Origin of the sequence: Kallipyga gabonensis, from assembly GCF_001286805.1 — a bacterium.
Taxonomy (GTDB): Bacteria; Bacillota; Clostridia; order Tissierellales; family Peptoniphilaceae; genus Kallipyga; species Kallipyga gabonensis.
The window spans coordinates 517,280-574,950 of sequence record NZ_CXYV01000002.1 but is presented as its reverse complement, the minus strand read 5'-3'; the positions used below and the strand labels follow the sequence as shown (position 1 = coordinate 574,950).

Here is a 57,671-nt window from a genome sequence, read left to right as displayed (position 1 = left end):
CGGCTAAGGAATCTCGCCAACGGATCATGGATTGTGTAGTTGATAATGTGAAGGCATTCCTTGCGGGCAACCCTGTGAATGTGGTAAATAAGTAATGAGAGTTCGTCTTAATTATGAGCATGAAAGGACTAGTTTAATTAAAGAAATGGCGGACCTCCCCGCCATTTCTTTAATTAATAAAAATCATTTTAAGATTCCTCAAGTAAAATATAGTAGATTACTATCTATTTATCTAGCATAATATGCAATATCTCTAAATCTGTAGAATGCATTCCTTCTTTCCCCATACGACCAACACTTTTTATTGTCTCTTCTACATCATTTTTGACAAGTCCTTCACCAGGCTGAAAAGTCCTGTCTAATTTAGCCATATCCCAGCTTAAGAATGCACACTCTAAAGCAGTGGCAATTTTACTTGCACAAGATGATTTTGCTCCATCACAAACCATCCCACCAACTGTTGAGATCATATTAGTAATTAATTTAGAAATGACTTCATAATTATCGCCAAGCATATATGCAATACCTGAAACAGCTCCGCATGCAGCACTTGTTGCTCCGCAATAAGCAGAGAGACTACCAATATATCTTTTCTGATGAATTGAAATTAAGTTAGATACAGCTAAAGCTCGGTATAATTTTTCTTCACTAATATTAAAAGCTCTGGCATACTCTATTACAGGCACGGAAACCGTGATACCTTGATTCCCACTTCCAGAATTTATAACCACAGGTAATGAACATCCTCCCATTCTTGCATCACTACCTGCGGCAGCTAAAGCTATTGCTCGATTGCGTATGCTATGTTCATCTTTTTTAATGATAGTGCTACCTACAGACGCTCCAAAGTCATGATTTAAGCCTTCTTCAGCAATACTAGAATTGTACTTAATTTGCTGAGAAAAACACGGTTCTATTTGAGAGAGTGCGACCTTATCTGCAAATTCTAAAATTGACTTTACAGAAAGAAGAGATCGATCGGCCTTATTAATATTATTCTCTCCTGCTCCTTTATTTGAAATTAAGACTTCGCTATCTTTTTGTAGCAAGGTTATATTAGTATGTTTATCTTTAACCTGTGCAGTAGCATAATGCCCTTCATTATCGGAGACTCTTACTTCAATAAAGAGGTTTTCCACCCCTTCAACAATTTCACACTCACAAAATCTACTGCTTAGTAATTGATTCATTGTTTGAATGTCTTCAGGCTTTACGCCCTCTATCACTTGTAACCCTTTATCAGAGTCACCGGCGATAATCCCTAAAGTTGCTGCTACTTCAATTCCACGTCTTCCTCCTGAATTAGGAACAACTACCCCCATTGCATTCTTAATTATATTACCACTACATAACACTTTACATTTTGAGGGCATTACGCCTAATGTTTTTCGAGCTAGTGCGGCAACATAGGCAATGGCAATAGGTTCCGTACAACCCATTGCCGGAACTAATTCTTCATTTAATATAGATAAATATGTTTCAATGGTTTTTTTGTCCATGGTGACATCCCTCATAAAATTATAGTTGCAACCAAAAGCTGAAAGGTTTATTTTCAATTTTTGGTTGCAACAAACATTAAAAGCTAGACTTTCTAGTTGGTGGTCTTTCTATTCCTTTCCTACAGATAAGGCAAGTTCACAAAGAATTGTGGCGCCATTAATAAGTGCTTCCTCATCAATATCAAATCTATTACTATGATGAGGCCAGCACTTTCCTGTGTTCTCATTCCTAGCTCCAACCCTTACATAACTACCGGGGATTTTTTGTAAAAACCAGGCAAAATCTTCACCTCCCATTGTTTTTTCAAGACTATATATTGAATCATTCCCGAACACCTTTGTTATTGCATTCTTAAGCATAGCAGTTTCAAAAGGCTGATTGATTACAGCTGGAGTGCATCGAATATATTGAACTTCACATTTAGCCCCATAAGCAGATGCTACCTTATTTGAAATTTCTCTTATTTTTTCCTCTATCTGATTCTGGACATCCAAGTTAAAGCATCTCACAGTTCCTGTCATTTCAACCTCATCTGCAATGATGTTGGAAGAACTACCACCATTCATTGTACCGATTGTAACCACTCCTGAATCTAGAGGTGAAATAGATCTGCTTACTATTGATTGTATGGCCTGAATCACACCACCAGCAACAACAATTGCATCTATTGCATCTTGTGGCTGAGCTCCATGAGCACTTTGACCCTTTATTTTAATAGTGAAATTATCTGCACTGGCGAATCGAGGGCCTTCTTGAATAGAAAACTTTCCTACAGGTACTTCAATCCATGCATGTGCCCCAAAAATATGATCAACATCGTCTAATTGTGATAGTTTGGACATTTCACGCGCACCTTCAATAATCTCTTCCGCAGGCTGAAATATAAATTTTACTGTACACCGTAGTTCAGCACTATGTTTTTTGAGAATTCGGGCTACCGTTAATAGCCAGGCAACATGGCAATCATGTCCACAAGCATGCATACAATGTGGGGTTTCTGATGCATACTTTACATCATTCTTTTCTTCTATTGGTAATGCATCCATATCCGCTCTTAATGCAATTACTGGGTGATCATATTCTGTTTTTATTACAGCAATAACTCCTGTTTTGCATACTTTTTCATACGGAATTTGTAATGATTCCAATTCCTTGCAAATAATCTCTTGTGTTCTAAACTCTTTCCATCCTAATTCCGGATGAGCATGAAGATCTCTTCGTATCTGGACTAATCTATCTTTCTCCTGCCTAATTTCCTCATAAATACTCATATTATGCCTCAAATTTAACAAGTGATAAATTGACCACCACCACAGACCGCAAGCATATCGCCAGTAATAAAGGAAGCTTTATCTGACGCTAAGAAAACTGCTCCATTTGCTACGTCTTGAGGTGTGCACATGCGTTTCAGAACATATCTGTCACGGGTTTTTTGTCTTTCTTTCTCTGGGTCATCGGCCTGCAGATACCGCATTTGAGTCATTGGAGTTTCAGTCAAACCAGGTAAAATTCCATTTACCCGAATTGAAGGACCACAATCTACTGCCAAACATTTGGTCAGCATGGCAACAGCTGCTTTAGATGGACAGTACGCCACCCTATTCGGTATGCATTTAACACCCAACTCAGAAACTATATTGACTATAGTTGCATTTTTTGACTCTCTTAATAAAGGCAGACTAGCTTGTGTTAATGTATAAAGCCCAAAGACATTAATTTCAAATTGGCGACGGAATTCACTAACTGAAGTATCATCTATAGTTCCTATACCTGTAACTCCAGCACAATTAACTAGAATGTCCATGCCTCCAAAAACATCAGAGCATTTGCTTACTAATTCTTTACAGTTCATTTCATCGCAAATATTTGCTTTTTTATAGTGAAAGTTTTTATGATCAATATTCGCATGCTCTTCAAGGCCACACCCAAAAACGAATGCACCTTCATCCAGAAAATTTTTGGCAATTACCTCTCCGATACCCGAACTTGCTCCTGTAATTAAGGCTACTCGGTTTAACAACTCCATAGTTAATCCTTTCTAAATTGATATCAATCATTATTTAAAGAATTTCGATAAAAATGCCCATGCTGAATATAAGTTAAATCCAACGATAATTAACCCCATTACTGTTGTATACCATTTGTTTAAATATTCTCCAGCAAAGCTTTTTTTACTTGTGTTGAAAACAAGGATGCTTATAATGACTAGGCCGCCTATGTTAAGTGCTCCCATAAAATTAACCAGCAGAGCTAAAGCGCTGCCTCCTTGAAGCCCACCTAACAAGCTGATTAAAATGCTAATTAAGATGAAGATACGTAACTTTTTGCTCGTTCTGTCTTCACTAATATGGAACATTGAATTGACTGCATAAGACGATAAGGTACTCATACCGCCGATAGTGGTAAAAACGGCCCCCCAGAATCCTGCAATAAAAATATATGTAGCAAAGCTTCCAGCAAGTGGCTCAAGCGAGCTTGCTGCGTTTAAAGCAGAGGTAACTTGAACTCCAGAAGGATTTAAAACAGCTGCTCCGGAAAGAAAAATACCTAAAGAAAATATAGTAAACATTCCAGCGAAAATTAGCTGGTCGTATTTAATAAAGTTCAAGGCTTTTGGCTTATCCCAACCTTGATTTTGTATCGAGTATGCATACCAAAGAGCAGAAGTTCCTGGAGCGGATCCGCCAATAATTCCCGCTAATACTGTAGCTGAACCCTCTGGAATGGTTGGAATTAAGCCTTTTGCAAGTTGTGCTGGATCTGGTCGTACAACGAACATGTTGATGAAAAAGATCGCAGCCATAAAGGTACACATTGCTGATGCAATTTTAATTACAGTTCCATTTGAAGAAACAACATATAAGTAGGCAATAATTGCAATTGTAATAATAAAAGCAATTGGACCAAATTGTTCACCAAAAATAATTTTACTTAAGTGCATCATAGTTGAACCTTGACTATAAATCACCATATTCCAAGTCAAAAGAACAACCATAAATAAAATGAGTGTTAAAACCCTACCAATTTTTTTCTCAATAAATTGATAAATATCAAGACCTGAAATCGCGGTAGTCTTTGCTCCAATATAAGCTACGAAGCCACACATCGCTCCGCTTAGTAGGATTGCCCAGAGCAGACTATAACCAAAATGAGCTCCAGCTTGGATGGCCGAAGTTGCAGTTCCTGGCCCCATCGCTGTTGAGGTTAACATAGATGCAGGCCCTACAAAGGCTAGCACATAGGCAAGTTTTTTTAAGATACCACCTTTTGGCATATCAAATATATCATCCGTTTTGTTTTTAAGTTGTTCCATTCTTTCCTCCTCAAAAATAAATTTATTTTGTTACAAGATCCCGTACCAATCTACGGGTAGGAACCGGAGACAAATGAATTTCTTTCAAACCACTAACTGGCGTTAAGCAGGCGAGGGAAGTTTTTCCATTCAGTGAAATAAGACATCTACCACAAATGCCATGATCACACACACTATGACTGTAATAAGCAATTGAGGAATCGAAATTTAAAGATATGTAATTAAGCAATGACATAACTGTTTTTCCCTCGAGAACAGATTCATCAATGTCAAAATTTTCCGTCCACTTTCTTTGAGTTTCAGGATCATATCGATCAATGTATATTTTCATATATCCTTCCCTCCTCATCGATGATAGTTTAAATCCGGATCCTGGAAATATTTGATGACCGAATCCTTTTTGCCTTTAGGAAGCTCCATTCCAGCAACCTTTGGAATACGAGTATATGTCTCAATACCTTGTTCCTTCTTCTTGTGGATGAATTTAATTAAATAATTATCATGGTCAACTTTGGGATAATCCCGTCTAATATGACATCCTCTGCTTTCTTTTCGTAAAAGGGCTGCTCTAATTCCAGCTTCACAGCATGTTAATAGGTTTTCCAATTGCATCGCCTGGATCCACTCAAAGTTGTAAGAGCGACTCTTACTTTTAACTGTGACATTTTTCCATTCCTCTTTTAATGATTTGATTTCTTCTAATGCTTTACCTAATTTATCTTCATCTCTAATCAAACCAAACCCTTTATCACATGCATCCTGGATTTTCTGATGTAACTCTGTTGACCCTAGTTCTCCATCATGTTCAAAGATTCCCAGGATCTTTTCTAGAACGGCATCTAAATAATTATTATCAATTTCAACCACGTTTGTTGTAGATGAGTATTTGGCAGCACTAATACCTGCTCTCATTCCTTGACACATCATTTCAACAAGACCGTCACCTACTCTGCAAGCGCCAAATACTCCACTACCTGCCTCTCCAGCTACATATAACCCTTCAACTTCTGTCTCCATGTTTTCATTGATTTCAACCCCACCCATGCAGTATTCGGCACCAATACCAACTTCAAGAGGTATATCATTAAATATCATTTTCTCAACTTCAGCTAAGCTCTCTCCTTTATAGTATCCATGCTTGTGCCAATTATCGAAACGACTATAAAAGATATCAAAGCCTTTTTGTTTCTCCTTTAAACTGTTCTCCGAATAATCGTAATAGAATCCTCCATTTGGACCTGCTAAACCTTCTGAAGCAGCGTAACCAAAGTAATATGAAGCAACTAATTTACTTAGCTTTCCTCCTCTAGAAAGCTTAATAACATCCTCCGGAATTGGTAATGGATTCCCATTTTTATCTTTAATTGTATATTTTAGATTCCGCATATTATATTCAAAAACATAAGGATAAATTGAGCCCTTCATGGTTTTTGGTACTACTGCGGTGGGGAATGACAATATAAATTCCATATCTGTTAGGTTGGCTCCAGCCCGAAAAGCCATCCCTATACCATCGCCTGTCATATCAGTAACTGTATTATTCATGGAAAAAGGCATAAATCCACCTGTGCCCAAAATAATTGATTTTGCCTTGAATAAAATTATTTCTCCAGAATAAATGTCTATACCTATAGCTCCACTAACTTTCCCATCAGTTGTAAGAACTTCAACAATTGTTACATCTTCATAAATACTTATGTTTTCCGCTTCCTTTAATCCTTGCACCAAAGCACGAGTAAAACTTAAGCCTGAAGCTATCCAGTTAGCAGGTGGACATTCAAAGAACTTTTGATTAGCACGTTTAGCCCAACCTAAATATTCTTTTACAACAATAGGGCCCTCTTCTACATACTGTTTAACCATGTTCTGATCTGCTAGATAGAAAGATTCTTTCACTATGCAATCAAACATCTTCTTCTTAGTGAAGCTAGGATCGGCAAATTCTAGGCCCAATAGTTCCTTACCACTCTCACCATCGATACCGAAGCCACCGCCTGCCATAATGGCATTTCCACTTCTTCCAATTTTCCCTTTACTTACAAGAGCCACATTTTTTCCATTACGAGATGCATAAATTGCCGCTGTGATACCAGCACCTGATCCACCAACCGAAAGAATATCGGTCTCTACAATTCTATCTATATTGTCTTGCATCTTAACCCTCGATTCCTTCATAATCCGGAAGAACATTGTAGTCTAAATCTGCATATTCAAGAACAAGATCATATGCTGCCTTGCCATATTCTTTTTTATATTCATCTAATGCTTCTTCAAGAGCTTTCTGGCCCTCACTGCCAAAGGCCTCAAGAATTACTTCCCGCATTGCTGAATAAAGATGACCAACGTGATAGGGCCAAGGCATTTTTGCCTTGTTTCCGATCTTTTTCTGGTTTTTATAAAACTCCTCCATCTTCTCTTCTGGTATCCCATTATCTTTAAATACAAAATCACAGCATTCATCGCCAAGGGAACGATTTCCTTTTAGCTGCAAATCCATCCCATTAAAACCTCTGGCCAGAGCTGCATCAACATCCTTGCAATAAAGATATCCGTATTCTAGAAGTCCCCTTTGGCTCCACTCAGTATGCCAAGGGCAACGGTAATTCTGCATACGTACTTCCGGGCTATAAGAAGGGAACCTTAAATCCATTTGTCCAGGAAAAGCTTCCCACTCTCCGTATAATAAATAATTCTCGACATTAAGCTCTTTTCCATCTGCTAAAGCTCGTAATGCCATTCTCCTCCCTCTTTGCCATCCATATAAATTAACTCCTTTTGAGATGACCTCTCTTCCCTTTTCTCCGTATTTGTCAATTACAGCCTTCGCTATATAAGCAAATAGCATGGCATGATGTGAAGCAGACGAAATAACGATATCCATTCTTTTCTCCTTTCGAAATGAAGCCAACTTAGTTCTCCCCTGAAAGTTTGTGCATTCCTTCCAAATAAAATTTCAAAAAACTAAGGATTGCCAATCCTTCTTCTTTTGAAATGTTAGCGCAATAATCATCTATATAATTTGATAGTAAAGCATGGTAATTATTATGTCCGCTATATGCCTCGGCACCTAATTCGGTCAGATGGAGATAAACTTCTTTTCGATTACTAACATACTTATACCGTCTAACCAATCCTTGTTTTTCTAGTTTTACAACAATCTTAGTTACAGCCCCTTTTGTTACGCCAAGTTGTTTAGATAATTCAGTCATGTTGATTGTGCTACTTTCAGCAATGCAAACGATTGCGTGAATTTCAGACGGATACAGACTCACTTCTTTCGTATAATTATGCTTCTTCCGTTGCATTTCTTCATAGCAGTTTAAAATCTGAACTATATAGCTCTCTGCCTCTTTATATAATTTATTAATGGTATTCCTCCTAATATTGTTTCCTGGTAAATCAAATGTACCATTTGTTCTATTCCCTGTCAATATAAATAAAGAAAATCTATCATTTCTCCTAATATTTCTGTTTTTATTGCATCTATGGCACTCATATAATATTGTTTCTTAGGAAATATTATAATTTATTTCTTTGCTATTATCAATCTTTTAAAATTATCTTCCACCAAAATTGGTTAATCTATCTTGATATAGATTGTATTGTTACTTACCTCAATAGTAAAAAAAATGATTTAATATTTTTGAATTAAGTTTTAAACAGTAATAGAAATCAAAAAAATATAAATTTTTATAGAACATGAGTGAATTCGTTTTCTACTAATGATAATATTATATGTTTATTCTAAATGTTGAGTCATAGGAAAATTATTTTCTTTATCATGATGAAAAATCTAGAAAAATACAATGGTTTAAGAGCCTATAAATTTAGATATGGACAAAACAATTGATGTTTTTCGCTCATCTAATTACTCACAGTATAATTAGTAACATATGAAACCTAAAAACTAATATAGTATATGCCCCAACAATCTAGATTAGTAATCTTTATTGTTGGGACATTACTGCTAATATCACATAACTGAGATTTCCCATGTCAATTAGGTAACCTTTAGACAATTAGATGCATTTACAAAGAGTCTCCTTAACCCCCCCCTACTCCCACAAAGCCCACTCCACCTTTTCGCTGATGGCCGCCTTACCTCCGATCATGAGGAAGTTGGTGATTTGTGTGGTTTGGATGTACTTGGAGATGGCGGCAGGTAAGCTATCCTTGGTCGTCAGGAGGATGGGGACACCCTTGGCGGCGGCGACGGGGCCGATGACCATGGCGTCGGCAAAGTTTTCGCCGGAGGCGACGAAGGCCATGTCGCCGGCACCGATGGTTTTGGCGACCAGGGCGGCGGTCTCATACCGGGTGGACCCGCCCATCCGGGACAGGGTCTTGGGGAGGCGGGATTCGACGGCTGTGGATACGGCCGCATCGCCACCGATGATGTGGACTCCGGTAATGCCCAGGCTCTTGATGGCCGAGGCGGTGGAAGCCGGGAGCTCCCTGGGGGCCGTCAGGAGGATGGGAGCACCCTTGGCTCCCGCAAAGGGGGCGACGGAGAGGGCGTCGGCGAAGGTCAGGCCGGTTGCGACCACGGCTTCCTTGGCTCCGGAGCGGGCAACCACCCGCCGGGCCATGAGGGCCGAGGTCTCATAGCGGTTGGACCCGCCGATCCGCTCGACCTTGCCGTCCTTATCCAGGGCAGCGGCTTCTTTGGCCACCTGGTCGGATAGGGCGGAGTCCCCTCCGGCCAGGATGATGTCCCTGGCGCCGATTTTTTTGATAGTGGACTTGACCATGGGATCCAGGTGATCCCGGTTGACCAGAAGGATGGCGGCCCCTTCCTGGTGGGCCAGGGGGCCGGCCGAGAGGGCGTCGGCGAAGAGGTCGGCTCGGGCCAGGATGACCTTGTCGGCCTTCTTGATGGAAAGGGTGGCTACCTTGCAGGCCGTCTCAATCCGGTTTTCCCCGGTGATCCGACCCACATGGATATCATTGAAGAAGTTCTTTTCCGGTGGGGCGAAGTCCTTGAGGAGGACGCCCAGCCCGTTGGCGACTGCCCGCTGACTGCCATCGGAGGGGTGGTTGATGACCCGGGTCTTGGCGGCACCGGGTTCCCGGACCACCATGGTGGTCGACCCGCCCCCGTCGAAGTTAACGGCATCGCTGGAGCCGATGTCCCGCATGAGCCGGGCCAGCTGGACCATGGTCATACCGACGGATTGACGACTTCTTCCGTCCACCACGACCATGAAGAGCTTGTTGCCTGCGGCATTGGTGCCGACAGCCGTCCGGGGGTGGACCTGGCGGTCCTGGATGGTGATCTTCCCACCGGTCAGGAGCCGGTGGCCATTGGCCATGACCAGCTGAGGATCCGAGGTCTGTCCGCTGGCCAGGCGATAGGAAATGTCCACCCGGTCGCCGACCTGGAGGGTCTTGAGGGCCTCCAGGGAATCCCCGCCCGGGGAGGCGATCACCAGATGACCTTGAGGAATGGCCTCCCGGGAAACTTCCTGTACCTTGATGACCCGGAAGTTTTCATCCAGGAAGGCTTCCATCCCTTCTTCATTCCGGGACAGGCGGCGGTAGTTCCCCCACTTATCCGTGTAAACGGCAAAAGTTCCTTTGGAGGCCGCATTCATGTTGACGGAATTGATCATATAGGCGGTATCGGCGATGGTGACGACCCCTTCCAGAGCGGTTTCCCCCATGTGAACCCCACCTTGACCATCGATGACCAGGGAATCCCGGGTCCGGTGGGACCAGGCATTGAGGATCTCCCGGGTTTCATCCTGGCTGTTCCCTGTGGGATTTCCCGTCGTTCGAATCTCAAAGAAGTCCCCATTGATGGCCCCGGCCAGGTTGGGCTTCCCATCAGCCATCCGGGTCAGGGACCGCCGGTTGTTGACCTTGCCGTTATAGAGGTAGTCCAGGCTCACATTCTTGTTGGTCATGTCGGCTTCCAGGATGGCCCCCATGGTCTGACGACCCCGCTTGTCGACACGGGTGAACCGGGTCAGGATGAGACCGGGCCCCAGCTCCTTTTCAAAGATCCGGGTCAGTCGGGCATCTCCCCCGTCTGTCAGGTCATAGCGGGGACTCTTCCCCAGCGTGTGGTCCAAACGGTAGGCATGGACCTCTTGCCCCAAGGGCATGAAAAAAAGAAAGGCGGCCAGAACCAGAGCCAAGACCTTCCTACCCCTGTTGTTGAATACCTGGTGATTCATTATTTCCTCCCCTGCATGATAGCTCCTGCCTCCACTTACCATAAAAAAGGCAGAATCTCTATTTTTTGCTCCATTTGTGTTCAATATATCATAAAAAGGGGTTCAAAAAATTCAAATATAGGGTACAATTTTATTTAATAGCGGGTGGTAATAAACATTTGGGGTATGTAAATAAAGATGTTGGATTTTTTTAACCATTAGATTCGAGGTCAATATGAAGAAAAACACGAGTGAAAAAATTTTGGATGAAGCTCTCAACCTTTTTTCCAAGTACGGCTATGCCGGTACCTCGGTCCAGGACCTTGGTGCAGCCGTTGGAGTAAAGGCCCCCTCTCTCTACAAACACTTTGAATCCAAGAAGGCCATCTACGATGAAGTGGTCCGGCGAGCAAAGTTGGTCTATAAGGAGACCTTGGAAGAGATCCTGAAAGATGGCCCTGACCAGATCAAGGCGGAAAAAGAAGCGACCGGTGAGATCATGGATTACCTGGTTATTATGGAAAAACACCGCTTCCACCTCTTCATAGCAAACACGGCCTTTGCCAAGGTTCGCCGCTTCCACCGCCTGGAGATCTACCAGTCCCGGAAGAATGCGAAGAGTTTCACGGATAACTACTACTTCTCCGCTATCGACTTTTACATTGACCTCTTCAAGGTCGCTTTCGACTTGGAGGGTCAAGATGAAAAGGCAAAATGGTTAGCCCAGCAGTATTGCGGCATGGTCTCCTCAGGACTGGCCCTATGTGACGCCCTCCCCGGACAAGAAAATTATGTCAAGGAATTGCTGGAAAAACTCCTCCGCTCCTTTGGAGAGGATCTGGGCATCAAGTAAGGCTACTTTCTCCCCCTAATCGTTTTTCCCATGCTCGGTCCCTGCGGATTCTCCGGTAACCTTGGCTATAGATGAGGCCCAAGCCCAGGCCAACCAAGGCTCCCAATTTGAGCGAGGTAAAAAGCTCACCCAGGGGCATGGCAATGGCCATACATAAAATGACCGAAAAGAGGGTATGGAGGGATAAAGGCCGGATGAGCCCTTCCCCGTTTTCCGGGTCTTTCCGGAAGCCTTCCATCTCCAAAAGACTCAACAGCAGGGGATTGCCTTTAGGGTTCACCGACACAAAATACAAAGAAAGATGTCGTCCGGCCCCTTTCAGGGCCATGGGGACCAAATCCGACATTTCCTTAAAGCCAAGACCGGCCATTCCTTCAAAAAGGATTCGGCCGGTTTTGCTTGTATCTCCGGGACGAAGGCGGACGATGCCGACAAGGGCCCCCAAACCTTCCTCGACCTTAACCGAAGGTGGACGGATCTCCACTGTCCAGACCGCCAGGTCTTCCGGTCCGATATTTTTTTGTGGAAATAAGGTCAATTGAGGAGAATACAGAGGGGGATGGGTCAACCGAAAAACCCTCTCCCTGAAATTGCCAGGTACTTTCTTCATAAATGCCCCTTTCTTTTCTTCCTGTTAGTCTACCATAGCGGCACCCCATCTCCTCAGTGTTTTTTGGGTATAAATAATAAAAATTGTAATGACGAATGTGATAAACAAGAGGAGGTTCTTGATGAAAATTCTTGCCTTTGTTGCTGATAATTTTGAAGACTGCGAACTCATCTATCCCTATTATCGGGTTCAAGAAGATGGCCATGAAGTCATCCTGGTGGGTCAGGAGAAGACCACCTATCACGGGAAAAAGGGCGACTCCATGACAGCGGAGATGACCTATGACGAGGTCGACATGAAGGACTATGACGGCCTGATCATTGCCGGGGGCTTCATGCCTGACCGGATTCGGTCCCATGGAGGGGCTGTCCGGATCACCCGGGAGGCGGTGGAACAGAACAAACCTGTCGCCGCCATCTGCCATGGCCCCTCCATGCTGGTGGAGGCGGATGTCCTCAAGGGTCGGAAGGTGACCTCGGTGGCCAACATTAAAACAGACCTCATCAATGCCGGTGCGGACTATTCGGAGGACAAGGTGGTCGTCGACGGGAACCTGGTTACTGCCCAGAAGCCGCCCCAACTTCCCCTCTGGATGAAGGAATTCACCGCCCTCCTCAAGTAGACCTGCGGCCTGCCGCCAAAAACCTATCGCAAGCCAGCCCGACCCTTTGGTCGGGCTTTTTATTTTCCCTGCTCTCTCCCACAAAGCCTCCATTATTTGCTTCCTGATCCTACATATAATATAGGAAAGAAAAGGATTCCCTAAAACAGTTTTTTCTTACGAAAGGAGTCGACCATGAAGAAGCAAAAGTTCCGGAACCATGGCTCCCGCTCTCTCCATCCCCTGAAGAAGCCCGTGGCCATGGGCCTGGCCCTCCTCCTGGGCCTGACAGCCTGCGGATCGACAAAGTATCCCACCCAAGCCCCCACAAAGCTGACGGGCAAGGAGGTCTTAGCCTTGGCCGCCCCCCTGGAGGTTCACCAACATCCGGAAGCCTCAGGGGAATATGATGAAAAGCTTGCCGAGGCTTACCGGGAGTTTTGGGATCGTCTGGACAAGGAGGTCCAAAACTCCCGGTTTAAGGACCCCCTCTACCGCTACACGGAAAAGATGAACCGGATTCTCCTTGATGAGGGAAAAGACAATGTGGTCTACTCCCCCCTCAATACCTACATGTGCCTGTCGGTTCTGGCAGAAACCGCCGGTGGCAAAACCCGGGAGGAAATACTCAAGGCCTTGGCCCTGGATTCTCCGGAAGCCAACCGGAAAAATGGCCGGGCCATGACGGAGATCTTCAACTATGATGACGGCCTTCTCCACATCCAGTCGGCGAATGCGGTCTGGATGAATGAGGCGGTCAAGACCCGCCAAGAAGGTCTCGAAGCGGTCAACAAGGACTTCCGGGCCTCCCTTTTCCAGGGGAAAATGGGGTCAAGCGAGATGGACAGGCTCCTCCAAACCTGGCTCAAGGAAAATACCGGCGGCCTCCTGGATGACCAGGCTAATGAGGAAAGTCTGGATCCTTCTACTGTCTTTGCCCTGACCTCTGCCCTCTATTTTAAGGGGGCCTGGAATGAGGTCTTTGAGAAGGCCATGACTAAAGATGAGACCTTCCACGGCGTTGATGGAGACCAAAGGGTTCCCTTCATGCACGCTGAACGTGGTGATACCATCTACCGGGGCAAGGACTTCGATGCCCTTTCCCTCTCTTTCGGAGGACCGGCCCGCCTCTGGATCATCCGGCCGGAGGACGGGGATTTCGATGGCCTCATCCGGTCTGCCGACCTGACCCGGCTCCTCTCCAACCCGGCCGATTACCCCGACCAGGTCAGCGGCAAGGTCCACATGGCCCTGCCTAAACTGGACCTGACCAACAAAATCTCCCTGGTGGAGACCATGAGGAAATTGGGGATTCAGGAAGCCTTTGATTCCCAAAAGGCCGACTTCACCGGCCTCCTTACCCCGGAAACGCCGGCCTTCCTGGCCGAGGCCTCCCATGCCACCCGTTTTAAGATGGATGAAGAAGGTGCCGAGGCCGCCGCCTACACCATCATGAAGATGGAAATGGCCATGCAGATTCCCGATGAAATCTACGACTTCACGGTCGACCGTCCCTTCCTCTTCGTTCTGACCGCCTTCAACGAAAGCCCCCTTGTGGTGGGCCGGGTCAATAACCTACAATAGGTGTGAGAAAGGGGCGGCGAGGGAAATACCCCCCTTCCCTCTGTTTTTACTATTTGGGGCGGTATCGCCATACCGCCCCTTTCTGCCGTTTTCGTCACTTGGAGGGGTATCGCCATACCGGCCCTTCCCGGCGTTTTCGTTAATTGGAGGGGTATCGCCATACCGGCCCTTTCCGCCGTTTTCGCTACTTGGAGGGGTATCGCCATACCGGCCCTTTCCGCCGTTTTCGCTACTTGGAGGGGTTTAGGGACACGCCAGGCCGGCCCCCGAGCCACTAGCCACTAAGCCCCCCAGCTTCCCAAGTACCCCCGAAGGCATCCAGCCCAATCCTATCCCCCTCCCAAAAAAGAGGCTGTGTTCCAAACGCCATCGTTCGGACACAGCCTCTTTTTCTCTTGCTTATTTTTTCTTCTTTTTCAGCTTCTGGCTCAGGTTCTGTCGGTAGTCTTTCCCGTCATAGATCCGGATGTCGGGCTGATACTCTTGAGCTATGCTCAAGATTCTCTTCCGGTCGGCCGAGGGGAAGGTCACTCGTTTGGTGACATCGCCCCGGGTAAAATAAAAGATGTTGCTTTCGGCTTGACCGGGGATTTTCTCATAGGTGATGGCATCCAAGTCCGACCAGGGGATCAGGCGGTGGTTGGTCCGAAAAATCATATCGGCAAAGAACTCCAAGCCCCTGGGGGTTACCGCAGCGTAACGCTTGGTGACCAGGGCAAGAAGGAGGAGAAGACCCAGAATAAGAGTGATCTTATATTGGGTCAGGAAGGCCATGCCGATAAGAAAGAAGGCCATGATCACCCCGTATTTCGCCACCATGGGCTTCTGACCTGAATACTGGCGGCTGACAACCTGGGGTGTCTGATCTTTCCAGGGAAAGTCGTGGTGAAAGAAACCGGACATGAAGCTTAAGCCTGAACCTTAGGAATGGACCCGTCTTCGCGACCCTTACGGAGGGCTTCCATGGCCACTTTGTGAGCCTCTTCAGGCGCACCGGCAACCTTACCCTGTCTGGTCTTTCCGAGGAGGTTGGTGTAAGAACCGTCAGCCCAGAAGATATTCCGGCCCATGAAGGCAGTGAGGGCGGCGTAGATGGGGTTCAGGAGGTTGACGAAAGCGAAGGGGAAGAACTTGATAGAATTCACGCCCAGAGTTTTGGACTGGTAAGCACCGCATGCGGTCCAGGGGAACATAACGGCCCAGAGGGTACCGGCATCTTCCAGGGTCCGGGACAGCATGTTCCGGCTCAAGCCCATTTCGTCGTACTTATCTTCATACAGAGGAGCAGGAACGCCAATGCCGAGGAACTGGTCGCACATAGCGGCGTCGCAGAAGATGGAGGTGAGCATAGTGGCGAGGACCAGGGAGCCCACAGAATGGATCCGTTCCTTGAGGTGACCGAAGAGCTTCTCCACGATGCCACAGCGTTCGAGGGCACCACCGAAGGAGACGGCCAGGATGATCAGGTTGATGGTCCACATCTGGTTGTCCATACCACCTTTGGCTAAGGCTTCATCAAGGAACTCGTTGCCCGTTTCGATGGAGGGGCCATAGTGGAGGATGGTGAAGGTTTCACCCACACTGCCGCCCCCTTGGAAAATATAGGCGAAGAGGACACCGGTGGCCACGGAAATGAGGACGCCAGGCAGTCCGGGAACCCGGAGGAGGCAGACCGCGATGACCACCAGGATAGGCAGGAGAACCAAAGGGTTAGTGTTGAAGTGATCAGCAATAGCTTGTTGGATTCCACCGGCAATGGTGGGATCGTAGCCGGCTTCGGAAACGTTGAAGCCGATGATGGTATAAATAATTAATGAAATCAGGAAGACCGGGCCGGTGGAGGAGATCATGGCGGCGACGTGGTCGAAAAGACCGGTTCCGGAAACGCCGGCGGCCAGGTTAGTGGTGTCGGAGAGGGGGGAGAACTTATCGCCGACATAGGCGCCGGAGATAACCATACCGGCGGTGATAGCAGGGTTCATGCCCAGACCTTCACCGATGGTCATGAAGGCGATACCGATGGTAGCGGTGGCGGTCCATGAGGATCCGCAGGCCAGGCCGACAATGGCGACCAGGATGCAGCCGACCGGAAGGAAGAGCTTGGGCGAGAGAAGGTCCAGACCGTAGTAGATGACGGCCGGGATGGTACCGGACATCATAAAAGAGGATACCAGGAGACCGACGGTGAAGAGGATGAGAATGGCCCCCATCGTTGCAGAGATACGCTCCATAATTCCGTCCATCATGTCATCAAATGAATGACCGCAAATAACTCCGATAATACAAGTCACGATCGTCGCGACAATGAGGGGCATATGAGCTGCATCATATTCTTCGTTACTGAAGCCGAAGACGTAAACCATGAGGCAGACCATTACCAGGATAGGGATGATGGCTTCCAAGAAGCTCGGCAAGCGGACTTGCTTGGTGTCTTTGTTTGACATCGTTTTGTCCTTTCTAGGTTCATTAGGGATACGGTTGACAGTGAAGAGGCCTTTCTTCCTATTGCTCCTCCATTGGAAAAGGATTTCACCTTTACTATGATAACCATAAAACGTCTACTTAGCGTTTACTGATGAAATTTTTTCCCGGACTTCAATTTTATTCAAACTTTGGTATAATTAGTATATTCATTTTACCTGGCTCCGTCTACCCTAACGGTAAACTCGAGCCTTCGCACTTATTCATAAGGAGTTCGCCGTGAAAAAACTAACTCGGAAACAATCCCTGACTGTGGGCAGCCTTCTCTTCGGCATGCTCTTCGGGTCCGGGAACGTCATCTTTCCTCCCATGCTCGGACAAAACGCCGGGGGGTCCTACCTCCCCGCCGCCATCGGCTTCCTTATTGCCGCTGTCGGCCTCCCCATCCTGGCCATCATTTCTTTTTCCCTCTCCCGCAAGGAAACATTGAAAGATTATTCCGGTCAGGCCGGTCGAGGGTTCGGCCTCTTCTACACCCTCCTCCTCCTCCTGACCATCGGTCCCCTCTTCGCCATGCCCAGAAACGCCACGGTGGCCTTCGAAGTGGGGATCAAGCCCCTCCTTTCCGGAGAAACCACCCTCCCCCTCCTCATCTACTCCCTGGTCTTCTTCAGCCTGGCCCTCTACTTCTCCCTCCGGCCGGCCAGGATCCTTGACGTGATCGGGCGGTTCATGGCCCCCCTCTTCATCTTCCTCATGGGTATCCTCCTGGTCATGAGTTTCACTAATCCCATGGGCAACCCCGCCTCATTTGAAGCCCAGGGCGCCTATGCCCAAGCCTCCTTCCCCCAGGGCCTGATCGACGGCTACCAGACCATGGACGTCCTGGCCTGCGTCGCCTTCGGGATCACCATCATCACCACCATCCGCCAGCTGGGCATCGAAGATGAGACCGACATTGCCCGGGAAACCGGCCGGTCCTCCCTCTTCACCCTGGTCATCATGTCCATCCTCTACCTGGGCCTGACCTACATCGGGGCCTCCTCCATGGGGATCATGCCGGGACAGGAAAATGGCGGCCAGGTCCTCGTCCTCACCGCCAAACACTACCTGGGCAACCTCGGCCTCTTCCTCCTCGGCCTCACCATCACCGTCGCCTGCCTCAAAACCGTCATCGGCCTGGCTGTCTCCATCTCCCAGACCTTCGTCCGCCTCTTCCCCCATGGCCCCTCCGACAAGGCCTGGACCCTGGTCTTCATCGGCGTCGCCTTCCTCCTGGCCAACTTCGGCCTCAACGCCATCATCAAGCTCTCCATCCCCGCCCTCATGTTCCTCTACCCCCTCACCATCACCCTCATCCTCCTCTGGCTCCTCAACGCCATAGCCCCCCTCAAGAAGGCCGCCTTCACCCTGACCATCATCCTGGCCGCCATCCCCGCCTTCTTCGACTGCCTGGCCGCCACCCCCGAAGCCATCGCCAAATCCGCCCCCATCACCGCCCTCCTCTCCTTCCCCAAAAATTTCCTTCCCTTATATAAGCTGGGCATGGGCTGGCTGGCCCCCGTAGCCATCGCCCTCGTCCTCTCCCTCCTCTTCTTCCGGAAGAAAGAGGGCACAACGGCAGCCTAAGGGCTCCGGGGCAGAGCCGGACCATGTGGCGTCGGAGCGAAGCTCAAAAGGTTGGCCCATACCCCTCCAAATGGTGAAAACGGCGGAAAGGAGAGGTATCCCCATGCCCCTCCAAATGCTGAAAACGGCGGAAAGGAGGGGTATCCCCATGCCCCTCCAAATGACGAAAACGGCGGAAAGGAGGGGTGACCCCATGCCCCTCCAAATGCTGAAAACGGCGGAAAGGAGGGGTATCCCCATGCCCCTCCAAATGCTGAAAACGGCGGAAAGGAGGGGTGACCCCTAGAGTAATCCCAATAAAGAGGAACACGGTCTCTTCACACTGCCCCAGCCCACATGCCCCCACCACAAAGCAACCCCCAGACCCGACCTGAGCGCATTGCAAATCCGAAAGGATTTGCCTAAGCGAAGGCGGATCTGGGGGTTGCTTTGGTCAGACCTGGGGTTATTGTGGCGGCTTTATGAGCCCCTCTCTTACAGGGCTTTCAAAATTTCCTTCACATAAGCGAAGGTGCGTTCGGCGGATTCCATGTCCAGCCGTTCGTTGACGGAGTGGACATCATACATGTTGGGGCCGATGGAGACGAATTCCAACTCGGGCCGCTGGTTATAGATGCAGCCGCATTCCAGGCCGGCGTGGATGACCAAAACTTCCATGTCCTTACCGGTGACTTCCTTATAGGTACGGCAGCAAATGTCCCGAAGGGGGGATTCTTCCATAAAGCTCCAGGCCGGATAGACGGCGAAGGTCCGGGAGGACAGCCGGGCCTGGTCAGCGGCTTCATCCACCTTTGCCCGGAGTTTGCCCAGGTCCTCCTCTTCCGAGGACCGGAAGGAGATGACCACCTCCACGTCGCCCTCCTTCTGGTCGATGATGGCGATGTTGGATGAGGTCTGAACCAGGTCGCTGTTTTTCAGGCGAGCAAAGACGCCATTGGGGATGGTTACCAGGAAGTGGAGGAGATCTTCCGAAAGGCCGGAGGCCCAGACTTCCTCGGGCATGGCGGCCTCTTCCAAATGGAAGGCCGGATTCCCCTCAAGGTCGCCATGATCCGCCAGAACCCCGTCCAGGATGGCCCGGATGTCGGCTTCGGATTTATCGATGACGAAGACCGCCTCGCTCCGGGAAGGAATGACATTATCCAGACGGCCCGAAGTCAGGGAGGCCAGCTGGATCAGGTCCTGGCCATAGACCGCTTGGAGGGCCCGGGCCATGAGGATGATGGCATTGCCCCGGGGCTTGTCGATGTCGGAGCCGGAGTGGCCACCGACCAGGCCATCCAGAACCAGGCGGTAGGCGGACCCGGTTGTGGGTGAGGTGGTTTCCATAGACCGGGTCAGGGAGTAAGTGAAGCCCCCGGCGGATCCGGCAATCAGAACCCCTTCTTCCTCGGAGTCCAGGTTGATGAAGCGGCTTCCCCGGAGCTTATTGGCATCGAAAGCCAACATGCCGGACATGCCGGTCTCTTCATCCGTGGTCACCAGGACTTCCAGCGGCGGGTGGGCCAGGCTCTTGTCCTCCAGGATGGCCAGGGCCATGGCGACGGCGATCCCGTTATCCGCACCCAGGGTGGTGTCCTTGGCCGTGAGGAAGCCCCCCTCCTCCACCAGCTCGATGGGGTCCTTGTCGAAGTCGTGGTCCGACTCCGGCGTCTTCTCGCAGACCATGTCCATATGGCCCTGGAGGATGACCCCCTCGTGGTCCTCATAACCCGGGGACGCGGGCTTGCGGATGAGGATGTTCTTCTCCCCATCCTGGTCGACCTCCAGGCCCATGCCCTCAGCCACTTCCTTCAGCCAATTCGAAACCCTCTCCTCCTGCTTGCTGGGGCGGGGGATTGTCGACAGCTCTCTAAAATAATGCCAAACTCTGTCCATGCTCTGCTCCTTCCACGGGGTTCAAGGCCCCTCCAATCATTGATTCAGTCATTCTATTATATAGTTTTTCGGAAAAAAGACCAGCCGGATGGGCCGGACTTGAAGCCGGGTTATTGATCCTCGCCCTTGGCCCCAAGAACTTCCTTGTCCGGATCCCGGTAGAAGGACCGGACGAGGGCATCCCCGTGCTGCTCCTGGGCCAGGTCTTCCTCGGCCAGGCCCAGCTCCCGGGCCAGGATCCCCGGCACCTTCTTTCCGCACCGTCTCCCCTGGCAGGGGCCCATGCCGGCCCGGCACCGCCGCTTGACCCCATCCACCGTCTTGGCTCCGGCCGGCCGATGGATAGCCTCCAAAATCTCACCCAAAGAGACCTGCTCGCAGAGGCAGATGATCTCCCCGTAGTTGGGATCTTCCTGGATTTTCTTAGCCCTTTCCTCTTCCGGCAGGTGAGCTACCCGGTCGATCCCCTTCCGCTGGCCGACATAGTCCGCCTTCTCTGGGCCATCGAAACCCGCCTCATGGAGGAGGCCGTCCACATACTCGGCGATGGCCGGGGAGGAGGTCAGACCGGGGGATTCGATTCCACCCACCTGGATGACCCCCTCCATCTTCTTGGAGGGATAAATCATAAACTCATGGGTATCCGGCTTGGCCCGGACCCCGGTAAAGACCCGGATGGAGGTCGACAGGTCCAGGTCGGGCACCGACTTCTTGGACAGGCGGTCGACCAGGTCCAGGGAATCCTCCAGGGTGTCCGTCTCCAGCTCCGACGTGATGGCCGAGGCCGTGGGCCCGACCATGGTATTCCCCTCATAGGTCGCCGTCACCAGGATCCCCTTGCCCTTGGCCGTCGGGGTCTGGAAGACCACGGTGGAAATCTCCCGGTCCGCCTGCTTGCGGAGGATCCGGTAGACCCCCATGGTCGGAATAATGGAAAAGTCCTCATCCCCCGCCATCCGGGCCACCTCATCCGAGTGGAGGCCGGCACAGTTGACCACAAAGCGGGCCATGAGGTCTCCCTGGTTGGTCTTAACCCGGACCCCCTCATCCGTCTTTTCCAAGCCGACGACTTCCCGCTCGGTGAAAAGCTCCACCCCGTTTTCCAGGGCGTTTTCGATGAAGGCATAGCACATGCCGAAGGGAGAAACCACCCCCGAACCCGGGCACCAAAGGGCTGCCACCACCTCCTTGGAGAGCCGGGGCTCAATCTCCCTGGCCCTCTCCCCGTCGATGATCTCCAGATTCTCCACCCCGTTTTCCGCCCCTCTTTCCATGAGCATATCCAGAGCTTCCCGGTCCTCTTCATCAAAGGCCACCACCAGGGACCCGATCTCCCGGTAGACAAAATCCAATTCCTTGGCCAGGGCCGGGATCATCCGGTTCCCCCGGACATTGAAGCGGGCCTTGAGGGTCCCCGGCTTGGCATCGAAGCCCCCATGGACGATGGCCGAATTGGCCTTGGTGGTCTCCGTGCAGACCTCGACGTTCTTTTCGAGAACCGCCACCTTCCCTTCATAGCGGGACAGGCGCTGGGCCAGGGCACAGCCGACCACCCCACCACCAATAATGATCACGTCGTACATTCTTTCCCCCTTTCTCTTTTCCAAATAACTTCTCCTATTTCCGTCTCTCCAACCACTCTGACCGAAGGATGGCATAGCAGACCAAGTCTCCGATTCCCTGATTGGACTTTCCCGCTTGACGAAGGACCCCCTCCCGAACCATGCCCGCCTTCTCCATGACCCGGCCGGATGCGGGGTTATTGGAGTCATGCCGGGCGGCAATCCGGTTGTAGTCCATCTCCCGGAAAAGGAAGTCAATGGCCCCCTTGACCGCCTGGCTCATATATCCCCGTCCCCAAAACTTCCGGGCCAGGCAATAGCCCAACTCGCAGGCCATGATGTCCTCATCCCGGCTCACCACGTTGACCGACCCGATGGCTTCCTGGGGCTTGGTTTTCTCGGCGATGGCCCAGTTGGCCCCGAAGCCCTGGTTGTCGAAGGCAAACTCCGTGCAGATCTCCAGGGTCTCCGCGATGGAGGCATGAGGGGACCAGGTCAGAAACTTGGTCACCTCCGGGTCCTGGGCCCAATTCTGGAACATGGCCGGCGCATCCGAAATCTGGAAGGGGCGGAGGATGAGGTCCTCCGTTGTCACCACTTGTACTTTTTTCCGCATAGTCTACTCCTTTTCTTTCTTGCTTCTATTATAAGGGATTGGGCGGGAGGCCTGGCAAAAACCTCATGAAAATACCCCCGGCACAGACGCTTGTCCGAACCGGGGGTAAAAGGAGGGACGATTTTTAGGGAAAAATTACAACGTGGTCTCCATCCGACGACTCCACCTCGACCAGGGGAAGTCCGGGGAAATCTTTCCGCATTTGTAGGAGGTCTCGACCGGCCAGGGGCAGCATCTCATAGGGGATGGCCGGAACCTTCTCCCCTTCCTCCAGCTTTGCGGCCTGGAGACTTTTTCGAATGATGTGCCCGGAAAGGCCGGAAAAAACGAAGCGAGTGGGCAGGGGGATAACCATGCGGGGGCCATCCGCCGGATCAATGATGATCTTCATGGCTATTCCACATAGATTTCGACAAAATCCCCATCCGCCGACTCCACCTCAACCAACTTCCCCATGACTCCATTGTCGATCATGGCAAAGAGGCTGTCCCAGTCGATGTTCCGGAGGCTGGACAGGTCGGTATCCCCCAACTGCATGGAGGCCCCCGTGTTCATCATCATCTTGAGAAGAGGCAGGGGGAGGTTGACTCGAACCTTATCCCCGTCCGACGACAGGACCTTGATCCGGAAGAGCATCTTGGAGGGATCCTTCCTCTGGTGGTCTTCGACCAAATAAGTCTCCGGCTCTTCCTCTTCCTCCCGAAAAAGGGCATTGATGTCCACCCCCAGGACCTCCGCAATCTCCGGCAGGTAGGCAATATCCGGACAGGACACCCCATTCTCCCACTTGGACACCGCCTGGGGAGAGACCCCAATCCGCTCCGCCAGGTCATCCTGGGTCATCTTCTTTTCTTTCCGATACTTGGCAATATTCTTGCAAATCGCTTGGTGGTTCATGGCAACCTTCTTTCTATATAGGGAACTAGTTTGGTCTTGGGCAGCAACCAGGCGCCTGCCCCTTGATCTGCCTTTATTCTAGGACCATGAGGATCGCAAAACCATATCCTAGCGGTTGGAAAAGCCCCAAATTTCTCAACCGCTCGTTGTATCGTTGTATATTGCTGGTTGATTTTACCATAAATGAGGTGGGGTGCCATGGAAGGCTGCCGAAGATGAATCCCCGCCGGGCTGGTGGCGGTAGGAGGACACCCCTCATTCCCGGCATTTTCGCCACTTGGAGGGGTATCGAGCCAACCTTTTGGGCTCCCCCCGGCGTATGTCCATTGACAAAGCTCCCGCTCCTTTGGTCTGAAATCCTGCATTTGCTGAGAATCCAAAGCTGGCGGTTCTACCAATTTGCCGAATCTCAAAAAATAGGATCCAAAACCCTGATAAATTCCTTAATTCCAAAATTGTCAGGGTTGAGTGCCCTGACAATTTGCTAAATCGTAAAAAAATCAGGGCCGAAAATGGCCCTGTCAAATGGAATAATCATGAGAATGTCAGGGGGAGGAGCCCTGTCAATTGGAAAAATTTGAAGAATGTCAGGGCAAAAAAAGGCCCGGATGATTTGGCGGATTGAAAAAATATCAGGGTATGAAACCCTAATAAATTCCTTAATTCCAAGATTGTCAGGGTCGAAGAGTCCCTTGGATCCAAGCATCTCATGAGTTCAGAGCTGGAGGCGGAGGAGCCACCGCCGTGGGTGTCTTCCCTGGCTACCTGCAAAGTTTCCCCCCGAGCCAGGGCAGGGCGGCTCATTCGTGGTATAATCCAGTCAAACGCTCCACGACCTCACGCCCCACGACACCACGACCCCAGAGGCTCGCCTCCCCCATCATCCAAACCACACAAAGGATCATTTTATGGAAGTTTTTACGCAATCCCTATTGGACCAAGCCCTTGCCCTGGGCAAACTCTTCACCAAGGACGGAAAGGTAGCTGACTATATCCCCGAGCTGTCCATGCAGAACCCCCACCTCCTGGGTTTGGCCTCCTACCAGGATGGCCGGCTCCTGACGGCGGGCCATGCGGACATCCCCTTTACCATCCAGTCCATCATCAAGGTGGCCCTCTATTCGATCGTCCTGGAGCACTATTCCATGGATGAGCTCCGCCACTATGTGGGGGTCCAGCCCTCGGCCAAGCCCTTCAACTCCGTCATCGAGCTGGAGCTGTCCAACAAGAATGTCCCCGTCAACCCCTTCATCAATGCGGGGGCCATCGTGACCGTTGCCCTCATCCACCGGGTCTATGGCGACCGGTCCCGCGAGGTCATCGCCGACCGCCTGGCCGACCTCATCGGCCGAGAGGCGGACTACAGCGAGAAGGTCAAAGCCTCCGAATCCGCCACCGCCTACGGAAACCGGACCCTCATCTACCTCATGCTCTCCTGCAAGATCCTCCCCGCTGACCTTCCGGTGGAGGAGATCCTGGACATCTATTTCACCTCATGCTCCTTCTTGGTTACCTGCCGGGACCTGGCCCACTTCTCCTTCGTCCTCTCCAATGAGGGTAAAGACCAGGACGGCCGCCCCATCCTTTCCCGGGTCAATGCCCAGATCCTCCGCTCCCTCATGGCCTCATGCGGGACCTACGACTACAGCGGCGAGTTCGCCCTCCGAGTCGGCCTCCCCGCCAAGTCCGGCGTGGGCGGCGGCATCCTCACCGCCTCCCCCGACCCCTTCGGCCTGGCCGTCTTCGGCCCGGCCCTGGACAAACACGGCAACTCCTACGCCGGCGTCCGGATGCTGGAGTTTTTGTCCCAGGCATTGAATTTGAGCATTTATTAAGACAAAAAAAGGCCTTGCGTAGTGTTGCAAGGCCCTTTTCATTCACACTCCTATCACTGTCTAATCGGTTACTTGCCTATTAAATTTTCAAATTCTTATTGTTTAACATTCCACCAAACATTGTATGATACATATCCTTAGATGATTCTTCTATCTTGGTAATACTTGATATTTTATTTCCTGCATCCTTTGATGATGCTCCACAAAGATAAAAAGCTTCATTTTCTGTTCCATAGTCTATTGCAATATACCTATCATGGTATTTTTTATCGGCTATTTTCAGAATCAGGTCTATACCAGGATAATCTTTTCTAAAATCATCGAAGATATTTTTTGTAAGCATATCTTTATTTCTTACATTATCGCTAAAGACGATAATTTGTGTGTTATCTCTTGCCGCCCTTAAGAGTTCCAATGTTTTAAGCCCTATATAGTTATCGATAACATAAATACTTTTCTTTGCTGACTTATATATTTTCGTATAGGCAACATCGGCTTCGATCTTATCTCCGTTCATCAAAAGGAAATGTTTATATGTTTCTGGGTCTATAAAATTGTCCATTACCTTTTTCAAATCTTCTTTAGTAGCTAATGTGTTAATCTTGCTATCTATCCTTGCAATATCATTCGTGTTTTGATTTGTTTGAATTACTATTTGAACTAATTCCTTTGAGCTGATAAAATCTTGATTTTCAATGATGAAGTCTTTCATCTGCTTAAACATTCGTATTAAAGCCTTGCTCTGTTTAACAGCAAGTTCTCCCCTTAATACAGTCATAAGCATATAAATACCCTGCTCTGTAAAAGCATATGGTAGTTTTCTACGACCACCCCAACTTGATGTCGATTTTTTCGATATCAAGTTTTCAAATTCTGATTTCGTCAACTGAAACATAAAATCATCATCAAATTTCTCCGAATTATTTTTTACTTGTTCATTAAATCTTGTCGTTGTATATCCATAAATTTCAGCAAGTTCAAAATCAAGCATAACCTTTTGATTTCTTATATAGTAAATCTTACTTTTAATTGTCGTTTCATCTATTACCACAATCTCTTTCTTTTCTTCTGTCATAAAAGCCACCTCCTAGAATAGAGAGCTTATTTTCGGATTCGCTCCAAATCGGCCATTGAGATAGAGTTTTCGGATGTCAGTATCATACCGAACCTGGTCAAAATCGCTGATCGAATAAAGCTCAGATTCATTATATCGGTTTCTTTCAACCAGCCACATCTCATCCCGTCTCAATCATTCTTGGTTGAGGCGATGTGAAATTCCCTCTGAAATAAAAAATCCCCCGCAAACGAACCTTCATCCGTTTTCGGGGGATTTCCATTCTCATCAGTTGTCCAGCACTACTTCTTCTTGTTCTTCCGTCGCACCACAATGAGGGCAATCAGGGCAATCACAACCATGCCGATCCAGAGGCCCATGTGGATCATGCCGCCGGTGGGAGGACGGGCTTGAGCGGCGGTCATTCACACTCCTATCACTGTCTAATCGGTAATTTGCCTATTAAATTTTCAAATTCTTATTGTTTAACATTCCACCAAACATTGTATGATACATATCCTTTGATGATTCTTCTATCTTGGTAATACTTGATATTTTATTTCCTGCGTCCTTTGATGATGCTCCACAAAGATAAAAAGCTTCATTTTCTCTTCCATAGTCTATTGCAATATATCTATCGTGGTATTTTTTACCGGCTATCTTCAGCTTCAGGTCTATATCAGGATAATCTTTTCTAAAATCATCTAAGATATTTATTGTAAGCATGTCTTTATTTCTTACATTATCGCTAAAAACTATGATTTGTATGTTATCTCTTGCCGACCTTAAGAGTTCCAATGTTTTAAGCCCTATATAGTTATCGATAACATAAATGCTTTTCTTTGCTGACTTATATATTTTCGTATAGGCAACATCGGCTTCTATCTTTTCTCCGTTCATCAAAAGGAAATGTTTATATGTTTCTGGGTCAATAAAATTATCCATCACTTTTTTCAACTCTTCTTTTGTGGCTAAGGTGCTAATTTTATCATTTAGATTTGCTATATCATTTGTATTCCGATTGGTTTGTATGGCTATTTGTACGAATTCTTTTGAACCGATAAAATCTTGATTTTCAACAATGAAGTCTTTCATCTGCTTAAATGTTCTAATTAAGGCTCTGCTTTGCCTAATCGCAAGTTCTCCCCTTAATACAGTCATAAGCATGTAAATACCTTGTTCCGTAAAGGCATTTGGTAGGTACCTTGAGCCACCCCAACTTGAGGTGAAATTTTTGCACCTCAAGTTTTCAAACTCATTCTCGGTCAATTGAAACATAAAATCTTCGCCTTCAAACTTTTCAATATTATTTTTTACCTGTCTATTAAAGTTTTTAGTTTCATAACCATATATTTCAGCTAAATCTGCATCAAGCATTACTTTTTGTCCACGGATGAAATATATTCTTTCTTGTATAGTTTTATCATCTACAATAACAATCTCTTTATTATCTTCAATCATAAAATGCACCTCCAAAACCATCTACATATCTTTTCCAATCCTCCGCTCCCTCATGGCCTCATAAAATCACTGATCGAGAAAAGCTCAGATTCATTATATCGGTTTCTTTCAACTAGCCACATCTCATCCCGTCTCAATAATTCTTGGTTGAGGAGCATTATCAATCACCAGGACGCCATTCTTTTTCTTCATGAGTTCATAGAGTTGGAGCAATGTGAGATTCTCTCTGGAAAGATAAAAAATCCCCCGTAAACGAACCTTCATCCGTTTGCGGGGGATTCCTATTCTCATCAGTTGTTCAGCCCTACTTCTTCTTGTTCTTCCGCCGCACCACAATGAGAGCGATCAGGGCAATCACAACCATGCCAATCCAAAGACCCATGTGGATCATATCGCCTGTGTAAGGAGGCTTGGGCGTCGGTTTTTTGGGGGTGGTCGGTTTGGACGGCTTGGGCGTTGGTGTCTCCGGTGTGGGTGGCTCCGGGGGGTTGGTCGGTGTTGATGGTTTGTCGGGAGAATACTTGGGATTTGCGACAACATCGTAAATCCAGGTTCCCTTGCCGTCGGCGTTCAGATACTCCGGCATAAAGCAGAGGACAGGAGAAAGGGGGGCATAGTCTTTGGCTGTTCCGGTTCTCCCCTCTTGGGTGATGAGGTAAATGCCGTGGATTAGGCGATCAAAGAAAACTTTGCCTTGGGCATCCGAGGTAGCGGTGCGAACGGCTTTGGGCGTTGTTTCATCCGGTGCCGGTGAGACTTTGGGGTTCGTTTCCTTTTCCAGGGCGGTCAGGACATCGGGGTTGGCCTTCAAATAGTCGGCGATTTTTGTCGCCGCCTGGCGAAGACCGCCGGCCGACATGGAAAGAAAATTCAGATGGAGGTCGCCCAGGCCCTCGCGGAGAACATAGTTTGGACCCTTGTCCGTCATGACCAGGTCGGCAATCCGGACGATGCGAATTTCCGCCCCATCAAGAGGGAGGCCGGGCTGGTCCTTCTCTTTCGTATAGGAGAGATTGAGGGTAAGAGAACCCCACTTCCCCGCATCGTATGAACGAATCATTGCATTGGTGTCCTCTTCTTCCGCCAAAGCCGCCGTGGGAAAGATGGCGGTCAGACAAAAGAGAAGAGCAACGACGAAAGCGAGCAGACGTGCCCGGGCTTTACGCCGATCCTGTTGATAAAAAGACTGCTGCATGGTCTACTCCCTTTCCTTGATTACGGAATGTTCTTCTTCCTTCTTCTTGTTTCGACGACCTCTGATCCAGAGACCGAGGAGGAAGAGCAAAAGCAAGATGAAGCCTGCCAAAGTGATTTTCCAATTCGTGACGACGCTATCTAAGATGGCGACGTCCTTTTCCTCCACCGGCGGAGCCTCTTCCGGAATATAGGGCGTTCGCTCGCCGATCACCAGAAGCCGGTGGCTGTTCACGCCGTAAGGCGTACAAGTCAGCAAAGTGCAAAGGTCTCGCCCCTCCTGAATGGCCAGGGCCTCGGATTGGTGAGGAAGGACGGTGAGAATATCCACTATCTTATAGGCCAGTACCTCATCCATAATATGAATAAAGAAGAGGTCCCCATCAGCCAACTGATCCAGGTCGGTAAACAGGATGGCCGAAGGCAGTCCGCGGTGGGCGGAGATGACGGAATGGGTCGATTCTCCACCGATGGGAAGCGAGGTACCTTCCAGGTGCCCCGCTCCTCGTTGGAGGGAGGTCTCGCCCACCCCATGAAAGATAGGTAATTTGACATGGATCTTGGGGATTTCGATGGTCCCCATGATGTTATCCCCGGAGGGGTTTAGGAGGGTATCGTAGGGTGCCGAGAGGACATAGTCATCTTCCTCTTTAAAGGCATCTACGATGGTGTTGGACCTGTGGTTTTTGTTATAATCCCGTGCCTGAGCCCAAATGGCCTCGGTTTTATCCGCCGGCAATTCATGGACGACCTCGTTATAGACATCGACCAGCTTACTGTTTCGGTAGCGGTTCCAGAGGTCGGAGACCGTCGGGTAAAGGAGAAAGCCCAAGCCACCGATCACCATGACCAGGGTTAAGAAGAAGAGAAAACCCTGACGGCGGGTCTTTTTCATGGCCGGTCCTCCTCATTTTTCTTTCTCCGCTTCTTCACGATGAGGTAGGGAAGTAAGCCAAGCCCGGCACCGGCTGTTCCGGCTAGGATATGAAAGAGCAAACGGGACTTGTCAATCCGAATGTCCTTCTCTTCGTCATAGGCCTTGGAGATTTCTTCCGGGGTGTAGTCCACCCGGTGGCCCCGGACGAGGAGACGCTGGGTGTTGACCCCGTAGGGGGTGCAGGTGAAGAGGGTGCAAAGGTCTTTATCCCGGTCAATGGCCAGGGAGGCCGTTTCCGTCGGCTCCACCTCGATCATCTGGTCCACCTCATAGGCCATGAACTCATTCAAGACCCGGAGGAAGAAGAGATCCCCTTTTTTCAGGAGGTTGAGGTCGGTGAAAAGTTTGGCCGAGGGAAGTCCCCGGTGGGCCGAAAGAACGGCATGAGTCCCCTTACCCCCTATAGGGAGTGAGGACCCCGCCAGGTGTCCCACGTTCTGTTGGAGGACCTGGTCGGTCGTGTAGTGGTAGACCGGAATCTTGACATTGATGGCCGGAATTTCCACCTCCCCCATCATCCCATCGCCGGTCACATTAAGAAGGGAATCATAGAGGGGGTCATCATGCTTTTCCCGAAGGGCGAAGACATCCGGCACGCTTTCTCCGGTCAATTTCTCGTTATACTTCCGTGCCTTTTCCAACTCTTCGGCAAAATGGTCATCAGGAATCTCTTTAACCACTTCCTGGTAAACGGTAGACAATTGCTCCGCCCGCCACTGGTTAAAGAGATTGCTGATGGTCGGATAGAGGAGAACCAAGAGTCCGGCAAGAATAAGAAAGGTCGCCAGGATCTTGACTTTCTTCGATGATTTTTTCCCTGACTCCTTTTCCTCTTTTTCCATTTCCATGGCTTTCCTTTCTATCCGCACATCAAACGTGAGGCCCGGGGCCTCGTTTCAGGAAGCCGGCCGGCCCGGAAAGATTCCGGGCAAAGCGGCTTCGTACAAGAAACTTTCTTTCGTCAACTACTCCGCTTGGACATTCTTCTTCCGCTGAGCGGCAATCAGAACGACAGCGCCGGCGAGGAGGGCAACGCCAATGCCGGTGAAGAGGTAGGTACCCATACCACCGGTGGTGGGCAGTCCGGGGATCTTGGTGTTCTCGATCAGGGTATTATTCTCTTCCGTTTGGGTAACAGTAACTTCCTCTTTCGTATGATCGAGGGTAAAGGTTGAAGACTTTCCGTCAATCACGACAGACCAGGATTTCAGTACGTGTTTTGTCGAATCATACTCCGCTTTGATCTCAGCTTTGTAAACCTTGTCGCTGAGCTGGTATCCGTTAGGAGCTTTGGTTTCTTTGATATAATAGGTGCCTTCATCCAATCTGCTGAAGGTCATGCGACCGGTAGCATCGGTTGTGGTTGTCCGCAGCGCTTTTGCCGTTTGATCTTTTGACGGATCTTTATCATAGAGGGTAAATTCAGCTCCGGCCAGCGGATTGTCTTCCCATGTGCTTTCCTTAGTGATCTCGCCATGCTTGGTAATTTCATGGGTCTTCTCCGAACCCGATCCCTTGGTAAAGCCGTCGATTTCGAAGGTATACTGTCTGGTAATATCTTCATGTTCAGACGTATCACCGGTCTTCGGATCGTTGGTATATTCAACCTTAACCGTGTTCTTGTTGGGAATAGCGTTGGTGGTTGCCTGATCATTCAGTTCAGCGGTATAAACAACCTTAACGTCCGTAGCTTGTCCATTCAACCCTTTCAGATAAGCATCCGTGAAAGTGATGGTGATGACATTGTTTGCAACTTCGACAGTTGCCGCATCCTGGGGAAGGGGTTGGCCAGCGACAGTAACGGTGATCTCTTCCGCTTTTGGTGCAGTTAAGCCCTTATCCAAAGTATCGGTGATAGTGAAAACAAGATTCTTGTCCGTTTTCGGATAGGAAGGAATGGTGGTTTCAATGGTAAATTCCGGTTTTTCACCTTGGCCTAAACCAATAACATGGTCCGTTGGATTCGTTGCTTCAGGCTCATTTCCTGTCGGATCTTTTACGGTCTTCTTCAGAGGGACTTCGCTCTTCTTGGCATAAAGAACCGCATCTTCTCCAAGCTTAAACTCGGCAGGAACATTAATCGAACCACCCTCTACCTTTTCGCCGTCTTTATTCGTGTAGGTTACGCCTACCAGCATGGGGTTATAGACCACACCTTTAGTGGAGGTGACCAGAATCATGTAAAGACCGGCTTCTTGAGGCTCGGACTCATAAGCTCCGCCTGCCGCAGCCTGGGTAAGGGGAATTGCCGTTCCCAGCTCACCGACCGGCTTATTAAGTAAGGCAGACCACTCGGCTGTCGTTGGGTTGGCGGGGTTAGCAAAGGCGTTATCGAACAAATTTTTATACCCTTTGAACCCACCGTCAGCAGTAAAGTCCGCTTCAGTGAGCTTGTAGGCGTTTACCGTTGCACCATCTTCAACGCCAGTTACGATGAGCTTTGTGGTCGGTTTCGCGGCAAAGACATTTGCCGGAACCAGTGTCACAACCAGCAAAAGAGCCAGAAGGACAGCAGTCCATTTCTTCAGATGTTTCATATCATTCCTCTTTTCTTTTTCAGTTACCGACAGAAACCTGTCGGCTTCGGTGGACGGGCGAGACATTTGTCTCAAAATCTATAGACAAGGAGTTCATTCCAACTGCCTCCGCAATCGGCGGAGACCTTTTCGGGGCCGACCCTGCCGGCCATCATCCTTTCGCAATAGGCTGATGGCCAGGCTGAGGAGGAAGGCACCGACCAGGGTGAAAAGGAAGGTGCCGGGTCCTGCGGTGGACGGCAAGGTGTAGAGTCTGTGGTTAACAATATCCAGTCGAACTTGGTCGACGGTGTGATCTTGGTAGAGGTAGAAGGGTTTTTGAGCCTGTCCAAGAAGTCCGTGGTCCAGATAGGCCACTTCCTGGCCATTTTCATCGGTCACCTTGGTCAGCTGGACGATCCGTCCCGCTTGATCAATGTGGATATGATAGCGGTGGTTAGACTTGACGTAGCCGGCCGGTGCGGTCTTCTCGGTCAGGATATAATCCCCATCCATGGTGTCCGGAATTTCCCGGAAGTAGGGACCGGGCTGACTTAAATCGAGCTCAATCGTCTGAAGGTCGGTCGGGACCGATTTGGCATTGCCTTCTGCCGCTTCGAGAGTAAAGATGACCTTGTCCTCGGTAATCGCCGCTCGGTTCTCATCCAGCTTGCCCAGTTCAATCTTCATGGGCCGCCGGTTGTAGATGATGTTGTCACCGACCGGATCGCGGCCATTAATCTTCAGGTCTTTAATCTCTCCACTTTCTTTATCTACCCGGAAAGTAGCCACGGCAACGGTCGGCTTAACGTAACCCTTGGGAGCCTCCGTCTCCCAGACTTCGTAATAGCCGGGAGTAAGAGCCTGCCAGGTCACGATACCATCGTCTCCGGATACTTTCGTCTGATCCGCCGGATCCACCCATACTTCCTTTCGGTCGGTGGCGGAGGCCGGCTTGTCGTACTTCTTCAGCGTGAACTTTGCTCCGGCAAGGTGTACTCCTTGCTCATCCTGCTTGGTAAAGCGGATCTGGTTGGGCAGGTTAGGCACGTCCAGGACCGGCTTGTTGACCTTCACCTTGCTGTTCCAAACCGTGATGGCCTTGTCCCCACCTTGAATCTGATCCTCAACGCCCTTATTACCGATCGTCACTCTTCCCTTCTCATCAATGGTCAAATCCCAAACTGTACTCACCGGAGTATAGCCCTTGGGCGTAACCACTTCCTTGAGGAAGTAGTTACCCGGCTTGAGGTTCTTGAAGATGATTTGTCCTTTGTCATTCGTGACGACGTAGTCCGAGAAGCCCTCGTTGTTTGTGAGCTGGAATCCTGCCCCGGCAAGCAATTTTGCCTTTGAAGGATCCTCACCCGGTTTTCCGGTCAGGCCTCTCTTGGTCAGGGTGACATTGATTCGGTCTTCACTGCTGATGTCGCTGGAGGCGAGATAGCGGTTCAGGTAGTTAGCATAGTATACCCCATTGAACATCGTATAAGAACCATATCCGTCGGAGAATTCGCTTAGTGTATAGAGAGTGGCCTTGGTGTGGAGGGTAACTCTGTCCGAACCTTCTTTAGCCGCATAAGGCATGGTGACCTTAATGATATAGCCGAATTGGTAGCGTCCCTTCTGATTCACTTGGAACAGAGGGATCTTGATCCGGTTATACTGGTCTTTCTCAGGCTTTACGGTCCAGGATCTTCCGGTCAGATCCATGGAGCGAATGCCATAGCTCGGCGGCATGGTCTCCGTATTCAGGTTACCATCAGACCGGAAAGCACTGGTCTCATAGACCTGAACCTGGATCTTTGTCGGATCGCTGAGATCCACATCACTGTCCTTGTCATTGACCTTTCCATCTTCCAGAGTCAACCAATATTCGCTGGACAGGGAGCAGTTGGTACCGAAAGCGTAGTAGTAAGCCGTGATGGTTCCTTTTTTCGGATCATTGGCATCTTCATAATCATAGAGACGCCCACCAAGATTCATGGTTGCCATCTGCCGGTATCCGTCGATGCTCACATTGTAGCGGTCATACATATAGATCGAACCGTAGTAAGGATCGTAGGAGACAACAACGGGATCCGCTTGGACTTTATTTCCTCCAATGGAATATTCCGCCTTAAGCGGGGTATTGTTCGCCGTTACCCGGTTAGGATCAACGAAGAGAGGCATTCGCTGCTTAATCTCGATGTTGGACCGGTTCTTGACGTAGTTCGTCAGCTTATAGGTGATCTCATGGAGCGATTGACCGCTCTCATCGATGACCACATTCTGTGCTTCCGCAACCTCTTCTCCATTTTCCGTGACAATCGGCCCAGGATTCATGGGTGTCATGGTCAATCCATGGAAGTTGAGACGATCATCAATCTTTACCGTAAAGGTATCACCGGGAATGGCATCCTCCGGCAGGCGGATGGTGTATTGCATCTGCAGGTTCTGATCTTCAAGGGGACGAACGATGCCGTCATCTTTTGACGGTACCAGACTGGAGTCCACCAGTTGAATCTCGCCATCCAGCGATTGCTTTTCGGTTCTCTCTTCCGGCTTGTCGGGATTCGTTCCGGGATCCTCGCCGTAGTCCACATCAACCGGATATTTCTCCGCACTATAGCTATCCCTTGGGACAATAACGGTGTCACCGTTTGTATTAACTACGATAACATATCCGGTCGTATCCTTCAGGTATCCACCCGGTGGAATGTACTCTTCCAGGTCATAGACACCCGGTTGGAGGTTGTCGAAGTGGAGTTCACCTTTTTTATCGGTCTTGAAGGCCTTAATATCACTTGCCCACATATCCGACTTATTGTAGGTTTTGACGTATTCCTCGGCACTGAAGTATTCCGGCTTTTCGGCTCCCTCGTGCTTCTTTAGCGTGAAGAAAGCGGAGGAAAGCTGAACTCTGGACGTTCCTGTTTTCTCAAACTTGCTCAGGGTGAATTCACCAAAGAACTCTTTCTTCTTATTTTCAATGGTCAGCTCGCCTCCCTGGTCAGGATCAGGGATTCTTTCCCAGGCGGCGGTGAGAGTCATTCCGCTTTGGACAGGTTGACTAAAGTCGTAGAGTTGCCCGTTGGGGAGATACCAGCCCTTGAAATTGTAGCCTTCACGCGTGGGATCCGGTGCTGGCTTAGCCAACCGGTCGCCTTTCTTCACTACCACGTTCGCTATTGAGCTTCCGCCCTTACTATCGAAGCGGATGACAAACTCATCGTCGACAATCTCCTGCCATTTGGCGGTGTAGTTGGCATTCGCCGTGACCGGTTTATTGGGATCAAAGCGGGTCTCTCCATCCATCCAGCCCAAGAAATAATAGCCCTCTTTGGTCGGAGCGACCGGTCCCGGTATAGTCGTTCCATACGGCACGTCATCATAGGTTTCAACGACTTTCGACCCATCAGTGAAGGTCACCTGATAGGTTTTTTCCACCCAGTAACCGTAAACGGTCATATCCTTGGTGATCGGTTGGGTAAAGTCGACGTCCACGTAATCTGAACCGGTCCAGTGCTTCCATCCGGAGAAGGTGAAGCCTTCGATTTCTTCCGGCTTGGAATCAGGAATATCTCTAAGAACTTCTCCGCTATTCACACTCCGGTATTGCGTATAGCCGGTCTGGATGTAGCCATCCTTATCAATCATTTGGAAGGTAATGGTTCGAGAATCTGTGCTGGTTCTCTTCCATTTGCCATGGAGGTTGATCGTTCTCGTCACCGGTTGGCCGAAATCATATTTTTCACCGGCACTTGTGTACCAGCCATCCCACTCAAAACCGGGATAGGTGGTATTGGGAGGATACTGACCCGGTTCCGTCTGGTAGACATCCAGGTAGGACTTTCCCTCTTCCACAATCTTGGAATCCACAACATTATTTCGATAAAGGAAGTTGATGGTGTGTTCTTTCCTCCAAATCGGATAGAGGTCCATATCCCTGTTCACCGGGGTGGACTCGCTTACCGGATTACCTTCTTCGTCCTGCCAACCGGCAAATTGATAGCCTTGGTCTTTCTTATCCAGAACAAACTTATAACCCATAAACGAGGTATCGGGCATGTTGCCGATCGGTTGACCGCTGGTCACCGTTCTTGATTTCTGGGTGTCCGGAGTATCATTCTCCTCCCGGTGAAAGGTGACTGTATATACGGACTTTTCCCAAAGTGCTTTGAAGCTGTGGTCTTCGGTGATCGGCCGATTGAAATCTGCCGGATTTCCATTTTCGTCCCAGCCCTTAAACCGGTAACCCGTTTTGGTCGGTTCCGGAGGCTCCTCAATGGTTCGATTGATACGAATCGTCTGATCCGGTGGTGTTGGAGTTCCCCCATCGCTATCAAAGGTCACCAGATAGCGGTCATAGTGGTAGACCTGGCTGGTCGCCTTTGCCTGGCTTCGGACTTGTTTCAACGTCTGACGGTTAATGACCTCGCCGTCATAGGAAGCATCCAGGGTAATCGGCAGGTCCTCGGCGTTCTCGTAGGTCCCTTCGATTTCAATGAAATGCTGGTTCCAGCGTTTCCCTTCAATGAGTTTCACCCGTGCATTTGTCGTTACAGGGAAATCGCTGATGGGATTTATTTTGACGATTCCTGATTTCAAACTTCCATTCGCCTGATAGGGTGTAAAGCCGAAATCAACCGATTCTTTTAAGGTTTCAGGAATATTGAAGACCGTGGCACCGGTTAAGGCCAGGCCGGAGCTGAGGTTCAACCCCAAATACCTCTCGATAATAGCTCCGGCGGTATTCCGGGCATCGATGGAGGCATAATTCTTACCGTCCACAAAGGCGATCGCCTTGAAGGTCCCTCTTCCGGTCTCCTTGTTAATGTCGCTGATAGATGTGATTTTCACGCCTAAGCGAACATCGTCTTCCGGATTATTTGCCCTAAAGTCACCTATGGTAGGTTGATGGGCATTATCCTTGGCGTAGAAGTCTCCTGTTGCCCCAAGAGGCTGGGGAAGGAAGCGTCTAAATACACTTCCGGAAGTCTCCGCTCCCAGGTCGAGGGTCTTTGGTATGGCTTCAAGCAGGGACAGAGGCTGACTGGAAGTGGATTGTCCACCGGCTAGTGACGAAGTCGGTTCCTCTGCCGGAGAGGCAAAGGCTGCCCGGTTGGCCGACTGACTATCCAGATCCTGCCAGGGCTCTTCCGTCTTCTTCGTCACGGCTCCGTCTTCAACCGTAATCCGCCACTGGGTGTTGGGCTTTTCGTAGCCGGCCGGTTGCTCCTTCTCCTGAAGGATGTAAATCCCGTCATCCAAGTTTTCAAAGATCGTTTGGTTCTTGGCCACTCTCGGTTCAATACCGGATTCGACCCACTTTCCATCCTCTGCTTGTTTATAGAGGACAAATTTTGCCCCTTCCAGAGGTTCGCGGTTTTCATCCACCTTGTTAATAAAGAACTTGCTCTTCTTGTTGGTGATACCAAGAACGTTGGTTAGGGTCTCCTGTTCCTGCGTTAAGAAGAGGTTCCTGGCTTCCAGAATGTGTTCATTGAATTTTCTGACATCTTCATCGTAATTGGCCAGGGTAGGATCAAAGTCTCTCGCATCCTGGATCCAGTCGCGGACAATCAGAGGACGGATCGTAGCACCGGAAACACCGTCGATCTGTTCGCCCTTCCACTTGGTGGCAGGGTTCTTCCATTCCTGTTTAATCGGCTCCCCGGCTTCATTGATCGGCATCATCTGTCCGGTCTCTCCGCTGGTCGGTTGAGGTTCGTAGTTAACCCACCCCTTGCGGTACCACATTCCGTGAATGGTCGGGTGCTGACCATAGGACTGTTCAGCGTAAACGTCGTCTTCTCTATCACGCTCATAGGCTTCGGGATCGACCGGTTTCGGAAGCTTTTGCCCATGCGAATTCATAGGGTTGACAATCAGCGGGAGGCGACTATCCGTCCGGTAGACGAAGGTCTTGAATCCTAATTTCTCCGCTGTCTGATCCGTTTCGATTTCTTCTTGAGTTTGACCGGATCCGAAGGGATAGAGCATCTGGTTGTAGGCGGTCGTTCTGGCCTGTTCTTGAGCTGCTGCTTTCTCTTCCGGCGTTGCCTGACCGGCGGTCATACCGGCAGGTAAATAATCCTCCCAATTCCTGGATTTTTTGTGCAATTCCTTCAGATAAGAGGTCGGACGGATCTGAACGATCCACATATAATCCGGCAAGGCAAAACCGGGTGCGGTCTTGGTCTCTTCTAAATAGAAGTTGTAGTTGGCCGGGAGGTTCTCGAAAGTGACAATCCCGTTTCTGTCGGTGATTTCTTCGGATTCCGTTGTCACCTTAGTGGTGTGTTCGGTTTCCACAATTTCAAAGTTACGTCCCAGAGCGGCCCAAAGCTTGAACTTGGCTCCGGCCAGGGGGAGTCCGGACCCTTCCTCGGTCTTTTGGACAGAGAAGAAGGTGGAACCCCGGTAGTTCTTGACCAGGTAGGATTCTCCATCTTGGTCTTTGTCCGCCGGCACCAGGATATCCGCTTGTTCGCCTATAGTATCGCCCTTGCGGTAGCCCGTGGTGATGGTGATGTTGGCGTTATTCTTGTAGTCAACATCGGTATCGTGCGGTGGCCTGTGGGCCGGGTTCTCATTCGCCGCAACGAACATGTTCAACCGTGTGGCGAACTTGACATCATGAACCGCCAGTTCACCCTTGATCTCGACAATAAAGAAGTCGGTGCTGGGCATGAGGTCATCCAATGTAATGTCGGACAGGTTGGCCTCAGGTACAGACTTGACCAGTTCCAAGTCGTAATTGGACTTGTCGTTGGGATCCAGGGGTTTATTAAAGTCGAGCTCATCGGGCTTGCGTCCCGTTACCCGGTAGACCTTATACGACCCTTTAAGGATGGGGTTATCGCCTGCCGAGGAAACCTTCAGGATTGCTGAGGTCATGTTCTCGCCAGTGCGGTTCAAATAGACACGCTGGGTGTAGAGCATTTTACGCTGGCCGACGTTGTGGTCGGTGGCTTCCAATTGGGTAATTGCGGTTTCGACCTGGACCTTATTGACTAACGTCCTCTTAATTCCCAGGATGTAGTCGCCATCCTTTTTATTTCTTTCCTTGAAGGAAAGAATGGTTCCTTCCTTCGGTTTACCATTCGCGTCAATCGTGAAGGTAGCAACGGCCTGAACCGGAAGTTCATAACCCAGGTTGGCATGGGTCTCGTAAAGGCCATAGTCTCCAGGAGCCAGGTTCTTGAAAACAAATTTACCATCCGGTCCTGATATGACATTTTCATAACCCGGAACAACCTGTTTTTCCCCATTGCTATCCGGGGGTAAGTCTTCTCTGCAGAGCTTAAAGACGGTGCCCGGCAAGGGCGTTACATCAATAATCGGTTCGCCTTTATCATCGACAATAATGTTGCCGTTTTTATCGTATTGGTAACCGCTCGCCCCCACCTTTTTGAACTTGAGCTCATTGTTGGCGTTGACGACAGTCAGAATGGGGAGTTCCGTTTCATCCACCCGGATCAGGTCTTCCTCGGGTCGATAGCTGGTCACCGTCTGTTCACGTTTGATGGTGACTTCGCCTTGCGTTGTCTCGCTTGACTCCTTCTTCACCGAATATTCAATGGGCTTGCCCTGATAATTCAAGGGCAAATTCTGATAGACGGTTTCGTAGATTCCATCGGATTTCTTCTCAAGGGATCGAGTGGCCGGTCCTACATTTCCTAGATTCGACCAGGGAATTTCCTGCCCGTCCACCTTGGCAATCAGGGTCACCTCAACCTTTTCTCCGGGCTCAGGCAGGCGATTGTTAAAGACCTTGCGTACCGTTAAATTGAGGAGTTCACGCTTATAAATCACGCTGATACGGGGATAGGCATTCTTATCAACCTTATCGAAGGTATAGTTTTTGTCTGTCGGATCGCTTCCCGTAACCGTAATCTTACCGGGGCCTTGGGTATTCCCCTGGGCATCAAAGGTCAGGATGGTCATGTTTGCGGATTCGCGGTTATGAAGATCGAACCCTGCCTTTTCGTTACTGCGTTGTGTGGTGACATCAATGTGGACGGTGCCGGGATAGCCATCCAAGCCTTTGGCTTCAATCTCAAGAGTTTGACCGGGATCGCTGATATACAAAGGCTGAATATCCGCCGTCTCGGTAGACCCATCCCCATTGACCCACTTAGGAGCACCGGTAGCATAGACGGAATAGGAAACGGCACGCTCATAGTCGTTCATCAAGGTGACTTGATAGTCCAGTTTCAGCCTTTGTCCGGCAGATAAACTGACCGGATCGGTTTCTAAGGTGGTGAAACCGCCCACGGTCTGTGCTCTAACAGTCACATTATCCAGAATCTGGCCATTGCCATCGACGATCATGGCCCGGGCGGTGTCGGGTCGATAATGGATATTGGCACCCAAGGGGATGCGTAGAGCTTGGTTATTGATCACCTCAGCATCGGATTCCGAGGCAAACACTGCGTCTACCCTCTCCTTGAATTTTGGCACATTGACTTCGCCATCATCCCAGGACTGGAGTCGGCTTAGAATTTCCTGTTTGGATGCCTGGCTCATGGTGTTTTTATAATCCAGCAAGAAATTGGAGAGATCTTCCTTTCTCCTGTTGTTCCGAGTGATACTGATGTACTGGCTGACCACGCCCATCTCTGCCATATGCTCCAGGTTCTGTGCATAGGTTTCTTCAATCGTAAAGTCACGGTTGTTGGACAGGAAAGCCACCATCTTCACCGTATTATACTCTTGTGCATTTTCAAGCATCCGGTTAGCATAGGCAAGCGCCCGATCCATGAAGGCACCGTTTGGATTATCGCCAAGAGGAACATTAGTCAAGACCTGGGGCGTCTGGGAAATATCCCAGCTGGCCAGCTGGCTTGAATACGCATCATAGCCGCCGTAAATGACATTGATCCGTCCCTGGTATCCGTCTCTATTGAGTTGTGTGCTTAAATTTTTGATCCGGGCGTTAAAGTAGGTGACATCGCCCTGGTTATCCGGAACCATGAGGAAGTAAAGGTCCAAACTGGTTTTCGGGTCTTTCCCTTCCACCTCATGACGGATGTGGAAGAATTTGTTCTCATTGTTACCGTCTTCAAAGACTGAAGACGCACTGATCCGGTAATTTCTCTGACCGGGAGCATTCGCACGAACCGGTGCAAAGCCCATCATGGGGGCGAGAGAAAGCCCGGCCGCCATGGCTTGTACAGTTTCTACTTCAGACGACTCGAAGGATGGGGCCTTCTGGGGTTCCACAATCCTGACAATCTTGGTCCCGCCCTTTTGATCGACGGTAATTTTCCACCGATAAGAAGAGACAACGTAGCCGGCAGGAGCGACTTCCTCCCTAAGGATATATTCGCCCGGAGCCAAGTTATTGACTTCAATCAGACCATCCTTGTTTGAAGGTTGGATCTGAATCTCATGATTATTCTTTTCATCAGTGAGGACAAAATAAGCCCCTTCCAGTTTTTCCCCATCTTCATTGGTCTTGATGATACGGAACCTTCCGGTCGCTGAGTAGGGTTGATTCTTTATCTCAATGTAAGGTTCATCAACCTTATCCCGGATAGCCGGAATGGGGAAGTGGTAGGTCTTGCCCTCGTTCAGGAGGGTCGTCGGCTTATTCGTATCCCTGAATTTCCCATCTCTCGCTTCATCTTTAAGACGAACTGTGTAATACAGGGAAACCGACTCATCGCTTCCGAGGGTCAGCCCCTCGATTTTCAAGGTCTTACTTTGCTCATCGTAGCGGAGGGATGTTCCATTTAAGAGTCCCGACGATGGAGCTTGTCCGTTTTCGTAAATGGAACCATCCGATCCAACCAGGACATAGTCTTTTTCATTGAAAACACCGTCATCGCCCAGAGAAAACTCAACGCCATCGCCCATGGGGTCGGTAACAGTGGCATTTTTGATGGTCGGATCCGCCTTCTTCTGCTGGTTCAGGTAGTACTGCTTCTGGACTTCCTCGAAAATTTCACTGGCTGCGTTGTTGTGGTCAAGAACGGAGCCGACACCGGAGTAGTTACGGGGAGAGGAAGCAAGTTGAGGGAAGAAATACTGCTCCTGACCACCAAACATTCCGGCATTACCTTCCGGTTTCAGGTTATAGCCGATGGTGGAGATTTCGATTCCCGCTTCCGTCAGGTTACGAACGGTTGAGACCGTGGCAAAGACGGAATCGATGATGGTCTCTCCATCCACATCGTATGACGTATAATTCAAGCGGGTATCTTGCTGTCCTTCGATGAATTTATAGAAGAGACCATCACCGGCCAGTGCGGAATAATCAAAGGCCGTCGCCCGTTTACCATAGGTTAACCCGCTGTTCGGAATATTGACTTCACCGGTTGCACCGGGAAGGGGCTTATAGATCGGAGACCATTTGGCGGTATCTTCCCACTTCGTTTGGGTCGCCTTGAATGAAACGGTCGGGCCACCGTCCGTAATCAGGATAATGTGCTTGCGGACGCCCTCTCCCTTATCCAAAATTTCCTGTGCACGGAGAAGGGCCCGTTGGGTGAAGGTCGATCCACCGAATTTGTCGGTAATTGCATTGGTTTGAAGGAGGTTCTCGGGGGAAGTTAATTCCACGCTCTTGCGAACCGCCGGATCGTGCCCACCATCAAAATCTGCATTTACTTCGTAATTTTCCCTGGCTAAGTGGTAGCCATTCAGGTTATTGGAATTCGTGCCCAGGTACTGATTCTTATCTACTGTCGGGCCACCATATTCAATGTAACCCATCTTGACGTTGGTAAAGCCGGAGAAAGCATTAAAGATTTCCCGAACCTGTTGGTTGACTTGTGTTTGGTTGACCCCTTGAATCGATCCGGAATGGTCGGCAACGACCACAATATCCGTTTTCTCACCGCTACCAAAGAGAGGCCGTCCACGACCGGTCACCGTCAATTCAACCTGGTACTCGTTCAGGTTCTTATCCACGGTATTGAGGATGCGTTTGGAAATATCGCCGACCTGGTTCTCTTCTTTGGCCTGGTCGTCCGGGCTCAGGCCGTCTTGGGTATAAAGGGTCTTTCTAAATTCCTTGGGGTTTTTCGCCTTCCGGTTTTCCACAGTACGCGGTTGGCTACCCATCCCGTCCATGACATAAGCATCAAGGGCATGATCAATATCGTCGGGAAGCTGGTTCCCCTGATTTTGCTGGTTTTGATGGACGCCTGAACCGGTTAAGATGGTCGTTCCATCACCGGAGACTTCGACCTTCCAGGTTTCTGTTGAAGGTTCAAAGCGGTCAGGGGCGGAAGTTTCTTTTAAGGTATAGGTTCCGGCCGGAATGTTGGAAAAGGTCAACCAGCCTTGGTCGTCCGTCTTTCCTGTGAGTGCCGGGTCAAGAGCCTTTCCGTTTTCCATCGTTCCGCTGAGGGCAAACCAGGCCCCCTTCAATCCTTGCTTATTCTGATCCAATTTCTGCAGGCGGAAACTGCCCGCAATCTTGGTGTCATTAATGCGGGTGTTGATGATATTTCTTTCCAGGCGGGTGGGATCGGTCCGGTAACCGGGGAAGCCCTGGCCACTGACCTGGTCAATTTCCTTCACCGTATAGGTAATCTTCTTGCCTTGATTATCTCTCTCCGGCAGGTTGCTAAAGCGGTACTTCCAACCGGTTTGGGCAGAAACTGTCGCCTGATAGGCCGTCTCTTTTCCGTTTTCTAAGAGGACGACCTGGATGCTGTCGGGGCGGTGGAGCGTATCTTTACTATCGTTGTACCAGATTTTATTACCGGTAACGGTAACGGAACCTCCGGGACCGCTCGAATCGGACTTGGCGTGAACCTTGATGTTGACAACACCATCAATGATTTCATAGGTGGCGTAGTAGTCAGGAGTCTCTTTCAGGATAATCTGATAGGCATACTGTTGATGGTTGTCATCATACTTACGGAGCTTTTCAAAACGGTAGACATATCCGTCTTTCACATATTTCTTATTGGTTAATTCCTTGCCGTTCTGCTTGATGAGAAGTTGGAAAGCCGGATCAGGCGTGACCTGTCCCCAGTCGATGGTCGCTTCACGGTCATAGGTGACAGACGTAATATCCCTCAGGGGGTTGGGGATCCAGTGAGCATTTTGTGTGGGATCTGAGGCAACCCCTTTTACCTGAATAATAGTCCGGGCTTTGGGAATCAGGTGGGCGGAATCCGTTGTCAACTGTTCAATAATGTACTGACCGGGACGGAGGCGGAATTCAACCTTCCCTTCACGATTGGTGACGAGTTTACCGATCGACTTGATGGCCTCCCCCTCCTTGTTCAGAATCTGGAAGGTCGAGCCGGATAAACGAACGGTAGTATCGCCCGTTTCATGGTTATAAATCGAGACGAGGCTATCTGCATTGTTATTCTTATGCAGGAAGAAATTGTGTACATATTTATAGACGCTACCAACCACCTCTTGGGTCTTTTCATCGACGATCGGTATGGGCTGGCCTTTTTCATCGCGGAAGCGGTAGGGGTCAGAAATCCGGCCATTGGCCGTTGAAGGCTCCTCGACAAAACTGTATTCATAAGGTGCCCAGGCAGCAACGACCTGATACATATGGGCGGGATCCAGGTCGCCGAAGATATAGTGTCCCTGGGCATCCGTATAGGCGGTCTTCTCGCCAATCTGTTCGCCTTGCGTTCCGTCAGCGTTGGTCTTGAAGATTTGCAGGGTCAACTCGACATTGGAAATCTTACGCGACTTCTTGACCACCTCCTCGGTGTAGGGAGGAGTGAGTGCGTCATCAACAACAGTTCCTTCAATGAAGTAGACTTCTTTTCCGAAATTTTTATTGTCCTCAATGCGGACATACTTTACGGTCTCGATTGCTGAGAAGAAGAATTCAATTTTCTTCTGGTTCGGCATATAGCCTTCCGGGGCGGAAATCTGAACCACCTGGTATTTTCCGGCGTTGCAGTTTTCGACCTTGGCCTGACCGTTCTCGTCTGTCGTCACTTCCTTGACCATGTCGGGCCCGCTAATGCGAACCACAGCACCCGGAATCTTCACACCCTTGTTCTCACTGTCGACGACTTCAATAATAATGGGTCGGTTAACCACAAAGGGATTGACCGGTGCTCCCATGGGCTGGTAAAGTCCATCTTCCGCACCCAACATGGACTCGCCTGTCCGGTTTTCCGCTTCCTTAAGCAAACGGGCTAAGGACAGGATGCCAAGGGTCTGTTTTACAGATTCCTTTGTTTCCAGGCTAGCCTTTTCCGTCTCCTCATTTCCTTGTCTTGAAGAGGTCTCGCCCTCTTCCGGCAGACTTCCTTCCTTGTCGGGTTGGTCTTCCGAATTTTCTGTGCTGGTTTCCTCGCTCGGATTTGCGGGCTCAGCGGGTCGGATTTCTGGCTTTTCTTCTTCCGTCGAATTCACCTTTTCCGTCTCACTTTGCACGGTGACGGCGATCTGCCCGGGTTGAACTTTCAGGGTGGCTTCTTCCAGAGCCTGGTTCAGGGCATCTTCATCCAAATCTTGTGCCCGGATTTCTTCCAACTTCTTCTCGTACTGGTCAAGCGATTGTTCTTCTACTTCAAGGAAATCATAGAAGCCATCATAGGAGAGAACGAGGTCGAAAATGCGAATGTTGGTCTTTTCCGATCCCTTGGCGGAAGCCGGGAAAGTCGGGGCAATATAATCACTTGCCTTCTTATCCATATTAGGAACAGCGAAAAGAAGTCGGTGTTCCTTTTCATCTTTTCTTGTCCACTCCGTCGCAATGGGGGTGGTAAAAGCATCAAGGTCGGCCAGGGTGGAGTCGCCCTTGACCTGGATTTGCTGAGCCACTTTTTCCTGACCAAAGAAGGAGACCAGGGTGAGGGAGTAGATCTTATCCTGGAGGCTGTATTTGATTTCTTCCAAAGCCTTTTGGTCGATTTCATCGCCGGCTTTGGCCGCCTGGATTTTTTTCGTCAGGCTTTCATCCCGGTGGATGGGGGTGGTAATGCAGGACATAAAGAAGCCGTCCGGATTGGCTGCTCTTGTCTCGGTATCATAGATGAAAACAGGGGCCGGCTGACCTTGGGCGAGTCGGTCCTCGCGGTCGGTTTTCCGGCTTTCCATCACCTCCGCTTCGCCGGGTGCATATTCCCGGTTGGTGATGAGGGGCTGGCCCAGGCCATCGCCATTGTTAACAACAAAAGCCTGGTGGACTTCACTTTCTTGAGGGGCATAGTAAGTCAGGACCCAGGAGATGGATTGGGGAAGGCCATCCTGGTCCTCATGAATTTGATAGCTGACACTCACTAAGCTCCGGTTGCCGTTAAGGCTGAGTTCACGGACTGGAAGGGCATCGGCTCCGTCCGGAGTGCTTTTTTCCATCTCCGTGCGGACGCCTTCGAAAAGTTCCCCATCCTCATCATTGGTCTCCGGGCTTTCCTCCGGCACAGCAGTGGATTGGATGTCCGGCGTGGTAACGACGGTCTCCGACTCTCTTCCCTGTTGGGTATTATTCCCCGGATTATTTTGCGGTTGCAAAAGCTCCATAAGCGAAGGCAGGGAGCCTCTTGTCCCCTGGGCAAGAAATAGGCCCTGGTCTACGCTCTTCGCCTGACTCTCACTCGTAAAGGCCCCTATGGGCAGACCGGTTACGATGAGTAAAGCAGCTAACAATGATGAAAGATATCTCCGGAACTTTTTCATAGTCATCCCCTCTTGTATTGGTCCTGGATCCCGGTAAACAACCGGGGTTTCCTTTTCCTGACAAAACCTTGCGTATCAAGCGTCTGCGGCAAAAGCGACAAACGCATCTATGTTTTTCAATATAATTTTTGCATCATATATAACTATTATAGCGGATATAGCAGACCAATCTACTCTGCTATTCCCAATTTTTCTTTTTCCTATGAAAAAAATGAAAAATGAGGGATTTTTCACCGATTGTGACGAAATATTGAGGGAATTTGAGGGATATTTTTGGACAAAAAGAAAAGTATTCCAATTTTTTTACACATTTACAAAAAGATGAGAATGGCTTATTATGAACCTATATCGCATGAAAAACCACGTCAACGGTAAGTGACTATACCCGCTCTTGAGAATAAAGGCTCCTGAAAACGAAGGGATTTCTTATGCATAACTTGCTGAACGATATTGTTGACCGCCGCCTTCGCCTGGTTGAGGCACTGACTTACTCGGAGGAAACGCAAAGTCCGGTCTCCCTTGCACAAATCATGGGCATTTCCCATCGAACCTTAGCCAACGATATAGACCAGATTAATGAGGAGTGGCAACGTGTCTCCATCCGTTCGGATGAGGACCGCCTTGCCATCCATTACCGGCCCGGAAGCAATATCACCGATGTCTACCGGGATATTATGAATAAGGAGCCTCTTTTCGCTCTCATTCGTGCCCTTATTCTTCATCCCAACTTATCCCGAAGCGATCTCGCTCGCGAAGCTGCTATGTCCGAAGCTTCCCTCTATCGGAATGTTCTCGTCTTTAATCAATCCCTGCTCGCCGACCTGGGCCTTTCCATTTCCACCAACCCCTTTCGTTTAGAGGGAGGAGGACATGAAGAGTGTCTCCTTTTTTCTTCTATCTTTCTCTGCAAGCAAACGGATGTGGAAACCTGGCCTTTTCCGGACTATCCTCAGGAAGCCGTCCAGGCTTTTGTCCAGGTCATGCTGGATGCCAGCCGGATGAAGATGGGGCTGTCAGAATTCCGCATGGTGACTTACTATGTTGTCCTGTCCATAATCTGGGCGAAGTCCACGCCGGATCCGAATGCCTTTCTTCAAGATTGGCATGAAAAGGTAAAAGCGCGGAATAGCCACAAGCGAGATGCCATCGATGCCCTGGGCAATCTTCCCCACTTTCTTCAATCGGTAGAAAAATACCAGGCTGTTTTTGACTTTCCCATGACCCTGCCTGCTTTGATCTACCTTTATTCCATCTATTTTCGAAGAGAGTACTTCACCTCCTACCAGGGCCTCCTCAACACTGCCTTGGTCGATCCGGAAATTAACCGCTCCTTTTTTTCCGTATCAAAGATTTTGGACGATATTGAGGATCAATACGGGATCAAACCCGATGACCGCCACGAAATGATCCGGGATCTCCATAACACCCTTTTTGCCCGCTACATTGAGCCGGATATGGTCCCCTTCTTTTTCCGAATCTCACGCTCCTATTCTCAGCCCTTTATCCGCCCTTTTCCCCAACTTTATGCGAATATCCGCTCCCTTTTGGAGGACTACTTTATCACCATGGGGCTTCCCTGCAATAAGATCGTGGTGGAATGCTCTTTCTTTTCTCTCCTGATGAAATGGGGGAAACTGCTGTATAGGACCCCCCCTCGAGAAAAACGCCTTTCTCTTCTGATTATCACTTCCCTGGGACACGCCCATGCTCTATTTCTTCGCAACCAGGCAAGAGAGGCAGGCTTTTTCCCCTTAACCATCTCCCTTTTCGACCGGCAGACCTTCCGCTGGGCGGAAATCTTGCAGGAGGGCTACGATGTCATCTGGACCAACCTGTCTCCGCCGGAAAGCCTCCTCCCGGATCCCGATCACCCTTTCCGCTTTCAAGGGGTCTCCAGCCGCATTGTCCTTTTCAACATCACTCCCATCGCTAAGGATCTTGACCTGCTCCGGTCTGCTATCCATGACTGCATTCGGGATCAAGAGGAGGATTCCCTATGATGAAAAGTTTTCTCAGCAAAAGGGTCCAGCGGATCCTGGACCTGATTGGTCTTTTAGAAGTTCAAAACGGTGCGGTCGATACGCCCGTCCTCTACCGGGATTATGACTATCAACCGGCTTCGCTAACCGTAGACATCAATCTCGCGAATAGCTACTTTGACCGTCTCCTGAAGATTGAAAAGGGTGACCGGGTGGAAATTACCTACAAAGGAGCGGCAACCTATGAGGATGCCTACGCCTTTGCCATGTCCCAGGACACTCTCTGCCAACTTCTGGAGAAAGTATTCTTCCACCCTTATTATGCGGTGGTGGATATGGCCCGCTTGCTCTTTGTCTCCCCTTCCACCATCTACCGTTGGATAGACTTCTTCAATGAGGCGGTCGAAGGGGCTTTTGACATTCACTTAAGCACCCACCCTCTGGTTATGCGGGGGGATGAGGCTGAAGTCCGGACCTTTTATATGAGTTTTTTCAAAGAAAGGTATCCTTTTTCGGACTGGCCCTTTCCTTATATTGCTAAAGAAGAGATTGACGACTTCCTCAACCAGGTCCTCCCCATGAAGTATGGAAAGCACTTTTATCGCTACTACCAGTGCTTCCACTTGCAGATCGCCATCTCATTACAACGCTTCTGCCAGGGTTTCCACTTGACGGAGGACCTTCTCTCTCAAAATAAACGGGTTCGCACCCTGGCCCAGGACATCCTGGACCGGGGCCGAACCCTTCATTACCATTCCTCCGATCCCAACGAAGGACTTGATCAAAGCCTTAGGCTCTATGCTGAACTTTTAGCCCCTTTCGTGGGTGACCGGGATGCGGAAACATATCCGAAGTTGGTCCAATTGGCGGAAGAAGATCCCGTTGCCAACCAAATTTTCATTTATATCAATAAGGTCTCCTCCCGTCTCTGTCGAGACTTCGGCATCCATCTGGATAATGAGCGGGACCTGATCCTGGCGATTTACAACGCCCTGGTCGGAACCTTCGGCAGGAGCCTGAGCCGGCCCATCTTTTACTCCCCCTATCTGATTTACGAGAAGAAAATCCAAACCCGCTATCCCCGGGTCTGCCTGAAGATTCGAGACATCATCCGTACCTACAATGAGGTCTTTTCCCTTCCTACGGATGAGACTTTCGTTGCCTACATTTTTTACGTTATCTGCACCACCTGGGAGAACTTTATCAACCAGCTGACCCAAAATCAGAAGCCTGTTCGAATCCTCGTCTTGAGCAAGTTCTCCCTCTTTCATGCCATGGCCCTTCGTGACCAGATCCTCTTTTATTTCGGAAACCAGGTGGAGGTGACCGTCCTCAGGGAAACTCCGGTCATGATGGAAGAAATGGATCTTTCTTCCTACGACCTCCTGGTCTCCAACTTCCGTCTGACAAAGGCCTCCCTGCCGACCATCCTCTGTGAAAGCATTTACACCTACAAAGACTATGACCACCTTGCCCGGGCAATCTTCAACTTGCGTTTGGCGAATCCGACCTGAGGGTCAAAAAAATGAGGGTCCAAAAAACCTCCTGGAAGAGAGCGGGATCCGCCTCCTTTATCAGGGTTTGAATTCCAGTGCCTTGAATTTCCCTCCATATTTCTCAGCCAGGGTTTTGGCCAGCCAGGCGAATGGTGTAGTTGGGGTTCATACAATCTCCTTTCATGCCATCCCATGATCTTCCTTGAGCTTCCAAAAGACCTCTTGGAGGAAGGCGGCATCCGCCCGGTTATCAAAATCCAATTCAACCCGGTTCCAAAAACGGGGGCCATAGGTGAAAATCAAAACATACTGGGCAGGTGAATCTTTCGTCGCCGGCTCATAGCGGATGTCCTCCTCCAGATCCAGCTCTTTATAGGGAACCAGGCTGTCCGACAGGAAGGATCCCTTATAAATAAGAAAGTCTTCGTTGAAAAGGATCCGGCTGTCGGCCGGGTGGACAAAATACCTATCCGACCCCCTTTCCCGGAGGAAAGAGTCGGCCCGGAAGAAGCCCCGGACCCGGGCCAGCTGGGCCAGACCCTTCCGGTAGTTGACGACAAGGGAATGGAGGGTCCCCAAGCAAATGATAAGAAGGACCAAGCCCATGATGGTTAGGGGCACCTTGAAAAATCCGGGCGGAGAGAGCGGGCCAAAGCCCATCCCCGGGCCGGGACCCCAAGGATTCCCAAAAAATCCTTCCGAGATCGAAAGGGCCATCCGGCCAAAAAAGGCTAAGAAGGCCAAAATAACCAGGTGGGCCAAAATGGCCCCGCCATTAATGGAGTAGTCATAGGTGACTTCCTTGAGGGGTCGTTCTCCGAAATATTTTTCGCTGATTTCCCGGATGGGTTGGTAACCGACAGCCATCTGTGGCCTCCCTTCTCCTACTTCTCCTACTTCTCCTTGTTCACCACCTCATCGGTATCCAAAGTCAGGCTTCCGTCTTCCATGAGGAAGGCGGGAATCCCGATTAAGCCGGATTCCTTGGCCTCATCAAATTCAGACCGACTGTCCCGAAGGGCCAGGAAGGCCTTGAGGTCGGGCAGAGATTCTGTGATGTTGTGGTAGTCGTAGGGGATGCCGACCCCATCAAGGACCTTAACGGCATCCACGCAATCGGGACAAAGTGGGCTTCCATAGAGTTTCATGGGATCTCCTTTCGTTTCAATGCCTTTCGATTTGTTTCAATTTATTCCGCTTGTTTCAATTCGTTTCGCTTGTTTCAATTCCTTTCGCTTGATGCTTGCGGCTTATTCTTGCCATATTTTCGAGCCAGGTAAATGGCGACAAAGGCAATGGACAGACCGACAACCACTCCGGCCAGAACGTCAGTGGGGAAATGGACATAGAGGTAGAGACGGGAAAAGACAATCAGGCCCGCAAGGGGAATGGCCAGAAAACCCAGCCTTCGGTCAGTCCAGGTCAAAAGACTTGCACCGATGGCGGAGAACATGGAGTGGCCTGAAGGGAAGGAATAGTCCCTGGGCACCTCAATCAAGAGGCGGACCGTGGGATCAATCCAGCAGGGGCGGGACCGCTGGACCAGGTTCTTGACCAGCAGATTGCTCACCACCTGCCCGGCCAAAAGGGCGAGAAGGAGGATAATCCCCTGCTTTCGGTATTTCTTCCGGGTCAAAAGTAAGAGCCCGGCCAAAACCCAGATCAAGGCCTTGTTCCCCGCTTGGCTGACCCCAACCATGACGGGGTTTAGGGTTGGTGAAACGATATGTTCCTGAATAAAGTGTAAGATGGTCCAATCAATGGCCATGCTGTCTCCTTTCATGCTTCAGGTTCTCGGCGTGCTTCTTTCTGCGAGGCCCGAACGGTGATGAAAAGTGAGGCCATCACCAGACACCCGCCCAACACAATATCTCTTGTGAGAGCTTCCCCCAGGATGATGACGGAGAAAATGACCGTCAGGAGGGGCTCAAGAAGGGCGACCAGGGAAGTTTTTATGGGTCCAAGTCGTCCCAGCCCTTCCATGTAGGACCAAAAAGCCACAATGGTCGACAACAGGGTGATCAAGACCAGAGCGAAAAGGCCGACCCTTGTCTGCGGGGGTTCGAAGCCCACAAACAGGGAAATAATTCCGTAAGTGACGGCGTTGCCTACCATCATATAGGCTGAGGACTGGGCTCCCACGCCCGGCCGAAGGTACTTGGCCGAATAGAGAATATAAGTCGTGTAGACCAGGGCGGAAAGCAGGGCCAAAAAGAGTCCCAGGGGCTCCCCATTCAGGTTGCCTCCCATAATGATGAAGGCACCTCCTGTGGCCAGGACCAGGGAAAGAACCTTGTCCGCCGTAATCTTCTCCTTGAAGATCAGGGCCGACCCCACCATGACCATGGCCGGATAGGTGTATAGCAGCAGAGAAACCGCACCTGCCGAGGCATATTGGAGGGCCATGAAATAGCAGAAAGCCTGGGCGGAATCCCCTATGGCCCCCAGGAAAAAGAAGGTCCATGCCTCCTTTTTGGACAAACGCGGGAGCCGGCGAGCCTTCATCATGGCCATCATGAAGATGGCCGCTGCCGTGAACCGAAGGAAGAGGAGAGTATAGGTCGATGACCCCGCCGCATAGCAGACCTTGGCAAAGATGGGCATCAAGCCGAATCCGAAGGCCGACAGAGCCACCAGGGCAGCACCGGATTTTTCGCGTTGGTTCATAGCAATCTCCTTTTCATTAAGCTTCTCCTATTATACCGCACAATCTCATCGCCCTTACCTTGGGACATTTATTTTGATAATATGTAGGTGTATAAAGATATGGCCTGGGTTAACACTCTTTGGGCCACCTTAGGCGGGATGAATATCCCGCCATTTTTTTATGGAGATAAAATGCGAGAACTTAGTATTTTTATTGTCCTCAAGAGTTAAAAAAGGCTTTTTTGAAATCTATTGATCAGAAAAACATTGTAAATTGCTAAAAAAATTTGGTGAAAAAAAAGAAATCGTTGAGGAGATAATCAGAGAAGCGGGTTATTTTTTCACTGTCATACCGGCCCAAACGACGAAATTGGCGGAAAGAGGGGTATCGTCATACCGCTCCAAATGACGAAATCGGAAGGATGGAGGGGTATTGCCATACCGCTCCAAATAACGAAATTGGAAGGATGGAGGGGTGTTGCCGTACCGGCCCAACTGGCGAAATCGGAAGGATGGAGGGGTATTGCCGTACCGGCCCAACTGGCGAAATCGGAAGGATGGAGGGGTATTGGCGGTGCCCTGGGCGGGCTTCAGCCCGACCTCGGCGCACAGACGGGGGTGGTGTATGTTAGGTATTGCTTATTATCCAAATATTTGCTACTATTATGGAACAGGATATTGTTACTTATTTAACTATCCCCATTTAATCCCTTTAAGGAGGACCTATGACTTACTCAATTTTCTCTGTTCCCAACAAGATCATCCATGGCGATGGGGCCATGGACTTCCTCTCCACTTTGGACGGCGACCGTGCGGTGATCGTGACCGGCGGAAACTCCATGAAGCGGGGCGGTTTCCTTGATGATGCCAAGGCACTCTTGGAAAAGGCCGGCTTGGAAGTGGAAATTATTGACGGCGTGGAACCGGATCCTTCGCTCAAGACCTGCTTGGCGGGTGGAAAGAAGATGGAAGAATTTGGTCCTCAGTGGATCATTGCATTGGGCGGCGGGTCGGCTATGGATGCGGCCAAGCTCATGTGGGTTTTCTATGAGCACCCGGGCTATGACTTCCAGAAACTGGCCAACTTCGACAACCCACCCCTGGGCGATAAGGCCAAGATGATCTGCATCCCCTCCACCTCCGGGACAGCCTCGGAAATCACAGCTTTCTCCGTCATCACCGACACCGAAGCCGAGATCAAGTATCCCCTGGTCCACCCCGACTTCGTCCCCTATGCGGCCCTCTTGGATGCTAAGATTCCAGCAACTATGCCTCCCAGAATCACCGCCCAGACCGGGATGGACGTCATGACCCATGCGGTGGAAGCCTATGTATCCACTAATGCGGATGACTACACCGATCCCCTGGCCATCCGGGCCATCCAGCTGGTCTTCGGCTACCTGAAGAAGGCCTTCGACAAGGGCGACGACATGGAAGCCCGTGTTAAGATGCACGACGCCTCCACCCTGGCCGGCATGGCTTTCTCCAACTGCTCACTCGGGATCGTCCACTCCATGGCCCACAAGATCGGCGGCATCTTCCACCTGACCCACGGCGAAGCCAACGCCATCATGCTCCCCTACGTCATCGACTACAACCGGAAGGAAACCAACCGCTATGATGAGCTGGAGAAGATCCTGGGCATCGATGATATCGCTGAAGAAATCCGCAAGCTCAACGCTTCTGTTGGCCTGACCGCCTCCATCCAGGAAGGGCAGAACACCGTCATCAAGGAAGAGGACTTCCTGGCCCACCTGGACGTCATGGCCGAGAACGCCTTCAAGGATGCCTGCACCCTGACCAACCCACGTCAGACCTCCCCTGAAGACATCAAGAAGATCTACGAATGCGCCTACTATGGCAAGAAGGTGGACTTCTAGTCGCATGAATTTTCGCAAGGCTACCTCCCGGGACCTCATGGCCATCGGGGACATCTACGACCGGATCCATGACCATGAGGAGGCCGGCCTCCTTTCCACCGGCTGGATCCGCGGGGTCTACCCCACCCTGGACACCGCCCGAGCGGCCCTGGACCGGGGCGACCTCTATGTCCTGGTCGAGACGGGCCCGGCCGAGGCGGACCCGGAGGAAGCCACGAAGCCGAACCACGGGGGCCATGGCCCCGGCAAAGAGACCATCGTTGCCGCCGGGGTCATCAACCAAGTCCAGCTCCCGGAATATGGGGTGGCCAACTGGCAGCTGGCGGCGGATGAGGATGAGGTCCTGGTCCTCCACACCCTGACCGTGGATCCCTTGGCCAGCGGCCTCGGCTATGGCCGAACCTTCGTCGCCTTCTATGAAGACTTGGCTCGGAACCAAGGCATGAAAGCCCTTCGGTTGGACACCAATGTCCTCAACCACCGGGCCCGGGCCCTCTATCGCAAGCTGGGTTACCGGGAAGTGGGCCAGATCCCAACTGTCTTCAATGGGATTGACGGCGTCATGCTGGTCCTCCTGGAAAAAAAGCCTGAGTGAATAAGAAAACAGCCCTCGTCGAAGTCGACGGGGCTGTTTTTTTGTGGAGGGGGTCGCCGAGGGGGGCATGGCGGGCTGGGGTTGCCCTGGTTCAAGGCAGAAACGGGCTCGAGCCAGGGTCCAGCGGCATCACGCCACCGCCCCAAAGCCCCTTAATAGCCATCTCCCAGGAACGATCGACCCTGCCAATTGAGATAATCATGAGAATATCAGGGTCCGGAGCCCTGACAATTCGTAGAATCTGAAAAATATCAGGGTCAAAAAAGGCCCTGTCAAATGTACAATTCACAAGAATATCAGGGGGGATAACCCTGTCAAATGAGAGAATTTCAACAATATCAGGGCGAAAAATGACCCTGTTAATTTGGCAGATAGTGAAAATGTCAGGGGCTGAAACCCTGATATTTTGTTTAATCCAAAGAATAACAGGGTCTGAAACCCTGACAACCCGCCAAATCCAAAGAAAAACAGGAACAGAAAACACCTAGGAATTGAACAACTGATGACTTCAGAGTCCGAGGCAAGAGCCACAGCCGGGGCCGGGCTGCCCTGGCTCAAGGCAGAATCGGGCTCGAGCCAGGCTACAGCGGCATCACGCCACCACCCCGGAGTGACCTCGCCATCACCCGGCCCCATCCCACGACCCCAGGGCCGTCTCTATATCGCCATGGCCGCCTCATAGGCCTGCCAGATGGCGGTTTTGATGGTGCCGATGGCCTCGCAATCTCCGATGAGGCGGACCTGGGCGCCGGCTTGGTCCTTGGTCATGAGGGGGGCGGGGCGGTAGCCGACGGCGGAGATGACGGAGTCGCAGGCTTCTTCTTTGACCTGGTCGGAGGGGTCTTTGAAGGCGATGGCGCCTTGCTTGACTTCGACCACTGAAGATTCCAGGAAGACGGGAACCTGGTGGAGGGCGAACCACTCCCGGAGGTAGGAAGAATTGGCCAAGCAGACGCCTTTGTTGGCGATGAGGTCCTCCTTCATTTCAATAATAAAGGGCTTTTTGCCTTGGAGGGCCAGCTCATAGGCGATCTCGCAGCCGGTCAGGCTCCCGCCGATGATGGCAACCCGGTCGCCGACTTCGCGACCCCGGAGGAAGTCGGTGGCTTCGATGGTCCGGTCGAAGCCGGGGATATTTTGCAGGACCAGGGGCTTGCCGCCGGTCGCCACAATGACCGGCTGGCCGCCGAAGTCATGGTCGGGCCGGATGTCCTGGTTGAAGTTCACGGTAATGTCCAGGCGTTCCATTTCCCCCCGATACCATGCCAAAAGGTCCCGCATGGGTTTCTTATAGCCCTCGGCCCCGCCCGGGATGACGACACCGCCAAGCTCGCCGGTCTTCTCATAAATAATAGGCTCATGGCCCCGGAGCTTGAGGACCCGGGCCGCCTCCATCCCGGCCACCCCGCCCCCGATGATGTGGACGGTCTTGGGCCGGTCGGTCTTTTGGATATAGTGCTTGTCCCACTGCATCGTTTCCGCATTGACCGCACACCGAGAGAGGTTGAGGGAGTCGTTGAGCTCCTGCATGTTGGGGGTCCCCTTCCACTTGCTCATGTTGAAGCAGGCATTGTGGCAGAGGATGCAGGGGCGGATTTCCTCCTCCCTGCCCTCCATGAGCTTGGTCACCCACTCCTGGTCGGCCAGGAAGGCCCGGGCGAAGCCGGCACCGTCGATGGTCCCCTGGGCGATCTCCCGGGCGGCGACATGAGGATCCATCCGGCCGCCGGAGACGACCGGGATGTCGACGGACTTCCGGATTTCCTTGACGTCCTCCAGATTGCAGTTTTCCGGCATATAGATGGGCGGATGGGCCCAATACCAGGCGTCGTAGGTCCCGTTGTCGCAGTTG

The 57,671-nt window shown here is 50.2% G+C and carries 40 protein-coding genes and 1 pseudogene (2 of these 41 running past the window's edge); 11 read left to right on the top strand and 30 right to left on the bottom strand.

Translation table 11 applies throughout. From position 1 onward, the window contains the following. A pseudogene (locus tag BN2373_RS07665) lies at positions 1-95 on the top strand (NAD(P)-dependent oxidoreductase); its annotated part reaches 268 nt to the left of the window's first position; the annotation flags it as partial. 129 nt (positions 96-224) lie between these two features. On the opposite strand, the gene BN2373_RS04060 reads toward BN2373_RS07665, so the two are convergent. The 9 genes from BN2373_RS04060 to BN2373_RS04025 all read right to left on the bottom strand — a co-directional run bounded on the left by BN2373_RS04060 (position 225) and on the right by BN2373_RS04025 (position 10,992). Further along, on the bottom strand, positions 225-1,499 hold the full coding sequence (locus tag BN2373_RS04060) for an L-cysteine desulfidase family protein (protein WP_053942869.1): 1,275 nt from the start codon (positions 1,497-1,499) through the stop codon (positions 225-227). 108 nt (positions 1,500-1,607) lie between these two features. After that, positions 1,608-2,771 (bottom strand): M20 metallopeptidase family protein, encoded by a 1,164-nt coding sequence (locus tag BN2373_RS04055; RefSeq protein WP_053942868.1) that lies wholly within the window; start codon positions 2,769-2,771, stop codon positions 1,608-1,610. 14 nt (positions 2,772-2,785) lie between these two features. Then, entirely contained in the window at positions 2,786-3,526 is a 741-nt protein-coding gene (locus BN2373_RS04050; RefSeq protein ID WP_053942867.1) for an SDR family NAD(P)-dependent oxidoreductase, read from the bottom strand. 30 nt (positions 3,527-3,556) lie between these two features. Continuing rightward, positions 3,557-4,813, bottom strand: coding sequence for an NRAMP family divalent metal transporter (locus tag BN2373_RS04045; protein ID WP_053942866.1), 1,257 nt, complete (start codon positions 4,811-4,813; stop codon positions 3,557-3,559). Positions 4,814-4,835: 22 nt separating this feature from the next. Next, positions 4,836-5,144 (bottom strand): 2Fe-2S iron-sulfur cluster-binding protein, encoded by a 309-nt coding sequence (locus tag BN2373_RS07660; RefSeq protein ID WP_074017959.1) that lies wholly within the window; start codon positions 5,142-5,144, stop codon positions 4,836-4,838. Between the two features lie 14 nt (positions 5,145-5,158). Next, a complete protein-coding gene (locus BN2373_RS04040) occupies positions 5,159-6,967 on the bottom strand; it encodes an FAD-dependent oxidoreductase (protein WP_053942865.1) in 1,809 nt (602 codons plus the stop codon). 1 nt (position 6,968) lies between these two features. Next, positions 6,969-7,694, bottom strand: a complete 726-nt coding sequence (locus BN2373_RS04035) for an L-2-amino-thiazoline-4-carboxylic acid hydrolase (RefSeq protein WP_053942864.1) — start codon at positions 7,692-7,694, stop codon at positions 6,969-6,971. Between the two features lie 28 nt (positions 7,695-7,722). After that, complete coding sequence (locus tag BN2373_RS04030) at positions 7,723-8,118, bottom strand: MarR family transcriptional regulator (RefSeq protein WP_162200048.1); 396 nt, start codon at positions 8,116-8,118, stop codon at positions 7,723-7,725. 750 nt (positions 8,119-8,868) lie between these two features. After that, on the bottom strand, positions 8,869-10,992 hold the full coding sequence (locus BN2373_RS04025; protein ID WP_053942862.1) for a cell wall-binding repeat-containing protein: 2,124 nt from the start codon (positions 10,990-10,992) through the stop codon (positions 8,869-8,871). 214 nt (positions 10,993-11,206) lie between these two features. Here BN2373_RS04025 and BN2373_RS04020 point away from each other — a divergent pair, with 214 nt between their 5' ends. Beyond that, positions 11,207-11,824 carry a TetR/AcrR family transcriptional regulator gene (locus BN2373_RS04020; protein ID WP_053942861.1) on the top strand — a complete coding sequence of 206 codons (618 nt, stop codon included), beginning with the start codon at positions 11,207-11,209 and terminating at the stop codon, positions 11,822-11,824. Here the strand turns inward: BN2373_RS04020 and BN2373_RS04015 are convergent. Further along, positions 11,817-12,434: a hypothetical protein gene (locus BN2373_RS04015; protein WP_053942860.1), complete on the bottom strand. Its 618-nt coding sequence runs from the start codon at positions 12,432-12,434 to the stop codon at positions 11,817-11,819. The genes BN2373_RS04020 and BN2373_RS04015 overlap by 8 nt on opposite strands. Before the next feature lie 121 nt (positions 12,435-12,555). On the opposite strand from BN2373_RS04015, the gene BN2373_RS04010 reads away from it, so the two are divergent. Then, on the top strand, positions 12,556-13,056 hold the full coding sequence (locus BN2373_RS04010) for a type 1 glutamine amidotransferase domain-containing protein (protein ID WP_053942859.1): 501 nt from the start codon (positions 12,556-12,558) through the stop codon (positions 13,054-13,056). Between the two features lie 174 nt (positions 13,057-13,230). Next, complete coding sequence (locus tag BN2373_RS04005; RefSeq protein ID WP_053942858.1) at positions 13,231-14,619, top strand: serpin family protein; 1,389 nt, start codon at positions 13,231-13,233, stop codon at positions 14,617-14,619. Between the two features lie 399 nt (positions 14,620-15,018). Here BN2373_RS04005 and BN2373_RS04000 read toward each other — a convergent pair whose 3' ends face one another. Beyond that, positions 15,019-15,522 (bottom strand): hypothetical protein, encoded by a 504-nt coding sequence (locus BN2373_RS04000; protein ID WP_053942857.1) that lies wholly within the window; start codon positions 15,520-15,522, stop codon positions 15,019-15,021. 5 nt (positions 15,523-15,527) lie between these two features. Then, a complete protein-coding gene (nhaC, locus tag BN2373_RS03995) occupies positions 15,528-17,063 on the bottom strand; it encodes a Na+/H+ antiporter NhaC (protein WP_053942856.1) in 1,536 nt (511 codons plus the stop codon). Positions 17,064-17,319: 256 nt separating this feature from the next. Here nhaC and brnQ point away from each other — a divergent pair, with 256 nt between their 5' ends. Both brnQ and BN2373_RS03985 read left to right on the top strand, forming a co-directional pair. Continuing rightward, positions 17,320-18,669 (top strand): branched-chain amino acid transport system II carrier protein, encoded by a 1,350-nt coding sequence (gene brnQ / locus BN2373_RS03990; RefSeq protein WP_053942855.1) that lies wholly within the window; start codon positions 17,320-17,322, stop codon positions 18,667-18,669. A 103-nt stretch (positions 18,670-18,772) separates the two neighbouring features. Next, on the top strand, positions 18,773-18,955 hold the full coding sequence (locus BN2373_RS03985) for a hypothetical protein (protein ID WP_053942854.1): 183 nt from the start codon (positions 18,773-18,775) through the stop codon (positions 18,953-18,955). 188 nt (positions 18,956-19,143) lie between these two features. Here the strand turns inward: BN2373_RS03985 and pepD are convergent, their stop codons facing one another. From pepD to BN2373_RS03960, 5 genes are all read right to left on the bottom strand, one after another. Continuing rightward, on the bottom strand, positions 19,144-20,547 hold the full coding sequence (gene pepD / locus BN2373_RS03980) for a beta-Ala-His dipeptidase (RefSeq protein WP_074017958.1): 1,404 nt from the start codon (positions 20,545-20,547) through the stop codon (positions 19,144-19,146). 110 nt (positions 20,548-20,657) lie between these two features. Further along, positions 20,658-22,130: an NAD(P)/FAD-dependent oxidoreductase gene (locus BN2373_RS03975; protein ID WP_053943503.1), complete on the bottom strand. Its 1,473-nt coding sequence runs from the start codon at positions 22,128-22,130 to the stop codon at positions 20,658-20,660. Between the two features lie 34 nt (positions 22,131-22,164). Further along, complete coding sequence (locus BN2373_RS03970; protein WP_053942852.1) at positions 22,165-22,725, bottom strand: GNAT family N-acetyltransferase; 561 nt, start codon at positions 22,723-22,725, stop codon at positions 22,165-22,167. 124 nt (positions 22,726-22,849) lie between these two features. Next, the gene (locus BN2373_RS03965) at positions 22,850-23,116 is read right to left on the bottom strand and encodes a hypothetical protein (RefSeq protein ID WP_053942851.1); all 267 of its coding nucleotides are present in this window, start codon (positions 23,114-23,116) and stop codon (positions 22,850-22,852) included. A gap of 2 nt (positions 23,117-23,118) precedes the next feature. Continuing rightward, positions 23,119-23,622, bottom strand: coding sequence for a helix-turn-helix domain-containing protein (locus tag BN2373_RS03960; protein ID WP_053942850.1), 504 nt, complete (start codon positions 23,620-23,622; stop codon positions 23,119-23,121). A 908-nt stretch (positions 23,623-24,530) separates the two neighbouring features. On the opposite strand from BN2373_RS03960, the gene glsA reads away from it, so the two are divergent. Beyond that, positions 24,531-25,457 (top strand): glutaminase A, encoded by a 927-nt coding sequence (gene glsA, locus BN2373_RS03945; RefSeq protein WP_053942847.1) that lies wholly within the window; start codon positions 24,531-24,533, stop codon positions 25,455-25,457. A 79-nt stretch (positions 25,458-25,536) separates the two neighbouring features. Here glsA and BN2373_RS03940 read toward each other — a convergent pair whose 3' ends face one another. The 8 genes from BN2373_RS03940 to BN2373_RS03910 all read right to left on the bottom strand — a co-directional run bounded on the left by BN2373_RS03940 (position 25,537) and on the right by BN2373_RS03910 (position 47,223). Then, the gene (locus BN2373_RS03940) at positions 25,537-26,532 is read right to left on the bottom strand and encodes an ORF6N domain-containing protein (protein WP_053942846.1); all 996 of its coding nucleotides are present in this window, start codon (positions 26,530-26,532) and stop codon (positions 25,537-25,539) included. 281 nt (positions 26,533-26,813) lie between these two features. Next, on the bottom strand, positions 26,814-26,936 hold the full coding sequence (locus tag BN2373_RS07840; RefSeq protein WP_154826126.1) for an LPXTG cell wall anchor domain-containing protein: 123 nt from the start codon (positions 26,934-26,936) through the stop codon (positions 26,814-26,816). A gap of 37 nt (positions 26,937-26,973) precedes the next feature. Next, the gene (locus BN2373_RS03935) at positions 26,974-27,972 is read right to left on the bottom strand and encodes an ORF6N domain-containing protein (protein ID WP_053942845.1); all 999 of its coding nucleotides are present in this window, start codon (positions 27,970-27,972) and stop codon (positions 26,974-26,976) included. Between the two features lie 304 nt (positions 27,973-28,276). Continuing rightward, positions 28,277-29,167 (bottom strand): LPXTG cell wall anchor domain-containing protein, encoded by an 891-nt coding sequence (locus BN2373_RS03930; RefSeq protein ID WP_053942844.1) that lies wholly within the window; start codon positions 29,165-29,167, stop codon positions 28,277-28,279. A gap of 3 nt (positions 29,168-29,170) precedes the next feature. Further along, a complete protein-coding gene (locus BN2373_RS03925) occupies positions 29,171-30,061 on the bottom strand; it encodes a class C sortase (RefSeq protein ID WP_053942843.1) in 891 nt (296 codons plus the stop codon). Next, the gene (locus tag BN2373_RS03920) at positions 30,058-30,951 is read right to left on the bottom strand and encodes a class C sortase (RefSeq protein WP_238379622.1); all 894 of its coding nucleotides are present in this window, start codon (positions 30,949-30,951) and stop codon (positions 30,058-30,060) included. The genes BN2373_RS03925 and BN2373_RS03920 overlap by 4 nt, the downstream gene beginning before the upstream one ends. 117 nt (positions 30,952-31,068) lie before the next feature. After that, positions 31,069-32,640, bottom strand: coding sequence for a SpaH/EbpB family LPXTG-anchored major pilin (locus BN2373_RS03915; RefSeq protein WP_053942842.1), 1,572 nt, complete (start codon positions 32,638-32,640; stop codon positions 31,069-31,071). Positions 32,641-32,733: 93 nt separating this feature from the next. Next, positions 32,734-47,223 (bottom strand): SpaA isopeptide-forming pilin-related protein, encoded by a 14,490-nt coding sequence (locus tag BN2373_RS03910; protein WP_162200047.1) that lies wholly within the window; start codon positions 47,221-47,223, stop codon positions 32,734-32,736. 428 nt (positions 47,224-47,651) lie between these two features. On the opposite strand from BN2373_RS03910, the gene BN2373_RS03905 reads away from it, so the two are divergent. Then, positions 47,652-49,223 carry an AcpB/EbpR/MafR family transcriptional regulator gene (locus tag BN2373_RS03905; RefSeq protein ID WP_053942840.1) on the top strand — a complete coding sequence of 524 codons (1,572 nt, stop codon included), beginning with the start codon at positions 47,652-47,654 and terminating at the stop codon, positions 49,221-49,223. After that, a complete protein-coding gene (locus BN2373_RS03900) occupies positions 49,220-50,716 on the top strand; it encodes an AcpB/EbpR/MafR family transcriptional regulator (protein ID WP_053942839.1) in 1,497 nt (498 codons plus the stop codon). Before BN2373_RS03905 ends, BN2373_RS03900 begins: the two co-directional genes overlap by 4 nt. A gap of 162 nt (positions 50,717-50,878) precedes the next feature. Here BN2373_RS03900 and BN2373_RS03895 read toward each other — a convergent pair whose 3' ends face one another. The 4 genes from BN2373_RS03895 to BN2373_RS03880 form a co-directional block, all read right to left on the bottom strand. Next, positions 50,879-51,565 carry a hypothetical protein gene (locus BN2373_RS03895; RefSeq protein ID WP_053942838.1) on the bottom strand — a complete coding sequence of 229 codons (687 nt, stop codon included), beginning with the start codon at positions 51,563-51,565 and terminating at the stop codon, positions 50,879-50,881. 26 nt (positions 51,566-51,591) lie between these two features. After that, on the bottom strand, positions 51,592-51,846 hold the full coding sequence (locus BN2373_RS03890; RefSeq protein ID WP_053942837.1) for a glutaredoxin domain-containing protein: 255 nt from the start codon (positions 51,844-51,846) through the stop codon (positions 51,592-51,594). A 74-nt stretch (positions 51,847-51,920) separates the two neighbouring features. Then, positions 51,921-52,466: a phosphatase PAP2 family protein gene (locus BN2373_RS03885; protein WP_074017957.1), complete on the bottom strand. Its 546-nt coding sequence runs from the start codon at positions 52,464-52,466 to the stop codon at positions 51,921-51,923. An 11-nt stretch (positions 52,467-52,477) separates the two neighbouring features. Continuing rightward, a complete protein-coding gene (locus BN2373_RS03880) occupies positions 52,478-53,365 on the bottom strand; it encodes a DMT family transporter (RefSeq protein WP_053942836.1) in 888 nt (295 codons plus the stop codon). A 704-nt stretch (positions 53,366-54,069) separates the two neighbouring features. On the opposite strand from BN2373_RS03880, the gene BN2373_RS03870 reads away from it, so the two are divergent. After that, entirely contained in the window at positions 54,070-55,224 is a 1,155-nt protein-coding gene (locus tag BN2373_RS03870; protein ID WP_053942834.1) for an iron-containing alcohol dehydrogenase, read from the top strand. Between the two features lie 4 nt (positions 55,225-55,228). After that, positions 55,229-55,819 (top strand): GNAT family N-acetyltransferase, encoded by a 591-nt coding sequence (locus BN2373_RS03865; RefSeq protein ID WP_053942833.1) that lies wholly within the window; start codon positions 55,229-55,231, stop codon positions 55,817-55,819. A 657-nt stretch (positions 55,820-56,476) separates the two neighbouring features. Here BN2373_RS03865 and BN2373_RS03855 read toward each other — a convergent pair. Continuing rightward, positions 56,477-57,671, bottom strand: the 3' portion of a protein-coding gene (locus tag BN2373_RS03855) for an oxidoreductase (protein ID WP_053943501.1). 869 nt of this gene lie beyond the right edge of the window; only the last 1,195 of its 2,064 coding nucleotides appear in the window; its start codon lies beyond the right edge, outside the window — the gene reads right to left on this strand; it ends in the stop codon at positions 56,477-56,479.

What these genes read in the sequence shown, in the direction of transcription:
- BN2373_RS04060 (WP_053942869.1), bottom strand. Translation starts at nt 1,499, where the DNA reads ATGGACAAAAAAACCATTGAAACATATTTATCTATATTAAATGAAGAA.
- BN2373_RS04055 (WP_053942868.1), bottom strand. Translation starts at nt 2,771, where the DNA reads ATGAGTATTTATGAGGAAATTAGGCAGGAGAAAGATAGATTAGTCCAG.
- BN2373_RS04050 (WP_053942867.1), bottom strand. Translation starts at nt 3,526, where the DNA reads ATGGAGTTGTTAAACCGAGTAGCCTTAATTACAGGAGCAAGTTCGGGT.
- BN2373_RS04045 (WP_053942866.1), bottom strand. Translation starts at nt 4,813, where the DNA reads ATGGAACAACTTAAAAACAAAACGGATGATATATTTGATATGCCAAAA.
- BN2373_RS07660 (WP_074017959.1), bottom strand. Translation starts at nt 5,144, where the DNA reads ATGAAAATATACATTGATCGATATGATCCTGAAACTCAAAGAAAGTGG.
- BN2373_RS04040 (WP_053942865.1), bottom strand. Translation starts at nt 6,967, where the DNA reads ATGCAAGACAATATAGATAGAATTGTAGAGACCGATATTCTTTCGGTT.
- BN2373_RS04035 (WP_053942864.1), bottom strand. Translation starts at nt 7,694, where the DNA reads ATGGATATCGTTATTTCGTCTGCTTCACATCATGCCATGCTATTTGCT.
- BN2373_RS04030 (WP_162200048.1), bottom strand. Translation starts at nt 8,118, where the DNA reads ATGCAACGGAAGAAGCATAATTATACGAAAGAAGTGAGTCTGTATCCG.
- BN2373_RS04025 (WP_053942862.1), bottom strand. Translation starts at nt 10,992, where the DNA reads ATGAATCACCAGGTATTCAACAACAGGGGTAGGAAGGTCTTGGCTCTG.
- BN2373_RS04020 (WP_053942861.1), top strand. Translation starts at nt 11,207, where the DNA reads ATGAAGAAAAACACGAGTGAAAAAATTTTGGATGAAGCTCTCAACCTT.
- BN2373_RS04015 (WP_053942860.1), bottom strand. Translation starts at nt 12,434, where the DNA reads ATGAAGAAAGTACCTGGCAATTTCAGGGAGAGGGTTTTTCGGTTGACC.
- BN2373_RS04010 (WP_053942859.1), top strand. Translation starts at nt 12,556, where the DNA reads ATGAAAATTCTTGCCTTTGTTGCTGATAATTTTGAAGACTGCGAACTC.
- BN2373_RS04005 (WP_053942858.1), top strand. Translation starts at nt 13,231, where the DNA reads ATGAAGAAGCAAAAGTTCCGGAACCATGGCTCCCGCTCTCTCCATCCC.
- BN2373_RS04000 (WP_053942857.1), bottom strand. Translation starts at nt 15,522, where the DNA reads ATGTCCGGTTTCTTTCACCACGACTTTCCCTGGAAAGATCAGACACCC.
- nhaC (WP_053942856.1), bottom strand. Translation starts at nt 17,063, where the DNA reads ATGTCAAACAAAGACACCAAGCAAGTCCGCTTGCCGAGCTTCTTGGAA.
- BN2373_RS03985 (WP_053942854.1), top strand. Translation starts at nt 18,773, where the DNA reads ATGCCCCTCCAAATGCTGAAAACGGCGGAAAGGAGGGGTATCCCCATG.
- pepD (WP_074017958.1), bottom strand. Translation starts at nt 20,547, where the DNA reads ATGGACAGAGTTTGGCATTATTTTAGAGAGCTGTCGACAATCCCCCGC.
- BN2373_RS03975 (WP_053943503.1), bottom strand. Translation starts at nt 22,130, where the DNA reads ATGTACGACGTGATCATTATTGGTGGTGGGGTGGTCGGCTGTGCCCTG.
- BN2373_RS03970 (WP_053942852.1), bottom strand. Translation starts at nt 22,725, where the DNA reads ATGCGGAAAAAAGTACAAGTGGTGACAACGGAGGACCTCATCCTCCGC.
- BN2373_RS03965 (WP_053942851.1), bottom strand. Translation starts at nt 23,116, where the DNA reads ATGAAGATCATCATTGATCCGGCGGATGGCCCCCGCATGGTTATCCCC.
- BN2373_RS03960 (WP_053942850.1), bottom strand. Translation starts at nt 23,622, where the DNA reads ATGAACCACCAAGCGATTTGCAAGAATATTGCCAAGTATCGGAAAGAA.
- glsA (WP_053942847.1), top strand. Translation starts at nt 24,531, where the DNA reads ATGGAAGTTTTTACGCAATCCCTATTGGACCAAGCCCTTGCCCTGGGC.
- BN2373_RS03940 (WP_053942846.1), bottom strand. Translation starts at nt 26,532, where the DNA reads ATGACAGAAGAAAAGAAAGAGATTGTGGTAATAGATGAAACGACAATT.
- BN2373_RS07840 (WP_154826126.1), bottom strand. Translation starts at nt 26,936, where the DNA reads ATGACCGCCGCTCAAGCCCGTCCTCCCACCGGCGGCATGATCCACATG.
- BN2373_RS03935 (WP_053942845.1), bottom strand. Translation starts at nt 27,972, where the DNA reads ATGATTGAAGATAATAAAGAGATTGTTATTGTAGATGATAAAACTATA.
- BN2373_RS03930 (WP_053942844.1), bottom strand. Translation starts at nt 29,167, where the DNA reads ATGCAGCAGTCTTTTTATCAACAGGATCGGCGTAAAGCCCGGGCACGT.
- BN2373_RS03925 (WP_053942843.1), bottom strand. Translation starts at nt 30,061, where the DNA reads ATGAAAAAGACCCGCCGTCAGGGTTTTCTCTTCTTCTTAACCCTGGTC.
- BN2373_RS03920 (WP_238379622.1), bottom strand. Translation starts at nt 30,951, where the DNA reads ATGGAAATGGAAAAAGAGGAAAAGGAGTCAGGGAAAAAATCATCGAAG.
- BN2373_RS03915 (WP_053942842.1), bottom strand. Translation starts at nt 32,640, where the DNA reads ATGAAACATCTGAAGAAATGGACTGCTGTCCTTCTGGCTCTTTTGCTG.
- BN2373_RS03910 (WP_162200047.1), bottom strand. Translation starts at nt 47,223, where the DNA reads ATGAAAAAGTTCCGGAGATATCTTTCATCATTGTTAGCTGCTTTACTC.
- BN2373_RS03905 (WP_053942840.1), top strand. Translation starts at nt 47,652, where the DNA reads ATGCATAACTTGCTGAACGATATTGTTGACCGCCGCCTTCGCCTGGTT.
- BN2373_RS03900 (WP_053942839.1), top strand. Translation starts at nt 49,220, where the DNA reads ATGATGAAAAGTTTTCTCAGCAAAAGGGTCCAGCGGATCCTGGACCTG.
- BN2373_RS03895 (WP_053942838.1), bottom strand. Translation starts at nt 51,565, where the DNA reads ATGGCTGTCGGTTACCAACCCATCCGGGAAATCAGCGAAAAATATTTC.
- BN2373_RS03890 (WP_053942837.1), bottom strand. Translation starts at nt 51,846, where the DNA reads ATGAAACTCTATGGAAGCCCACTTTGTCCCGATTGCGTGGATGCCGTT.
- BN2373_RS03885 (WP_074017957.1), bottom strand. Translation starts at nt 52,466, where the DNA reads ATGGCCATTGATTGGACCATCTTACACTTTATTCAGGAACATATCGTT.
- BN2373_RS03880 (WP_053942836.1), bottom strand. Translation starts at nt 53,365, where the DNA reads ATGAACCAACGCGAAAAATCCGGTGCTGCCCTGGTGGCTCTGTCGGCC.
- BN2373_RS03870 (WP_053942834.1), top strand. Translation starts at nt 54,070, where the DNA reads ATGACTTACTCAATTTTCTCTGTTCCCAACAAGATCATCCATGGCGAT.
- BN2373_RS03865 (WP_053942833.1), top strand. Translation starts at nt 55,229, where the DNA reads ATGAATTTTCGCAAGGCTACCTCCCGGGACCTCATGGCCATCGGGGAC.